Source organism: Macellibacteroides fermentans, assembly GCF_013409575.1.
GTDB lineage: Bacteria > Bacteroidota > Bacteroidia > Bacteroidales > Tannerellaceae > Macellibacteroides > Macellibacteroides fermentans.
Map to the genome: position 1 here is coordinate 807402 of NZ_JACCCY010000002.1, position 57671 is coordinate 865072.

Consider the following 57671-nt stretch of genomic DNA (forward strand, 5'->3'; position numbering starts at 1 on the left):
CACCAAAAGCACCGGCAACTTTGTTTTTGATAGCAAGTTCTTTTTGACGTTGGGCATCTGCCAAGCGTTGTTGTTCTAATTTTTCCTTTTGGATGCGATCCTGTTCACGTTTGATGGCTTCCTCTTTCTTCCTTTGTTCTTCCTTTTTCTTTTTTGCTTCTGCAAGAGCAACGCTTTCTTCCACATCCTGAGTAACAAGTTCCTCTTTTGCTGTTTCTACAGCAGGCGTAGGTGGAGGAGGGGGAGTTGTTTCTTCCATAGGCTCCTGCCCGGTATTTAGCGGCTCGAATGTACCGGCGGCCTCGTCAACATTGCCGAAGTTTACCAGTACGCCGCTATCCTCTTCCGGAACTACCGTGCTAAGAATTGTCAGCGATAAAACCAACAATATCAGCAGGTGAAATCCAACGGAACCTAATAGGCTATATAGATCATCTTTATTAAATTTCATACCTTTTTATCTTTGCGGACGGGTAGCAAGCACCATTTTGAATTTATTCGCGTTCGCAATGTTCAGAATTTTTACAATCTCTTTATAAGGAACAGTTTCGTCGGCATACAAGGCCACAAACATCTCAGGTTCCTTCGAATAGCTTTCCTGTAAAAAGGGAGTGATTTCATCGTAACTTACCTGTACTTCCCGTTGATTTCCAAAGGCAACATAATAATTTAATCCCGCGTCGATGGTAAGTCTGGTAAGCGGTTTTGCTGCAGTCTGCTTCTGCGACTGTGGCAACGTGACTTTTATCGCGTTTGGAATTACAACCGTACTTGATATCATAAAGAAAATCAGCAGCAGGAAGATAACATCTGTCATCGACGCCATACTGTAGTTTTCATTTATTTTTGTTCTTCTTTTTAATGCCATGGTTGAATGTTAATTAGCTGGTTCGTTCAACAAGTCCATAAACTCCATGGTACGAGCTTCCATTTTGTTTACAACATTATCTACTTGCGAAACCAGGTAGTTGTAAGCAAATAAAGCTATAATACCAACAACCAATCCTCCAACAGTAGTAACCAGGGCTTCATAAATACCTCCTGAAAGCAGAGATACATCTACGTTCGTACCAGCATTAGCCATATCGAAAAAGGCTCGTACCATACCTGTAACAGTACCTAAAAATCCTAACATAGGGGCTCCGGCAGCAGTAGTCGCTATTAAAGGAAACCCTTTCTCAAGTTTGGCGATCTCCAGATTACCAACGTTTTCAATCGCTACAAGTACGTCGTTCATAGGACGGCCCAGGCGGCTTATGCCTTTCTCAATCATCCGTGCTGAAGGTGTATTCATGCTTCTGCATAACTTTAAGGCAGAATCTACTTTACCTTCATGTATATAGTCTTTAATACGATTCATAAAAGTTTCATCCTCTTTTCCGGCGCGGCGGATAACCATTAGCCGTTGGATAAAAATATATGTGGCAATTAATGATAGTACCAATAGTACGATCATAATCCATCCCCCTTTAATAGCAAGGTCTATGATGTTGATTTGTGCTTCTGTTGGAACAGTTACACCTGTTAGATCAGGCATTTGTTCTGCGGTTTGAGAGGCTACTGATTGTAATGAAAGTAAGATGCTCATGTGTTTCTACTTTATGGTTTAGTAATAATTAAAAGTCCTATTGCTGTAAACAGGCTTTGTAAAGAGAAATTGTTTGTTGCAATCCAAAATAAAGGGCATCGCAGATAAGTGCATGCCCGATGGACACTTCTTCTATCCAGGGAATACATTTGCTGAAGTATGCCAGATTTTCAAGGCTTAAGTCATGACCTGCATTAACTCCCAATCCCAATCCTTTGGCATATTGAGCCGCTTCAATAAACGGAGCGATAGCATTTTCTTTATTTATCGGATAGTTTGTAGCATAAGGCTCAGTATATAATTCGATCCTGTCGGCTCCTGTTTTAGCAGCAAACGAGATATTTTCAAGATCAGTCCCTACAAAGATTGAAGTGCGGATGCCATTCGAATTAAATGTATCTGCAAGTTCGCTAAGAAGTTCAAAATTGGATTTTACATCCCATCCGGCATTCGATGTAATTGCATCCGGACTGTCCGGAACCAACGTAACTTGCGTTGGTTTTACCTTAAGAACGAGGTCAACGAATTTTTCGCAGGGGTATCCTTCAATATTAAACTCTGTTTTAATAAGAGGCTTTAGTCCGTATACATCCGAGTATCGTATATGTCGTTCGTCCGGACGAGGATGGACTGTGATGCCTTGTGCCCCAAATTTCTCGCAGTCCTGAGCAACTGTTAGTATATTGGGCATATTACCTCCACGTGCATTACGAATGGTGGCAACCTTATTAATATTTACACTTAAATTTGTCATTGTTTGTATATTCTTCTTCTTACTTTCGCTACATTTGCAAAAAGTTCCTGCAAATTTAATAGTATTTAGGGAATTAACAGAACAATGTTGGTAAAAGATTTCTTAACAAAAGACATTCCCGTGTTAAAAAGTTTTGATACGGTTGAATATGGATTAGGATTAATGGATGACTTTAAAATCAAGCATCTTCCTCTCACGGAGGATGGTTTGTATCGTTGTCTGGTATCCGAAAAAGAATTGTTATCTCTAACCGGTAGTAATTCTACGGTTGGAGAGGCAGTCGTTTTTGCACCATCAGTAACGGAAAACGGCCATTTGCTTGAGGCCTTGTCTCTTGTTGCAAGATATAGATTGAGCTTTTTACCGGTGATATCTCAGACTGGCGAATATATGGGCGGACTCACTGCCGATCGTCTGTTAAATGCATTGTCTGATACAACGCATGCTGAATCAGAAGGAAGTATCGTTATGCTGGAGATGCTCCCGCAGGATTATTCACTTTCAGATATTGCCCGTGTCATAGAATCAAATCATGCCCATGTATTGAGCTTGCTATCCCATATGGATAGTATTACGGGAAGACTTATCATCTCAATTAAAATAGATTTGGAAGATGCTTCTCCTGTTATACGTAGTTTCGAACGATTCAACTACACTGTTCTCTTTTATTTTATGAAAAAAGGTATGGTCGACGATTTACTTGAGCAGCGAATGAGCGAATTAATGTACTACATCAACATGTAATTATCACCCTATGAAAGTTGGCGTATTTGGGAGCGAATATCAGGAAGAAAAGCAAAATGTGATTAAGCGGCTTTTTGAGAAACTGATCGAAAAGGAGGCGGAAATTTATGTGGATTATCGTTTTCATATCTTTCTGACGGATGTTTTGAATTACAGTCCGCCCATTAAGGGTGAGTTGTTTGATGATGATTTCGACCTGGATGTAGCATTGAGTGTAGGGGGAGACGGAACATTCCTACGTACGGCGGCCCGTGTAAATAAGCAGGATATACCCATTTTAGGGATTAATACCGGGCGGTTAGGCTTTTTGGCCGATGTATCTAATAATGAATTGGAAGATACCTTGGAAGAGCTTTTTAAAAACTATTATAAAATTGAAGAGCGAACCTTGTTACGGCTTCATACAGAAGAAAGGGCATACCGGGGTTATAATTACGCATTAAATGAAATTGCCATCTTGAAGAGAGATACCTCTTCAATGATTACGATCCATACCTCATTGAATAATGAGTATCTTGCTTCTTATGAAGCAGACGGACTTGTAATTGCTACTCCAACAGGTTCTACGGCTTATTCCATGAGTGTAAACGGACCAATAATCATTCCTCAAAGTAACAGCATGGTTTTAAGTCCGGTTGCTCCCCATAGTCTTAATGTGAGGCCATTGGTAATACCAGATACTTATGTTATAACCTTAGGGGTTGAGAGCAGAAGTAAGAATTTCCTTATAGCCTTGGATGGCAGGTCGGAAGTTTTTCCTACAGGCATCGAATTAATTATAAGCAAAGCCGACTATACAACGAAGGTTATCAAACGATACAACCATACATTCTATAAAACCCTGCGTGATAAATTAATGTGGGGAGCAGATGTCAGGATGAAATAAAAAAAGGGAAGTGTTGATGCACCTCCCTTTTTTAGTATAAATTCTGTTCTGATAATTAAAGAACATTGATTTCTTTCAATACATCGTTTGTTTTGCGTACAGCATCTGCACTGGCAACGAACAATGCTTTTTCGGCTGCATTAAGTTCTACTTCAACGATTTTTTCAACACCATTGCGACCAATGATTGTTGGAACACCGATACAGATGTCGTTTTGACCATATTCGCCTTCAAGAGCAACACAAGAAGGAATAAGTTTCTTCTGGTTTTTGATGATTGATTCAACAACGAAAGCACCAGCAGCACCCGGAGCATACCATGCAGATGTACCCAATAAACCAGTCAGTGTAGCACCACCTACCATTGTAGCTTTAACTACCTTTTCTAATTCTTCGGCACTCAACAATTCGCTTACAGGAATACCTTTGTAAGTAGCAAGGCGAGCCAAAGGAATCATAGTAGTATCACCGTGACCACCAATTACCATACCTTCAACTTCGTTTGCATTGCAACCTAAAGCCTGAGACAGATAATATTTGAAACGAGAGCTATCCAAAGCACCACCCATACCGATGATACGGTTTTTAGGAATACCTAACGACTTAAGAGATAGATACGTCATTGTGTCCATAGGGTTAGAAATAACCACGATGATGGCATTTGGAGAATATGTAAGAACGTTGGTAGCTACGCTTTTAACAATGCCTGCGTTAACGCCGATCAACTCTTCGCGAGTCATACCAGGCTTACGTGGAATACCAGATGTGATAACCACAACGTCTGAATTGGCTGTTTGAGCATAGTCGTTTGTGCAACCTACTACTGTTGAATCGAAACCAAGCAATTGAGCAGTCTGCATCATATCCATTGCCTTACCTTCTGAAACGCCTTCTTTTACATCAAGCATTACAATTTCATCAGCTACTTCATTGAATGCAAGAACATTTGCGCATGTAGCACCTACGTTACCGGCGCCAACAACTGTTACTTTAGACATAATAAATAATTTTTATTGTTTTACGAAATAAAATCCATCTCTATTTGAACCGACACAAAGTTACAATCTCTTTGTGAATTAAAGAAATATTTCCATATATATTTCTGCTCCAAACTTCATAAAAAATATGAACCCCAAACAGAATTATTATTCAACGTGCAACACTAAACCTTTAAGATATTCACCTTCGGGATGATAGATGTTTATAGGATGGTCGGCTGGTTGAGTAAGCTGATGCAATATCCGTACGTTACGGCCCGATTGAGCTGCCGCACTGAATACAGCCAAACGGAAATTCTCTTTGCTTACAACCTGAGAGCAGGAGAAGGTAAAGATGATACCGCCTGGTTTGATTTTCTCAAAGGCAATCGCATTAAGTTTTCTGTATCCTTGCAGAGCGTTACGTAAAACATCCTTATGTTTTGCGAAAGCTGGAGGGTCCAGAATGATCAAGTCGTAATTGCTGCCCATTTTTTCCAAATATTTGAAGGCATCTTCGGCATAAGCCTCGTGCCGGGGATCATTTGGGAAATTAGCCTCCACATTTTTATTTGTTAAAGCAATAGCTCTGGCCGAACTGTCTACCGAGTGAACCACTTTTGCACCGCCCCGCATGGCATAAAAAGAAAAGCCTCCGGTGTAACAGAACATGTTAAGCACAGATCTGTCTTTCGCATATTGTTGTAACAACGTACGATTTTCACGTTGGTCTACAAAGAAGCCTGTTTTCTGCCCCTTAAGCCAGTCAACATAAAACTTCAATCCGTTTTCGACGGCTATTTCTTCAATTTCGCCGCCATATAAATAACCATCCTCTGTTCCCAGGTTTGCCTTGAAAGGTAAGGTGGATTCGGATTTGTAATAAACATTACGTAAGCTTTCTCCCATTACCTTTTTCAGAGCTTCCACTATGATTGATCTGGCATGATGCATTCCAACGGAATGCGCTTGTACTACAGCTGTATGAGCGTAAACATCAATTACCAATCCGGGCAGATTATCCCCTTCTCCATGAATCAAACGATACGTGTTGTTGTAATCAGTACCAGCCAAACCTAATGATTTCCGAATGGAATAAGCTACTTCAATCCGCTCTACCCAGAAATGGATGTCGATAGGTATTTGCTTGAAAGAGAGTATGCGTACGGCAATGCTACCTATCTGGTAGTGCCCCAATGCCAGAAACTGGTTGTTTGATCCAAAAATCTCTACGATGTCTCCTTCGGCAGGTTTTCCCTGGATGGATTGTATCGCGCCCGAGAATACCCACGGATGAAAACGTAACAACGATTCTTCCTTTTTGGGTTTGAGAATAACTTTGCAATAGTTCATTTATAATGCTTTCAATTGTTTGTAAATTTTAAGGCAGGCCCAGGCGTCCAATGAAGCGTACTTCTTTTGCCCTTCAGACAAAATATCTGCTTCCCAATTACTGAGACGTTGACCCTTTGATATTTTTTTATTGAAAATGATTGCATAAATCTTTTGCAGGCTCGCATCTTTTATGCCATACTTTCCAACGTAATTTTGCAGATCCAGAAATCCTTTTGGTTCAAGTTTGCTCCGTTTCTGAATAGCATTAAAGTCATCTCTTAGTGAAAGTCCGATTTTTTGAATGGACGCATCAGATAAAAAATGTTCCAACGCCTCTGGGATTCCAATATGATTTAGCCTGAAAAGAAAACAGGTATCTTCCGTTGATATTTGCATCAGGGATATTTTATTAGATTGCCCTTTTCTAAAATTTGGTCTGGTCTCCGTATCAAAACCAACTTCCTTGAATGTAGAGAGATAAGATATTGCTTTTTCAGTATCCCTTTCCGTATCTACAACAATCACCCTGCCAGGAAATTCCTCGATGGGTAACAGAGACAAATCTTCTTTATTTATGGTTTGTAAAAAATCCATCATACCTCCTCGTTGATCGCTAAATTAGTCTCCTCGTCATATCTGATAGCATGTAATGCCTTCAGAGCGTTTAATAATTGCTGACCCCAAAACTTCTGAAAGTTTTCGCGACATAATCCAACAGCTTCAGCCATTACCTCCTCATTCCCTTGCCTGAAAACCGATACGAAATTACCTGTATCCTGGTATACATCTGCAAGATTCTCTGAAATGAATGCCGCAACCGGGGTGTCACTATATTGCATGTCCGGATGAAAGGTTTCCAGATAGGTATCACTTTCGCCTAGTAGCGTCGCAATTTGGTTACGTACCAATTCGTACATATCCTCAGTAACTGTAAATTCGGGTTCAATCTCCTCTGTTTCTTCAATTTCAGGTAAAAGTGAAGCTTTAATATAGAGCAGAGGCAATAATTTGGTTGCCTTGTCTGTAAATTCAAAACTGGATAATTTACCTGCAGATTCAACAAAAGAACAGAACTCAAGTGCAACTGTTACAAATTCAATGGTATTCCTGTTATAAACAGGACTGTTTTCGTTCTCCATACGCTCTTGTTCGTTCAACGTCTAAATATAATTTGCAAAAATAGGAAATAATTATTTCCCTATCACACTTTGTTTTTATTACTTTTGCATTGTGAGATAAAATAGATCTCTTAATTTAGAATTTTATGGCAAAAAAGAGCAATACGAAGCAAACAACTGTTACACCTGGTTTCTTTACTTTACTAAAGGAGTTCTTTACCAATGAACGTACCCGTTTTATAAGCGGGCTGATTATATCCTTTGTTACAGTATATGTAGGCCTTTCACTTATATCCTTTTTCTTTACAGGAGGGATTGATCAAAGTAAAATTGACAATGTACCATTGGGGGATTTAGTGTTGAACAAGGGTTCTGTTTCAAACTGGACGGGGGTGAGAGGTGCGTATTTAGCTGATTTACTAATGAATCGCTGGTTTGGAATCTCCTCTTTTGTCATTTTATTCTTTTTAGGATCCTTGGGAGCCAAGCTGATGAATCTAAACAATGTATCGTTACTAAGACGTTTTATATTCAGTGCTACGTTATTGATCTGGGGATCTCTGTTTTTTGCTTTTGTCTTTTTAAAAGGATATGAAGACACTTTTATTTATCTGGGGGGGCAACACGGATATTACCTTTCCGAAAAAATGATTAACAATATAGGGGTACCCGGGACTTTCCTTTTTATTTTGGGAACCTTTCTTATTATAGCTGTCTTTTGCAGCAAGAGGACAATTCCATTTCTTCAGAAATTATTCTCGTTCTCTTGGTTCAGAGAACGATTTGATAGAAAGAAAACTTCTATGTCTGGAACAGTGGAAGAAGAATCCGGAGACTTAATTGCCGAATTTGATACGGAGAAGGAGTTGGAGGAGGCCGAATCTCAATTTGAAAACAAAGCTCCTGCCGAAAAAACTGTTCGTCTTACCTATGCAGACGCGATTGAAGAAGATTCCTTCGAGATTAATGTACCTCAGGGAGAGGAGGTTTACGAGAGTTTTGCAGAACCTGTCCGGCCGTCGGAAGTGGTAGATGATGTGTTATTTACCATAGATGTTCCTACTGGAGACGACGACGTGTATGATGGCTCGTCAATGGGAGAGTACGATCCTAAACTTGATCTTTCGCAATACCGGTACCCGACTACCGACTTACTAAAAAAATACGATGTTGGAGATCATCAGGTGGATATGGAAGAGCAAAAAGCAAACCAGACACGTATTAAAACAACGCTTGAGAACTTTGGTATCAACATTGCCTCAATTAAAGCGACTGTAGGACCTACGCTTACGCTGTATGAAGTAATTCCCGAAGCAGGTGTCCGTATTTCCAAAATCAGAAATCTGGAAGATGATATTGCATTAAGTTTGTCGGCCTTAGGGATCCGTATCATTGCTCCCATGCCAGGGAAAGGAACTATTGGTATTGAAGTGCCTAATAAAGATCCTCAGATTGTATCTATGCAATCTGTCATTGCATCCCGCAAGTTCCAGGAGTGCAAATACGATCTACCGGTTGCATTAGGTAAGACTATCACCAACGAAATTTACATGTTCGATCTTTGTAAAATGCCTCACCTTCTGGTTGCCGGGGCCACCGGACAAGGTAAATCTGTTGGTCTGAATGCTATTATCACGTCATTGCTTTATAAGAAACATCCTTCAGAATTGAAGTTTGTCCTGGTCGATCCCAAAATGGTTGAATTTAGTATCTATTCTGAGATCGAGCGGCATTATCTGGCCAAGTTGCCTGATGCTGATAAGGCCATCATCACCGATTTTACGAAGGTGATCCAGACATTGAATTCGCTTTGTAAAGAGATGGACGACCGGTACGATCTGTTGATGAAAGCCCATACCCGAAACATAAAGGAGTACAATGAAAAATTTATTAAAAGACGCCTGAATCCGGAAAAGGGGCATAAATACATGCCTTATATTGTGGTGATTATAGACGAGTTTGGAGATTTGATCATGACTGCAGGAAAAGAAATAGAACTTCCTATTGCACGTATTGCTCAGAAAGCCAGAGCTGTAGGTATTCATATGGTGATTGCCACCCAGCGTCCTTCAACCAATATTATCACCGGAACCATTAAAGCGAACTTCCCGGCACGTTTAGCTTTCAGGGTATCCTCTATGATTGACTCGCGTACCATTTTAGATTCGCCGGGTGCTAATCAGCTTATTGGACGAGGTGACCTTCTTTTCTCGCAGGGTAACGACATGATTCGAGTTCAGTGTGCGTTTGTAGATACCCCCGAAGTTGAACAAGTAGCCTCATTTATCGGTTCACAACAAGGATATCCCACGGCATTCCAGTTACCCGAATACGTTGGTGAAAATGATGGAGATAAAATGCCCGGAGCCGTTGACTTGTCAGATCGTGATCCTCTGTTTGATGAAGCTGCCCGTTTGTTGGTTATTCAGCAACAAGGATCTACCTCTCTAATCCAGCGTAAGTTTGCCATTGGCTACAATCGCGCCGGTCGTTTGATGGATCAGCTCGAAGCCGCAGGGATTGTGGGCCCGTTTGAAGGAAGTAAAGCCAGACAAGTACTGATACAAGATGAATATAATTTAGAACGTCTTTTAAATTCACTTAAATAGACAGAAAATATGAAGATGAATAATAAAAAACAGATGGGACGAATCGCATTATTTGTTATAGCTTTGCTATTGGGTTTGTCGGGTGCTGTTTTTGCTCAGCAAGCAGAAGCCGTTTTAGATAAAGCGTCTCAGAAATACAAAGAATCAAACGGTATATCTGCCGTGTTTAATTTGCAGATTCGTTCTAAAGCGAATCAGAAAGCAGAGGTGATAGAGGGTAGCATACAGATGAAAGGTGATAAATTCACCTTAAAGACTCCTCAATCCTATACATGGTATGATGGAGCAACTCAATGGGTGTATATGGAGCAAACCGAAGAGGTAAATGTCAGTAAGCCGGAAGGCGACGAATTACAGTTTACCAATCCGGTTGTATTACTTAATACATACAAAAAAGGATTTACAGCCAAACACAAAGGCGAAAGTACCAATCAAAGCGGTAAGAAGGTATTTGATATTACGCTTGTTCCAAAGAACAGAAAAAGCGATATCAGTAAAATCGATCTGAGGATTGATAAAATAACCAATTTTCCTGCATCCATAACAGTTACTAATAAAAACGGAGTAAGCAATACTATTCTTATTAGTAAATTGGTAACGGGAGTAAACCAATCTGCATCCGTATTTGTTTTCGATCAGAGAAAGTTTCCAAATGCAGAAATTATCGATCTTAGATAAAACATAACATAAATAATATTTGAATATGAGTGATACTGTAAACGAAAAAGTACGTTGCCTGATTATCGGATCAGGACCTGCGGGTTACACTGCGGCAATCTATGCGTCCAGAGCAAATCTTTCACCTGTCCTATATGAAGGAATTCAACCGGGAGGACAGCTTACAACGACAACCGAAGTAGAAAACTTCCCCGGTTATCCTGAAGGAATCACCGGTCCGGAATTAATGGAAGATCTTAAAAAACAGGCCGTTCGCTTTGGGACAGATGTTCGTTATGGACACGCAACAGCTACCGATTTGTCGGCTGCCCCATATAAAGTAACCATTGATGGTGAAAAAGTGATAGAGGCCGAAACAATCATTATTTCAACAGGAGCTACAGCCAAATACCTGGGATTGCCGGACGAGCAGAAATATGCAGGTATGGGAGTATCTGCTTGTGCTACATGTGACGGATTCTTTTATCGTAAAAAAACGGTAGCAGTAGTTGGGGGAGGAGATACCGCTTGTGAAGAAGCGCTTTACCTCGCAGGATTAGCTAAACATGTTTATCTGATTGTCCGTAAACCCTTCCTACGTGCATCAAAAGTAATGCAGGAGCGTGTTTTCAAGGCCGAAAACATTACCGTATTGTTCGAACATAATACCCTTGGGCTATTTGGCGAAAACGGAGTTGAAGGAGCACATCTGGTTAAAAGAATGGGGGAAGCAGACGAAGAAAAAGTCGACATCGCCATTGATGGTTTCTTCCTTGCAATAGGACACACGCCTAATTCAGATATTTTTAAACCCTGGATTGAAACAGATTCTGTAGGATATATTAAAACAATTCCTGATACACCTCGTACAAATGTTCCGGGAGTGTTTGCTGCCGGCGATGTGGCCGATCCCCATTACCGCCAGGCTATTACCGCTGCCGGAAGTGGTTGTAAGGCCGCTATGGAAGCCGAACGTTATCTTTCAGAACTTGGTAAGTAAAATTTTATTATGGGAGACTGCCTGAAACAGTCTCCCTCTCTTTTATATAAATACTTAAATCTCAAAAGTACCATGAAAATTAAAAATTTCTTTCTCATTCTTCTTTGTTTATCCCTTGGTCTTTCTGCCGGGGCAAAAAATAAAACAAAAGTAATTGCACACAGGGGGTATTGGAAAATTGAAGGCTCGGCTCAGAACTCGATTAAATCTCTTGAAGAGGCTGATCGTATTGAGGTGTACGGCTCTGAATTTGATGTCCACCTTACAGCCGATAATGAGGCAATTGTGTTTCACGACAATAAAGTAAACGATATCAAAGTTCAGGAAGTAAATTACGACAAGCTGAAAGATATTCAACTTGCCAATGGCGAAAAGATCCCCACTTTAGATCAATATTTGCAAAAAGGTAAAAAATTAAAGAAAGCGAAGCTGATATTTGAATTAAAGTCTCACGCCACACCTCAGCGAGACAGAGAGGCTGCTGCTTTCATATTAAACAAAATCAAAGAATACAAGCTCCAGAAGAAGACAGAATACATCGCCTTTAGTCTGGAAGCAGCCAAAGAGATCATTCGTTTGGATAAAAAGGCAAAAGTATCCTATCTTAACGGCGAACTTTCCCCAAAAGAATTGAAATCGTTAGGATTTGCAGGTCTTGATTATAATTACAATGTAATTAAGAAACACCCGGAATGGGTTAAGGAGGCTAAAGATTTAGACCTGACAGTTAATGTGTGGACAGTCAATACGGCTGAGCAAATGCAGGAAATGATTGCTCTTGGAGTCGATTATATTACGACAGACTATCCCGAGTTACTTCAACAAGAGTTGAAAAAATAAAAACAATAATCCCCGTCTGCAGAAAAATAGACGGGGATTATTGTTTTTATGAATCAGGATTCAAGCTTCTCTACATACAGCTGGCTATTCTCAAAACGTATCACCTTCACATTTGTCCCTTTCTCAATAAATCCCGATTCTGAAACCGCATCAAATTGAGCATTATCAATTTCAATTTTCCCCGAAGGCCGCAGAACGGTTGTGGTCTTTCCTGTTTTACCAATAAAAGCATTTAATTCGGGTGTAGACAGTGACTGTTCCAGATCGGTTGCAAGAGCTACATTCTTCAATAATCCCTTTTCCCCTATCTTATTTGAAAGCCAAATCATTAAAACAAAACTGCCTCCAATCCCCATTAGAACTGTAAGCACAGCCTTCCCCGAGTCGGTACCACTTATACCTCTAAAGTCGAAATCTGTGTTGTTAAGCAAGCTGAGCGTAAGTCCCCCAACAATAAATACAATTCCGGTAATACCGGTTACTCCAAACCCCGGAATAATAAAAAGTTCCACCGCAATTAATATCAGTCCGGCTACGAAGACCAATATTTCCCAATTTTGAGCCAAACCGTCAATATAAAGAGGGGCAAAATAAAGAATAGCACCGGTAACTGCTGCAGCCAATGGGAAACCGATGCCCGGTGATTGCATTTCGAAATAGATACCACCGATGATGCACATTATCAATAAGGATTGTATAAAAGGATTCATTAAAAACCCTTTAATTTTATCAGCAAAAGAGGGTTTATACGTTTTTAATTCGTAGTTCTTGTATCCCAGATAAGAGGTGACGACTTCGTCTACCGATTCGGCAATCCCATCACAATACCCCCAGGTAACTGCCTCATCAGCTGTGAATGTAAGTACCTTTCCGCTGTCAATCAAATTAGGGATTGCTATTCGGTCGTCCACCATCGCCTCGGCAATACGAGGATCTCTTTTCCACTTATAGATTGTATCGTTTCCTTGTACTATTGTATCTTTTCCGTGAGCTTCGGCTGTCGACCTGATCATCGACCGCATATAAGACTGATATTTGTCCGGCAGAGCTTCACCTGTCTGATTAACTACTGTAGCCGCACCTATATTTGCCCCTTTTCGCATATATATCTTTTTACAAGCAATTGAGATCAGAGCACCTGCCGAAGCAGCATTGTTATCAATAAAAACATGCACAGGAACCTTGCTGTATAGGATTGCGGTCCGCATGGAATCGGCGGCTTCAAGAAGTCCGCCGTATGTATTCATGTGGATGATTACAGCCCGAGCGTTCAGCTGGTTTGCTTCAGTCAATCCTTTACTTAAATAAATTCTTGCAGCATTATCTATTTCCTTATTTATATTAATAGTGTAGATAAGCGGAATGTTTTTATTTTGCGCATTTAGAAGAAATAGCGGAGCAATCAATCCTGCCAGCAAAAGCGAAAGGAATGTTTTCATATTGATATTGTTTGATTAATTCGTTACAACTGCTGTAAAGTTACATTAATTTCTTAAGTTGTGATTTTTATTATTAATTTTTCTCAAACAATTGTTTAATTAAAAAATAATACATATATTTGTCAAAACTCCTAACGAGGGGTAAAGGATTAATTAACCGATGTTTAACTTTATATACGTGTGGTATGAACGCATTGCAATTTCAGAAAAAATTATTGGGCATGCAGGAAAACATGATGAATTTTGCTTTAATGCTCACAGCGAACAGGGACGACGCGCAGGATTTGATGCAGGATACAACACTAAAGGTGTTGGACAATCAGGAGAAGTTTGTTGACAATATAAACTTTAAAGGATGGGTTCTGACAGTAATGCGAAATATATTTATTAACAACTATCATAAAATAGTACGAACACAAACGGTCGTTGATCAGGGAGTGGACCTCTATAATTTGAATGTAGTTAATGATTCAGGTTTTGATTCACCGGATGGTGCATATCAGATTCAGGAAATAACGAAAGCAATCAATAGCTTGAATAATGAGTTGAAGGTGCCTTTCTCTATGTTCCTAAGTGGTTATAAATACAACGAGATAGCCGACAAACTGGGAGTTCCACTTGGAACTGTAAAAAGTCGGATTTTCTTTGCAAGACAAGAGCTACAAAAGGAACTTAAGGACTTCAGACAAGGATAATTATTTGAATAAAAAGAGATTACATAAAGTAATCTCTTTTTTTTATTATTGTGATTTCCAAATTCTAATCCATTTTTCTCTTTACATTTTTCGTTGCCTTCATTGATTAATCATTGATATGATTAAATAAACATGTTATACAAAATTGTTTTATAACATATATTTGCAAAAACTGCTAATTATCCTTGATTTATGTAAAAAACTGCGCTAGAATGAAAAAAATAATTAAAATAATTTTGTGCGAACTAATTTTAATTATATACATTTGCGAAGTGCTCAAGAGTGAGCCTATTAATTAATGTTAACCTATTTTTTAGTTATGATGAACAAACAGTTAGCTTTTGTTAAAAGCGGGCTTGGTTTGGCGCTCTGCTTTTTGCTAGTGGGTGCGGGTAATACACCTCCTTTGTATGCCGCCAACACTGAAGTGTCAGTAAACCAACAAGCTAGAACAGTTACCGGTACGGTAAAAGACGCTAAAGGAGAAACTCTTTTAGGCGTGAACGTTGTGGTGAAGGGGACGACCAATGGTACCATTACAGACCTTGATGGTAAGTATTCTCTCGAGGTTCCCTCGAACGCTATTCTTGAATTTTCTTATATCGGTTATGTTACCCAGGCAGTTCCTGTTACGGGTAGGGTAATGGATATTGTAATGAAGGAAGATGCCAGAAATCTGGACGAAGTTGTTGTTGTAGGTTACGGAACGCAGGCCAAGAAAGACATTACCGGATCTGTGGCTGTAGTGGACACTAAAGACCTTCTAGCATCCAGTGGATCTTCTGCTACTCAACAGCTTCAGGGAAAAGCTGCCGGTGTTTATATCGGACAGAACGGTTCTCCCGGTGCTTCCACCATGGTACGTATTCGTGGTATCAACACTGTAAACGATAACGGACCTCTATATGTTATCGACGGAGTATCAACTCGTAACCAGAACCTGAGCAGTTTAAACCCGAATGATATTGAAAGTATGCAGGTGTTGAAAGACGCATCAGCAGCTGCTATTTATGGTGCCCAGGCTGCCAATGGTGTAATTTTGATTACAACCAAAAAAGGAACACAGTCTGGTCAACCTAAACTAACTTATGATGGTTACTTTGGAATCCAAAAAACCGGAAAGAAATACGATGTATTAAACTCAACAGATCGCTTGAACCTTGAATGGGAAGCTAAAGCAAACAATTATGCCATCAACGGCGTTAATAAATTGCCTTCACACGTTCAGTTTGGAACAGGAGCAAAGCCTGTAATTCCGAATTATCTAACACAAGCAGGTGCCGGAGGTAGTCAGAATATTGATCCTAATACTTATAGCTATCCTGGCAATACTATGGTACCATTCTCTAATACAGATTGGTGGGACGAAGTTGACCGTGTAGCACCAATGCAGAACCACCAAGTTGGCTTATCAGGAGGTACAGACAAAGGCCAGTATAACTTAAGTGCCAACTACTTCGATCAGAGAGGTACTGTAATCGAATCCTATTATACAAGATATCAGGTTCGTGCCAACTCTTCATTCAATGTACGTCCCTGGTTGCGTTTTGGAGAAAACCTGACCTATGCATGGACTAAAGATCAGGGACTTACAAGTTCAGGAGCAGAGGACAATCCTTACTCTTGGACATATCGTGCCTCTCCTTACGTTCCTGTATATGATATCGCTGGAAATTTTGCAGGATCTAAGATTGCAGGTACCGGTAACTTCCAGAACGTGGTAGCTCAACAGAAACGTAATGTTGACAATTATTACACCAATTCACGTATATTTGGTAACTTGTGGGGAGAAATAGACTTTATGAAAGGTCTTACTTTCAGAACCAACTTTGGTATGGACTACACAAGTGCTTATCAATATCGTATGAGCAAAAAGAATCTTGAATTCTCTGAAACCCGTGGAACAAACGACCTGTTTGAACAATCAACATTCAACTTCCGTTGGGTATGGACCAATACATTGGCCTTTGATACAAAATTTGGAGAAGATCATTCCTTGAAAGTATTATTAGGTACAGAAGCTATCCGCGATGGATTAGGCCGTGGTTTAAGTGGTCAGCGTTACGGTTATTTGTACGAAAATAATACAGACACTTGGGTGTTATCAATGGGTGTTAATGACTTGACTCGTGTTAACAATTCATGGTATAATGGAGAGTTTGCATTGTTTGGAATGTTTGGTCGTGCCGATTACGCATACCAGGATAAATATTTAGCAACAGTGATAGTTCGCCGAGACGGTGTTTCCCGTTTCTCTAAATCAAATCGTTACGGAACATTCCCATCTGTATCTTTAGGATGGCGTATTTCTGAAGAAGATTTCATGGAAAGCACACAAGATTGGTTGGACGACTTGAAACTTCGTGTTGGTTATGGACAGACAGGTAATGCTGAAGTTCCTCGTGCTACGAACTTTGCCTACGAATTCTCTACTGAACCAACAACTACCGGTTACGACTTAGGAGGTACCAATGGTACAACTTATACAGGATATAAATTGAACAGATTTGGTAACGAAGATACCAAATGGGAGTCAACCGATATGTTTAACGTAGGTTTGGATGCTACATTCCTGAATGGTAAATTTACTGCAGGTGTTGAATGGTACACCAAAAAGACATCAGATATGTTGGTACAGGCCTCTTATTCTGCTTTGGCGGGTGAAGCTGCAAAGCCTTACATCAACTTTGGTGATATGAAAAATAAAGGATTTGATGTAACCTTTAACTATAGAGATAATGCTGGTGATTGGAGTTGGGATTTAGGCTTGAACCTATCTCATTATAAAAACGAAGTTGTTCGTTTGGCCGAGGCCGACGATGCCTCTTTCTGGGGAGCAGGAGTACGTATTAGTGGTAATGCAACGCGTACAACCAAAGGTCATCCAATTTCAGAATTCTACGGATATAAAGTGGTAGGTTTCTATGAAAGCGAAGCTGATTTAGCAGCTTCTCCTGTACCTCTGGGTGTTGCAGACAGAGCTTCCATTAAGCCGAATGCATGGATTGGTAAATTTAAATTTGCTGATGTTAACAACGACGGTAAAGTAACTACAGACGACCGTACCTTTATTGGTTCACCTCATCCTGATTTGATTGCTGGTTTGAATGCAACAGTTACGTATAAGAATTTCGACTTTACGATGTTCTGGTATTCAACTATTGGTAACGATTTATTTAATAACAATAAATATTTTACTGATTTCTGGTTGTTTGAAGGAAACCGTTCCACAACTATGCGCGATAAATCATGGAAGGCTGGAGCAGACAATAGTAAGGCTGTACTACCTGTTCTTGATTATGGTGATAGTTATTCCGGAACAAACTCCAACTCATATTATGTAGAGGATGCTTCTTTCTTAAGATTGAAAAATGTTGTTTTGGGTTACACATTCCCAAAAGCCATGTTGCAAAAAGCTACAATATCTAATTTAAGAGTGTATTTGCAGGCAGAAAATATTCTGACAATCACAGGTTATTCTGGTCTGGATCCTGAATATACCAATGCAAGCTTAAACGCAGATAGTGGTAACGACCTTCGCAGAGGAGTTGATATGGGAGGTTGGCCGTCAACCATGCGTTTCTTATTCGGTGTAAATTTCGCATTTTAAGGAACGTTTAAATCTAATTAATTATTTTAAATCAAAGAATTATGAAACATAATCTTATAGCAATATTTGGTTTTGCTACTTTATTAACCTTCGGCTCTTGTGGTGAAGATTTTCTTTACAAGGCTCCACAGGGTAGTATCGACCAGAATGCTTTGCAAAATGCAACAGGTGTGGAGTTGGTTGTTGCGAATGCGTATGCCAATTTAACTGAAAATGGATGGGGAGCAACTCCTTTTAACTGGACATTCGGTGGTATGTACGGTGGTGATGCTAATAAGGGTTCCGACCCGGGCGACCAGTCCGTATTGAACGAAATGGAGATGTATAATACGGCATCTACCAATGGTTATCTCAATGAAAAATGGGTGTGGACGTACAAAGGTTCAAAGCGAGTTTCAATCGCAATGCAGATTATTGCTGCTACAACAGACATGGATGCTGCGTTGAAAGAAGTCAGAATGGGTGAACTGTATTTCTTACGCGCTATGTTCTATTTCGAATCTGTAAAGATATTCGGTCCGTTTATTCCTTACATTGATGAAACTTTTGCAGAAAACGATCCAAAGGTTCACAACGACAAGGATATTTATCCAAACATTCTTGCCGATGTTGATGCTGCAATCGCTAAATTACCGGCTACTCAACCCGAAGTTGGTAGAGCCAATGTATGGGCTGCAAAAGCATTGAAAGCAAAAATTTTAATGCAAAAAGGTGATATGACTGCTGCTAAACCTATTTTGAAAGACGTAATTGAAAATGGTAAAACATCCAATGGCTTAAAATATGGTTTGGAAGATAATTTGAATAACAACTGGAGTGCACTTACCGAAAATGGAAAAGAATCCATATTTGCAGTACAGTTCTCTAATGACACAGAAGATAATGGTAACTCAGGTATGTCTTTATGTTATCCACATAATTCAGGCCCAGGTGGTTGCTGCGGTTTTTATCAACCTTCTTACGAATTGGCCAATTCATTTAAAGTAGACGCTAATGGTCTTCCATTGCTTGATAATTCGTATCGTAACGGAACCTCTGTTTCTTATGTTAATCCGAGTACGACAGATGGAGCACCTATTTCGTTGAACAGTAATGACCCTGTAGATCCACGCTTGGATTTCGCAATCGGTCGTTACGGAATACCATACAAAGATTGGGGATTACCTAAGAATGACTGGGTACGTAACCCTGTAAACGGAGGTATTTTCTTGCCTAAAAAGCATGTATATAGTTTGGCTGAAAAAGATGCTGGTCAAGTGGCAAACCACGATGGTTGGGCTCCCGGATCAACCATGAATTTACAATACCTAAGCTTGCGCGACTGCATCTTGATGTATGCTGAGTGTTTGGCTAATGATGGCGATTTAAAGGGTGCAATGGATCTTGTAAACCAGATTCGTACACGTGCAGCTCTTCCGGTTAACGTCATTAAAAATGCCGCTGGTCAACCTGCTGCCAATTACAAGATTTCGACTTATCCGCAAAACCATGCTGCCTTTACAGATAAAGCTACCTGTATCAAAGCTGTACGTATGGAACGTAAGTTGGAATTGGCTATGGAAGGACAACGTTGGTTCGACTTACAGAGATGGGGTGGTAGTGTTATGGCTACTGAGTTGAAGGCATATGTTGATTTTGAAAAACAATATATTCCAAAATTTGCTGCCGCATCTTATCTGCAAGCTGCAAGAACAATGTTCCCAGTACCAGATGGTCAGATTCAAACCATGGGTAACGACGAAAGTGGTAAACCTTATCTGGTTCAGCCGGAACCTTGGAAATAATAGAATTCTTTTATTGCGAAAAGGGCATCTACGGATGCCCTTTTTTATTGTTCGCCCAGCACGAACGTATTCTAACGGGTGTAAGTCCCCAACGCGCCCTAACAGCGGGAAGCGTCCAGCCAACGACAAGGGTGTTCATCGCGAGGTGTAATCTGAAGGAAGTCTTCGGCAAAGATCTGGCCTGACGAACAGAAACTTGATACCAAGGCTCACGAGTGTGGATTAGTTTGCAATACAAAACAAAGTCCTATAGCTGTTCGGAACACTTGGAGTAAATCAAGCAGGTATAAGATTGAAAGAATACGTCCATAACTGGGGAGATCTCACGGGCGAGGTCATCCGAGCAGTAACAACGAACCGTGAGAAGTCAGCAGAGGTCATAGTAGCCGGGCAAGGAAAAAAAAACATCGACAACCTGGTGAAGGACTGAACTTTAATTAAACTGGAATTATTACATTATTACCAAATGGAAGAAACAATGCAGCAAACAACAGAATCTGTTGGCTGCCATCAGATGAATAGGACGGAATCCGAAGGGTATGATGGAGCGCAGACTTTTATGAGGATAATAGGTGAAAACCTAGTGGAAGTGCAGATAGGCACAACCAATTTGTTGGAACTTATCCTGAGTCCCGAAAACTTAAATCGATCTTATCGGCAAGTAATAGGGAATGACGGATCCGGAGGTGTCGATAAGATGGGAACGAGCGAACTGTTGCCATACCTAAACCTCCACAAAGACGAATTGATAGAGCAGCTACTAAAGGGTAAGTACCGGCCCAATCCGGTCCGTCGTGTCGATATCCCCAAGGACAACGGCAAGGCACGTCAACTCGGTATCCCTACGGTTGTTGACCGGTTCATCCAACAGGCTATAAGCCAAGTGTTGATACCGATATACGAACGAGAGTTCAATGACAACAGTTTTGGCTTCCGCCCAAACCGCAGCGCCCACGATGCGCTGAAGCGGGTGCAGGAATATGCAGACAATGGGTATCATTACTGCATAAACCTTGACTTGGAACGATTCTTCGATACAGTAAACCATAGCAAGCTGATAGAGGTGTTGTCACGGACAATCAAAGATGGACGGGTAATTTCACTTATCCATCACTATCTCAAAGCCGGCGTAATGGTTGCTCATAAGTATGAATCAACCGAGGAGGGAGTTCCTCAAGGGGGTCCGTTAAGCCCGATTCTAAGCAATATCTTGCTGAATGAGCTTGATAAAGAGTTGTCTCGCCGAGGTCATCCATTTGTACGCTACGCAGACGATTGTCTGATTTTGGTTAAAAGCAAGCGAGCCACAGAACGAGTACGAGACAGTATATCCACCTATTTAGAGAAGAAACTCTTCCTTAAAGTGAATATGGAAAAGACCATCATTGGAGATGTTCGAGGCATGAAATACCTTGGCTACTCATTCTACTGAAGGTCCAAAGGCAAGTGCGGTCTACGCACCCACCGTACAAGTCAAGAAAAGTTCAAACGCACGCTCAAACAAATAACCAAACGAAACAATGGAAAAGGATATGCATGGCTAAAGCAACGATTGTCACAATACATACGAGGCTGGCTAACTTACTACCGTTTAGCAGACATGAACCAATTTATCCAAAAGACGGATGGTTGGTATCGTCGCAGGCTAAGGACGTATATATGGAAGAGTTGGAAGAAAATCAGCACCAAATCACATAATCTCCAGAAATGTGGTATAAACAAACATCAGGCTTGGCAATGGGCTAATACCCGTAAAGGATACTGGCACATAGCCAACAGCTGGGTGCTGCATCGGGCAATTACAGATGAGAGTCTTGACCGAGCAGGTTATCCACAAATAATGAGATTATATCGCCGTCTGCATCGTAATTAAAGAACCGCCGTATGCCGAACGGCATGTACGGTGGTGGGAGAGGTCGGAAAACAAAAGTAGGAAGAAAACTACTTTTGTTTTCCTCCTACTCGATTTATATAGGTTTATATGTATCAGCAATAACATGAAAGATGAAGTCACAGTTTTTATATAAGGGAGTATTTCGCTCCCTTTTTTAGTTAAGTGAATATTGTCTGTGAATAAGAAATAACTATCTTTGTGAAATGCCAATATTTAATCTATTAATATAAAGAGATTTATAATGAATACCGATGTGAAAAAACTTAATGCTGTAACAGCAGTTGTATTGGGAGCAAGTGGAAGAGGAAAACTTTATGGAGATTATTCGCTGGAACACCCCGAAGATTTATTGATTGTAGGAATTGCGGAACCTGTGCCTTTACGAAGGGAAATGTATGGAGATAAGTACCATGTTCCAGTAGAGAACCGGTTGGCAACCTGGGAGGAAATGCTTGCTAGACCCAAATTTGCAGATGCAGTGATTATTGCCACTCCGGATCACCTGCATTACGCACCTTGTATGAAAGCGTTGGAGCTGGGATACGATATCTTATTAGAAAAACCAATCGCACAAACCGAAGAAGAATGCCGAAAGCTGGTGGATTATGCCCGCCAGACCGGTAAAATAGTGGGACTTACCCATGTGTTACGCTATTCTCCTTACTTTTTGATGCTTAAGGAGATGGTTGACAGCAAAAAAATTGGTGATTTGGTAAGTATTCAGCACTTCGAGCCGGTTGATCATGTGCACATGAGCCATTCGTATGTACGGGGAAGCTGGAGAGATTCCAAGGCCAGTACCCCATTGGTATTGGCTAAATCAAGTCATGATCTGGATATATTACATTGGATTGTAGGTAAACCATGTAAGAAAGTAGTTGCTTTCGGCGATTTAGCACACTTCAAGGCTGCTAATGCACCTCAAGGAGCTCCACAACGTTGCACAGACGGTTGTCCGGTTGAAGCAGACTGCCCGTTTTCTGCATTAAAAATATATTACCGCGACCGTACCTGGCTTTATGTTTTTGATCTGCCCGTGGATCCGGATAAGCAGGGAGACGTTATTCTCGAAAATCTTAAAAATGGTAACTACGGAAAGTGTGTATATCATTGCAATAATAATCAGCCCGATCATTACACAATGCTTCTGGAATTTGATGGTGGAGTGACGGTTAATTTCTCCATAGAGGCTTTCACATCCTACAGTGGCAGACGTACCCGGATTATGGGAACTCGTGGAGACATAGTGGGAGATATGGAACAATTTGTACACACTGATTTTGCTTCCGGTAAATCTGTAACCTATGATGCCCACGCGATGGATGCCCTCAATTACGAAGGTGTAGGACATGGGGGAGGAGATACCGGTATGATCAGGGATTGGATTGAGGCTGTACGTAAACAAGATTCTTCATTGATGTCTACACCACTGGAAGATTCGCTGGAAAGTCACCTTATTGCTTTTGCTGCCGAGCGTAGCCGGGCAAAGGATAAGATTGTCTACCTGCGCCCTTTGAAGCATTATTTAGGCCTTTAATGGTGAAATAAAGTTAAATATAGCGAATTTGAGCTGCAAATGTATGTTGTACAACATAAATACCTTATCTTTGCACTGTGTTTTTCATGGTATTAGATTTAAGGTTAGCAATGAAGATTGGTTGTCGGGATGACAACCTTTTCTTTTTTTATACAGATTTATACAGAATCCACCATCTTTTTCTCCTTTTTAATCGAACGTTTAAAGGATATCGCAAAATAATATTACTTTTGTAGATACATTTTAGAATTTAAACGATAAAGTTGTGGAAAAAAAAATCAAATTACGTGTTCAGGGATTAACTAACAGTCAGGTTCAATCAGGAGCTTATGCATTAATACTAGCAGAAGAAGATGGCAATCGCCGTATTCCTGTGATTGTAGGAACTCCCGAAGCCCAATCGATTGCTATTGCTCTCGAGTATATTACTCCCCCCCGTCCATTAACGCACGATTTATTTGTAAGTTTTGCTACTGCTTTTGATATAAAACTGAAAGAAGTTTATATATATAAATTTGAAGAAGGCATTTTCTATTCAGAGTTACTGTTTACAGACGGTAAACGAGAGATTCCGGTAGATTCTCGTACATCGGATGCAATAGCCATCGCTTTACGAGCTAAATGTGATATTTATGTATCTGAATCGATCATGATTGAAGCCGGAGTTGTACTGGATGAAGATGTAGAAGATAATGCTGATGAAGATTTTGAAGACGACGACGATGACCTGATGGCTATGGATCCGGATGAGATAAAGGATGATGAAGCCCTGAAAAGATGGTTGGGATTAATTGATGACGAAGAATTAAACAAACGTCTTGAAGAGGCAGTGCAGGATGAAAATTACGAGCATGCCAAAATGTATCAGGATGAGATACGTCGCCGTAAAAAGGATAAGGAAGAAACCGAATAAACAAAACATGTATGGTCGCATCAACCGGCGGATTTGGAATTGAATCGCTCCTGCGAGGTGTAGTAGGCATTATAACAGTGCTTGCAGTTTCATATTTAATGAGCTCAAACCGTAAAAAAATTGACTGGAAACTGGTGGGAAGCGGACTCCTGATTCAGTTTGTCCTGGCATTATCCGTTCTTTATGTACCTTTTGTAGGTACACTCTTCGAGCTCCTTGGCAAAGCATTTATCAAGTTGATGGACTTTACGCAAGCCGGTGTTGGTTTTCTTTTAGGCCCGTATGCGACAAAAAGCAATGGATTTATCTTCCTTATACATTCGATGCCGGTTATCATTTTCTTTACAGCCATCGTTTCTTTATTTTATCATTGGGGAATTATCCAGCGTGTAGTTGGTGCATTCTCCTGGGTACTCAGAAAATTTATGAATGTATCCGGTGCCGAAGGGCTGGTTGTTTCGGGTAATATTTTTATGGGAATGACCGAGTCGCCTGTATTGATCAAGAATTATCTGCCCTCAATGAATCGTTCCGAAATATTTCTGGTAATGGTTGCAGGGATGGGTACGATAGCCGGTTCGGTGATGGCAACCTATATCGGGATGCTTTCTGGAGGAGATCCGGCTGCTCGTTTGCTTTTTGCCAAACATTTATTGTCGGCTTCGGTGATGGCTGCCCCCGGCTCTATTGTAATTGCCAAGATGTTATGTCCGCAAACCGAGCCGGTTACCGAACAGGAGGTGAAGGTTTCTTTAGAGAATCAACATCACAATATATTGGAAGCATTGGCCTCGGGTACTTCGGTTGGAATAAAATTGGTAGTAAACATTGCGGCGATGCTGTTGGTGTTTATTTCTATGGTTGCACTTCTGAATTATGTATCAGAAGGACTTATAGGGAAATACACCGGACTAAATGATTGGGTGGTATCCGTTACCGATGGCAAGCAGCAGGGTTTCACATTTCAATTTATCTTAGGAATAATCCTCTCTCCATTTATGTGGTTGATAGGTGTGCCTTTTGATGATATGATGCTGGTAGGTTCCTTATTGGGGCAGAAAACAATTCTGAATGAATTTGTTGCCTATTTTCAGTTGCAGCAATGGAAAGATGCCGGGTTATTTGTATATGAAAAGTCCATAATCATGTCGACCTACATCCTTTGCGGATTTGCTAATATATCATCCATCGGTATACTTTTAGGAGGACTTGGAGTTCTTACTCCCAATAAACAAAATTTGATAAGCAAACTAGGAATTCCAACCATGATCGGCGGAGCTTTGGTTTCCATAATGTCGGCAACTATGGTAGGAATGATTTTAGGATAAAAGAGATTTATGCAAATATTTTATACGCCGGACATAGCTGTAAATACAGAGTTGCCGGATGAAGAAGGGCAGCATGCCATTCGAGTACTCCGGCTAAACGAAGGAGCCGAAATACTACTTACAGACGGTAAAGGAACATTTTATAAAGCTGCCATTGCTGTTGCCAACGCTAAGCATTGTCGTGTTGATATACTTGAACAATGGTCGCCAGGCAAACTATGGGACTTTACATTGCATATAGCCGTTGCCCCAACCAAAAATATGGATAGGCTGGAATGGTTTGCAGAAAAAGCAACCGAGATAGGTATTGATGCCATAACCTGTTTAAATTGCCGCTATTCGGAACGTAAGGAGGTAAAGCCGGCCCGTATCGAGAAGATACTGGTTAGTGCTATGAAGCAATCGCAAAAAGCAACATTACCAGTATTAACCGGAATGACCGACTTTAAGACGTTTGTTTCTCAACCATTCGACGGACGCAAATTTATTGCTCATTGTAATGAGGGCGAAAAGCCATTGATAAAACAGATCTATAATCCGGGAGAATCTGCCCTGGTCCTGATCGGACCCGAAGGCGATTTCAGTCCGGAAGAGGTTACATTGGCACTGCATAACGGCTTTGAACCAATATCTTTAGGAGAGAGCCGACTCAGAACGGAGACTGCCGCTCTTGTAGCCTGTCATACCTTGCATGTACTAAATCAATAAACGCTTGCGTTGACAGGCCGGATAAGAGCGTAATCTCCATTACCGGACATTGTTAATGGAGTTCTTTACGGTGTCGTGTTTTGTTTTAAGCACCGAGCTGATCGAATATGTTTTTCCCTCAATTTGAATCGTTCCTTCTACTTTATAGGTCTGGGGGGCTACTTTTACCATTTGTCTTGTAAGCGAAACGGGAAAAAGTTCTTTGCTGTCCGTATTCATCTCTTTTTTCTGAAGCCCTTGGTTTACCTTTTCACCAAAGGTGGCTCCCTGGGTTTGTTTGGGAACCGTTACGTTCATCGAGATACGGTTGGGCATGGAGTTGTTTGTATTTATACTTTCCGCTTCAATGTTTAGCCAAAGATTTTCAGGAATGAGGGCTATCACCTTTTCTCCGTTTTCATTTTCAACAATTATACCGTAGGTTTGCATGGTTTGGCTTGAAAACTCTTTGGTAATTGTAATGGGCTTATGTTGTCGTTTTCCGGTAGCCATGCCGCTGGCGTGATCGCGGGCGGTTACTATCTTCAAGTCATTTCTGAAGAGGTTTTCCTGCTCTTGATTATCAAATGCCCATTCGATTACTACCGGTTCCAACTCGATAACTTCGAAAACGATTTTGGGAACATTCTCTTTGTCCAACATTCCATCGCAATCGTTGTCCCGTCCGTCAAAATCCGCCTTTTGGCCCATTTGGCGGGAGGTCTGTTCCATATTCGTACTCTTTCCAATCGCTTTCGAAAGCGTGTTTTGCGGATAAACGTACAAGCTACCCAGCAACAAAATAATCGTTATGCTCAAAGTTTTCATAATACCGTGCATGAATTGTTAATTAATTGGGTGCATATTCTCTTATATATTATGTATAACAATTCCGCTGATCATTTGGATTGAATTACCTCCTCCAAAAATACAGAAGGGTGTTTTTACATCGGTAACATCAGGGAGGTCAGATATAGTTTTTACTTAAATTAATGACTCCGGACAAATTGCTAAGAGTATAATAATTAGCCACTTTATTTGGAGAACCATTTAAAATAGGTTAGATTTGTAACTTCCGGTTAACTTTATATTGCTAGTATGATAACACGTAGAGATTTCTTAAAGATGGCAGGTACGGCCTCTGTTGTGGGAGCGCTTAAGCCTGATTTTGCATTTGCTGATGTGATGAATACTTTTTCGGAGGTTAATAAACTCCCCAGGTGGAGAGGTTTTAATTTGCTTGATTTCTTTTCGCCGGTGAAACGGGGACCTAATGATAGGAACGCATCTCTGACTACCGAAAATGATTTTAAATGGATGGCCGACTGGGGTTTTGATTTTGTTCGTATTCCGATGGCATACCCCTCATATCTGCAGTTTGATCCTAAAGGCGATCCTAACAAACGAATTACAAAAGAGGAGGTTCTTCTGTTTGATGAATCTGCCATCGAAAGAGTAGATCATCTGATAACAAAAGCAAACCAGCACGGCTTACATGTAAGTCTGAATCTCCACCGCGCTCCCGGTTTTTGCATCAATGCGGGTTTTCATGAGCCCTATAATTTGTGGCGTGATAAAGAAGCGCAGAAAGCTCTGTATGCCCATTGGGAAATGTGGGCCAAGCGGTATAAAGGTATTTCGTCCAAACTACTTAGTTTTGATTTATTGAACGAACCCTGTGCTCCGGTGGACATGAACGACCAGCACACCCAGAAGCCTCCGGTAGACGGAGCTATTTACAGACAAGTTGCCGAAGGTTGCCTGCGTGTAATTAAAGAGCAGAACCAAAGCAGGCTAGTTGTTGCCGACGGGAATGGAGGCGGCTCGTTTGTTGTTCCGGAGCTGACAGATCTACCTTTGGCACAAAGTTGCCGTGGTTACTATCCTCATTATATATCTCATTACCGGGCTTCGTGGGTTTGGAAAAATCCGGACGATTCGCCTGCGGTTGAATGGCCCGGAGTAATTAACGGCGAAACATTTAACAGGGAGGTGTTGCAGGCTTTTTACAAACCCTGGCTCGATCTGGCAAAAAGCGGAGTTGGAGTTCATTGCGGCGAGTGCGGTTGTTATCGCGAAACACCCCACGACGTATTTCTTCGTTGGTTTGAAGATCAGCTAAGTATCTTTACAGAGCATCAGATTGGTTACGCATTATGGAATTTCCGTGGCGATTTTGGTATCCTCGACTCTAAGCGAAAGGATGTGAAATACAAAGACTGGTACGGTCATCAGTTGGATGAGAAAATGCTTCAGCTGTTACAAAAATATTGACTCCAACAGAAAGAATGGTCTTTGAATAGATTCAAGCGCCTTTATTGGGTTAGCACACCAATATTTTGATGAGAATGATAATAAAAGAGGGATGTTTCATGTAATGGAAATATCCCTCTTTATTATTATATTTAATAGTTATGCGTTCTTTTCAATTTTCGTTATACATTCAACGTATGTTTTTATATACGAATAGATAAGCAACTGCTGCAAGGGTTAAAGCTGCAATAGCAATATACATAAATAGGACAAGTGCGTATGGCATATTATAAAATCGGGAAAACTCTCTCTTCTTATTGTATTTCTCTATAATTCTGCTATATCTTTCATTATATCGATAATAAAAATACAATAATCCAACAAATGAAAAGCTAAATATTATCTTAGAGAACGTTCCCAAATGATAATTTTCAATATGAAATAGCTTGATAACAATTATACAAAGAGATACCAGATTCGAGGCAAGACAAAATGCGACAGGAAAAACTCCACCTAAGATTGGTATATCAGCATAATTCCGACTTTTTATACCTTGTTTATAAGCCGCATAAAAAAGAAAATCGTAAAAAAACATTTTAGTTTACTTATTTAGATTGTTTAAGTATCCATACAAATCACCACCCTCTATATGAATTGTTTTACAAATGTATGAAAACCATATATTAAACATAAAGTTCTTCGGTAATTCTTCTCTAAAAAGCAAAAAATGCATAGGCTCTCTGTACAATTGTTTATGTTTTTGAAACATTATTTTCGTTGGCGAACAAAATGGAAATGGGTATGATTTTGCTTATTGATGCAACGTTTTTAGCGGATAATGCATCCTAATGGGTGTATGTTAAATTAAACGCAATAAAATGAAAGTAAATTTATCTGTTATTACCCTGAGTTTGGGGTTGCTAATTTTAGCACCCGGATGTTCAACATCCAAAATGAAGAACAATACTGCAATTGAAGGTCGCGAATGGAGTTTGGTTTCCGTACAATCTAAAGATGGTTCAACCAAACTTACTCCGGCTGAAGACCAGCAGCCCACGCTTTCGATATTGCAGGGAAGGGTGAGTGGCTCTGCCGGTTGTAACCGAATTATGGGTTCGGTCGTTGTTGAAGGTAATAAGCTGAAATTCGATAAAGTAGCAACAACCATGATGCTTTGTCCGGACGCTATGAACCTGGAAGATGCCGTGCTTAATGTATTTGGACTGGCCAACAACTATAAGGTTACTGGTACAACGCTCGAACTTAAGAAGGATTCTGAAGTTCTTGCTGTATATAAGATCAAATAAATTATACAGCGTTCATTGCTAAGCAGTGCTTTATCTAAATTCCTTAAGGGAAGTAATAGTTAGCCTGCGATGAACTAATTATTTGCTAACGAATACTTATTCGTTTGACAGCTGTTGAATGCAAGTTCAACAGCTGTGTACTTTGCGTTCAACAGCTGACAAACGCAAAGTACACAATTGTTGAATGAATAGTTCTCCTAAGAGAAGAAAATAAAAGTCTTAAGAGGAGGAACTAATTGATAGGGAGAAATCTATAGTTGCTCACTAGTGGGGCTTGAGAAGTGGTATTGTGTTACGAAATCGGCTTCAGCTCCATGATTGGGGGATGTGATAGATGACACATGCTGACAGATGTAAAAACGCCATCTGTCATTGGTTATATCTCTGCCATTCAGGTGGTTGGGTGATAAAAATGATAAATGACACTTAGTTTTGCGAAAATCAGAAATAAAATGAGAGGCTGAACCTTTTTTTAAGTGTTCAGCCTCTCTATCTATTTTAAGTATGTCTGGTTTGCTTACAGCGCCATTTGTATTATTCCCACTCGATTGTTGCGGGAGGTTTAGAGCTGATGTCGTAAACAACGCGGTTTACACCTTTTACCTTGTTTATGATTTCGTTCGAAACTTTAGCAAGGAAATCGTAAGGAAGCTGAGCCCAGTCGGCCGTCATGGCATCGGTGGAAGTTACAGCACGTAAAGCGATTGTATAATCGTATGTACGCTCGTCGCCCATTACACCTACCGAACGAACCGGCAGCAAGATAGAGCCAGCCTGCCAGATCTTATCGTACAATCCCCATTCGCGCATCAATGAAATATAGATATCATCGGCATTCTGAAGGATTTCGATCTTCTCTGGAGTGATTTCGCCCAATACACGGATTCCAAGTCCCGGTCCCGGGAATGGATGACGTTTAATTAGGTTTGGCATCATACCCAGCTCGTTGCCCACACGACGAACTTCGTCTTTAAACAACAGTCGCAATGGTTCAACCAATTTAAGTTTCATGGTATCGGGCAGACCACCTACGTTATGGTGACTCTTAATTACCGTTCCGGTGATTGAAAGAGATTCGATCACGTCCGGATAAATAGTTCCTTGTCCCAGCCACTTGATATCTTTAAGCTTCTTGGCCTCTTCGTCGAATACGTCGATAAAGCCTTTACCAATAATCTTACGTTTTTGTTCAGGATCGGTTACGCCATGCAGTTCGCGGTAGAATTTTTCTTTCGCATTAACACCGATAACATTAAGTCCCAGGTGTTCGTAATCGTCCATCACCTTTTCAAATTCATTTTTACGGAGCAAACCGTGGTCAACGAATATACAGGTAAGGTTTTTTCCGATCGCCTTGTTAAGCAGAACAGCCGTTACAGAAGAATCCACACCGCCCGACAATGCCAGAATCACTTTGTCGTCTCCCAATTGTTTTTTCAAATCGGCCACAGTAGACTCGATGAAAGAAGCCGGAGTCCAGTCTTTTGCACATCCGCAGATAGAAAGGAAGTTGTCCAGAATCTTAGTACCGTCTGTAGTATGGAATACTTCCGGATGGAACTGTACACCCCAGGTCTGCTCGCCTTCAATGTGATATGCTGCAGCCGGAACGTCGTTTGTGCTGGCTACAATTTTGAATGAAGAGGGAAGAACCGTAATGGTATCTCCGTGCGACATCCAAACCTGCGAACCTGCTTCAATACCCTTTAATAATGGGTCGTTGCCGTTAATAGAACCAAGATTAGCCCGACCGTATTCACGAGAGTCGCCCGATTCTACTTTTCCGCCCGATGTATATGCTAAGAATTGTGCGCCATAGCAAATGCCAAGTACCGGGTATTTCCCTCTGATTCCAGATAAATCGGCCTTAAACGCTGTTTCGTCATTTACCGAGTAAGGGCTACCTGAAAGAATCACCCCTTTCACGTCCGATGCATCTTCCGGGAAATGGTTGTAGGGAACAATCTCACAATACATATTTAACTCTCTGAGTCTGCGTCCGATCAGCTGAGTTGTTTGCGAGCCAAAATCAAGAATAATAATTTTCTCGTGCATGCAATAAGTGTTTAATTGAGTGGCGCAAAGTTAGCAATAAAAAATGATACCATAAAAACTCCTTTACCACAAATTAAAGCTAAGGTTGGAAGCAATTGTTAACAAGTCCTTAAAAATGTGTAAATATAAGGCAAAAGAGTTTTCTGCAATGGATTAAAGTGTACCTTTGCATGATCTTTTTAGTGACTCTTATAACGAACTATGGATACAGAAAAGAAAGAGATTAAACGAATCAATAAGCTTACTTTGCTTATAATGGCTGTGGTTGTGTTGTTGTTGCTTGTAGCAGGTGGTGGATATTATATATATAACCAAAAACAACAGATGAGTGAGATGACGCAAGCGTTTGTGCTTGAAAAGGAATCCCTCGAAGACGAGTTTAATGATCTGTCTCTTCAGTACGAAGGGTATAAGTTCAGTGTAGGGAACGACTCCCTGCTTTCCCTGCTGTCTACAGAGCAGGGCAAGGTTCAGCGTCTGCTTGAAGAGTTGCGTACCGTTAAGGCTACCAATGCCAGCCGTATCAATCAGCTTAAAAAAGAATTGGAAACATTACGTAAGGTAATGCGCAACTATGTAATCCAGATTGACTCATTGAATACCGCCAATCAAATTCTGAAAGAAGAAAACAAGCAGGTAATTAAAAAATACGAGCAGGTTTCAAGTTCGGCTACCAAACTAAAGGAAGAAAAAGAGAAACTGGCAGAACGTGTTACATTGGCTTCACGATTGGATGCTACCGATATATCGGTTACCCCAACCAACAGTCGTGGAAAGAAGATGACTAAGATTAAACGGATGGAACAGTTTGTTATTAACTTTAAACTGGCCAAAAATATAACAGCTCCTGTTGGCGAAAAGGTAGTTTACCTCCGTATAATGAAACCGGACGACGATGTATTGGTGAAAAGCCGTGCAGATGTGTTTGTGTTTGAAAACAAAGAGATCAATTACTCCATAAAGAAACTGGTTGAATACGAAGGCGAAGATTTGCCGATAACCGTGTACTGGAAGATAGAGGAGTTTCTTTCGCCGGGTACTTACCGGGTGGATGTGTTTGCCGACGGCAATCATATCGGAAAGAAAACCTTTGTACTGGAGGAGTAGTTACGATGAATCCTACCGATCCTTTCGTACAACTGTATGGGCATCTGGATGCAGCTCTGCTGGCCGACGAACAGTTTGTAAGCGAGTTTAAGAACAGCGCCACATTGCTTAAGGTACAAAAAGGAGATTACCTTCTCAGAGCGGGTGAGGTCTGCTCTGAGGGTTACTTTATAAATAAAGGCCTGTTTCTGCACCTGTTTATCAACGATCAGGGCAACGAGAGTGTGATGGGATTTTCCGTAGATAATTTCTATCCCTTTCTTTCTTCCATTTCCTACTTTACCCAAACGCCTTCCGATTTCGAGATTCTGGCAATGGAAGATGCCGAGCTGATCTGTATCTCGCGGACCCAGATAGAAATGTTATCGTCCCGATATCCATTGTTCGCCTCTTTCTATCAGCGGGTGATGATGATGGTTATTTCCAAGATCTATACAATGTATGCAGCCCGCCAATCCCACACGGCAGAAGGGTTTATGGAATACCTTTACAATGAATACATATGGATTGTAAACAGAGTTCCAGATAAGTATATCGCCCGTTTTATGGGTATCAGCAATGCCTGGTACTGCAAGCTCAAGAAACGTCTTTTCGATTCGGGCAAGGTTTAACACCCTCCAATAACTCTCTTTATTGCACCATTTTATCCGAAATTGAATTACTTCAATTTATTCTATCCCGCAATCAAGTAATTTTGCGGCGGAATATGTATATTTGAACAATTAGAATAAAATTTGAATGAAATGAAAAGAGCCTTTGTATTGTCATTAGCATTATTGGCCTCTGCCTTCGTGTACGGTCAGCGTACACTTACGCTTGATGAGTGCAGGAGTCTGGCCATTCAAAACAACAAAGAATTACAGATAGCCGGCGAGAAGGTGCGTGTTGCAGGTTACGATAAACAGGCGGCGCTGACCAAGTATTTTCCGCAGGTTTCCGCAATGGGTACCTACATGCGGAATCAGAAAGATATCAATTTGCTGGATGATAAGACGGTTGCCGGTCTGGGTAAATTGTTGCCCATCGATGTAGGTGCGTTTACCCATCTTGACATTCAGGATGTTTGGTTGGGTAATGTCTCGCTGGTACAACCGGTATTTATGGGTGGTAAGATAATCGCCTATAACCAGATTACAAAGTATGCCAAGGAGTTGGCCCAGTCCATGAACGACCTGAAGCTGCAGGATGTAATCTATAAAACAGACGAAGCATACTGGCAGGTGGTTTCGCTGGTTAACAAGAAGAAGTTGGCCGATTCGTATGTTTCCCTTCTCCGCAAAATGGATACTGATGTTCAGGCTTTGATAGAGGAGGGGGTAGCTACACAGGTAGATGGAATGTCTGTGCGTGTAAAGCTGAATCAGGCTGAGATGGCGCAGACCAAAGTAGATAATGGGTTGGCTCTTTCGCGTATGGCGTTGGCACAGTTATGTGGATTGCCACTGGAAGAGTCGCTTGCATTGGCCGACGAAAATATTGAATCGCTGCCCGAAAGCGCCTCTTCATCAGGTTCTTTTAGTGTGGAAGAGGCCTTTATAAACCGCCAGGAGCTTAAGAGCCTGGATTATGCTGTGCGTATTTATAAAAAGAAAGAAAAGATTGCTTTGGCCGAACATTTGCCCAGCGTAGCGCTTACGGCAAATTACCTGGTAACCAATCCGAATTCGTTTAATGGCTTCAAAAATGATTTTGGTGGTATGTTTAATGTAGGTGTAGCGGTTCAGGTTCCTATATCCGGATGGTGGGAAGGCACATACAAACGGAATGCTGCCCGGGCGGAGACTCACATTAAGCAACTGGAGCTGGATGATGCAAAGGAAAAAATAGAGCTGCAGGTAAATCAATCGGTCTACAAGGTGAACGAAGCCGGTAAAAAATTAACAGCCTCGTCCCGCAATAAAGAAAAGGCCGAAGAAAATCTGCGTCATGCTACCATCGGTTTCGAAGAAGGAGTTATTCCTGCCCTTAATCTCATGGAGGCACAGACAGCCTGGGTAGAGGCTCAGTCTGATTTAATTGATGCACAGATAGAGGTTAAACTTACCGATGTATATTTGTCAAAGGCCCTTGGACGGCTATCTTCAACTACAAATAATAAATGATAAAACTATAGAGCGATGAACGAGCATAAGAAATTTTCAATCAATAACATGATGTTGGCATTTATCACGGTGATAGTCGTGATTGGTTTGGTGGCATTGGCCGGATTCTTTTTGCTTACTCCTCCCGAAGAGGTGATTATGGGGCAGGCCGAAGCAACCGAAATCAGGATTTCGGGAAAGGTTCCGGGACGAATAGTCTCTTATCGTTACCATGAAGGTGAAAAAGTAATGAAGGGAGATACCCTTGTCTTCCTTGATACTCCGGAAGTGCAGGCCAAGTTCAGACAGGCCGAAGCAGCGATGAGTGCTGCACAGGCGCAAAACAGAAAGGCTATAAAAGGTGCGAGAACGGAGCAGATTACGGCAGCCTACGAGATGTGGCAGAAGTCGCAGGCCGGATTGGAAATTGCTAAAAAGTCGTACGACCGTATCCAGAATCTTTTTTCCAAAGGGGTGATATCTGCTCAGAAGCGTGATGAAGCCGAAGCTAATTACAAGGCTATGGTTGCCACAGAGAAAGCCGCACGATCTCAGTACGATATGGCTAAAAACGGAGCCGAACGTGAAGATAAGGATGCTGCGGCAGCATTGGTGGAACGGGCTCAGGGAGCTGTGGATGAGGTTGAGTCGTATATGCGTGAGTCGGCTTTGGTTTCGCCTATTGATGGAGAGATATCCGAGCAGTTTCCCGAAGTAGGTGAGCTGGTAGGTACCGGTGCTCCGATTCTTAATATAGCCGATCTTACGGATATGTGGGTTACATTCAGCATCCGCGAAGATCTGCTGAAGGATATTAAAATGGGAACTTCAATCAAAGCGTTTATTCCGGCACTAAACAACAAGGAGGTCACACTTAAAGTCACCTATATGAAGGACATGGGATCGTATGCTGCATGGAAAGCTACGAAAACCAACGGCCAGTTTGATTCTAAAACATTCGAAGTACGTGCTAAACCCGATGCACCGATTGCCGATTTGCGTCCGGGTATGTCTGTGATAATGAAAAAGAAATGAACATGACACAACTGAGGATAAGCATACAAAGTGTTAAGAATGTTGCCATACGTGAACTGCGCCGCCTGGTAGCCAAGCCTTTGTATATATTCTGTATGCTGGTAGCCCCTCTTTTTTGCATGGTGTTTTTCTTGTCGTTGATGAAAGAGGGATTGCCGGTAGACTTACCTATTGCTGTAGTGGATCTTGATAACTCCTCTACTTCCAGGTCGCTGATTCGTCAGCTTAATGCCTTCGAGCAAACAGAAGTAGCCATGCAGACCATGTCGTTTACCGATGCACGGATTGCCATGCAGAAGGGAGAAGTATACGGGATTTTTTATATTCCGGAAAGGTTTGCTGCAGATGCTACTACCGGAAAGCAACCTCGCCTGTCTTTCTATACCAACGGTTCATACCTGATTGCTGGATCGTTGCTGTTTAAGGACATGAAAACCATTTCGGTGCTGGCTGGAGGTTCGGTGGGCTTGAAGACCGGAACGGCCAAAGGCCTTACGGAAGCCCAGATTAAAGGGCAGTTGCAACCTATTGTTGTAGACACTCATTCCATAGGAAATCCGTGGCTCAATTATTCGGTTTACCTTAATAATATATTGATCCCCGGGATATTGCAGCTGATGATTTTCTTGGTCACCGTTTTCAGTATCGGCTCCGAAATTAAGTTTGCCACTTCGCATGAATGGTTGCGTGTAGGAAATAACTCGGTATTGGTTTCACTAGCCGGGAAGTTGTTGCCTCACACCTTGATTTTTACGTTAGTGGGGTTGTTGGCTTGTTCGCTTCTTTACGGATTCAATGCATTTCCGCTTCAAAGCGGCTGGATGCCGATGGTGGCAAATATATTTTTGCTTGTACTGGCTTCGCAAGCAGTTGGAGTGTTTATGATCGGAGTGTTGCCAACGTTACGGCTCGGACTGAGTTTTGCCAGTTTATTCGGAATGATAACTTTCTCTATTGTAGGGTTGTCGTTCCCCGTTTCCGAAATGCATCCTACGCTGCAAGCGCTTGCCAACCTGTTCCCGTTGAGGCATTATTTTCTGATTTATGTGGATCAGGCTCTAAACGGCAGGGAATTAATCTACTGCTGGGGGCATTATGTGGCACTGATGGCTTTTATGATTTTGCCGTTCCTGATTGCAAGAAACCTGAAGCATGCTTTGCTTTATTTTAAGTATATTCCGTAAAACGTTGAAAGAATGAAACCAGAGTTCAGGTTACAAAATATAATTAAAGAGGGGTTGAATGATACATTCCTCATCTGGAAAAGCGAACTGAAAAATGTGTTTGCAGATACAGGTGTGATGATTTTCTTTTTTTTGGTCCCCTTCATTTATCCGTTGTTGTACGCTTTTATATACAATAACGAATTGGTACGTGAAGCCAAGATGGTGGTGGTAGACCAGTCCAATTCGTCTCTCAGCAGAAAGTATGTGCGTATGATCGATGCTACTGCCGATGTTAAGGTTGTAGGGGCATGTGCAGATATGGAGGAGGCTAAGCGCATGTTGGATACCAAGCAGGCCTACGGTATATTACTGGTTCCGTCTGATTTTAGCAAAGATCTGCATGCGGGAAGACAAACTACCGTGTCGTTGTACAGCGATATGAGCAGCCTGCTGTTTTACAAAGCATTTCTGCTTTCGGCTACCGAAGCCTCTTTCGAGCTGGGTAAGGAGGTGAGGATGCATAACAATCCCGTATCTACCGAGAAACTAGAACAGATTACGGTTAACCCGATTCCCTACGAATCGGTAACCCTTTTCAATACACAGAATGGTTTTGCCAGCTTTTTGGTACCCGCTATCCTTATTCTGGTAATTCAGCAGACATTGGTGTTGGGGATAGGTATGTTGGGCGGTACTGCCCGCGAGAAAAACCGATTCCATACATTGGTGCCAGTAAGTAAACACTTTAACGGTACGTTGCGTATTGTATTCGGCAAGTCGTTGGCTTACCTGGTATTGTATATCCTTGTTTGCGGCTGGACGCTGGTGGTGGTGCCAAAACTCTTTGGATTGCCTCAGTTGGCATCTCCATTTACGCTTACGATGTTTATACTGCCTTACCTTTTTGCCTGTATTTTCTTTGCCATTACCTTGTCGGGTTTTATGGTAAGCAGAGAATCACCTATGATGATTTTTGTATTTACATCCGTTTTCCTGCTGTTTATTTCGGGTATCTCGTGGCCCATGCATTCCATTCCTTCTTTTTGGAAAGCAACGGGTTATCTGTTCCCTTCAACACCCGGGGTGCAGGGTTTTGTGCGGATAAATACAATGGGGGCAACCTTAAATGAGGTGGCAGCCGAATATAAATTGTTATGGGTGCAGACCGGTTTTTATTTCCTTACCTCTTGCCTGGTGTATCGTTTCCAGATTATACGAAGCAGAAGGCTGGTACATCAGCAGTATCAGTATATGAAAGCCAAACATAAGACTAAATAAAAAAGAGGGTGCCATCGGCATCCTCTTTTTTATTGTTCGCCCAGCACGAACGTATTCTAACGGGTGTAAGTCCCCAACGCGCCCTAACAGCGGGAAGCGTCCAGCCAACGACAAGGGTGTTCATCGCGAGGTGTAATCTGAAGGAAGTCTTCGGCAAAGATCTGGCCTGACGAACAGAAACTTGATACCAAGGCTCACGAGTGTGGATTAGTTTGCAATACAAAACAAAGTCCGATAGCTGTTCGGAACACTTGGAGTAAATCAAGCAGGTATAAGATTGAAAGAATACGTCCATAACTGGGGAGATCTCACGGGCGAGGTCATCCGAGCAGTAACAACGAACCGTGAGAAGTCAGCAGAGGTCATAGTAGCCGGGCAAGGAAAAAAAAACATCGACAACCTGGTGAAGGACTGAACTTTAATTAAACTGGAATTATTACATTATTACCAAATGGAAGAAACAATGCAGCAAACAACAGAATCTGTTGGCTGCCATCAGAAGAACAGGACGGAATCCGAAGGGTATGATGGAGCGCAGACTTTTATGTGGATAATAGGTGAGAACCTAGTGGAAGTGCAGACAGGCACAACCAATTTGTTGGAACTTATCCTGAGTCCCGAAAACTTAAATCGATCTTATCGGCAAGTAATAGGGAATGACGGATCCGGAGGTGTCGATAAGATGGGAACGAGCGAACTGTTGCCATACCTAAACCTCCACAAAGACGAATTGATAGAGCAGCTACTAAAGGGTAAGTACCGGCCCAATCCGGTCCGTCGTGTCGATATCCCCAAGGACAACGGCAAGGCACGTCAACTCGGTATCCCTACGGTTGTTGACCGGTTCATCCAACAGGCTATAAGCCAAGTGTTGATACCGATATACGAACGAGAGTTCAATGACAACAGTTTTGGCTTCCGCCCAAACCGCAGCGCCCACGATGCGCTGAAGCGGGTGCAGGAATATGCAGACAATGGGTATCATTACTGCATAAACCTTGACTTGGAACGATTCTTCGATACAGTAAACCATAGCAAGCTGATAGAGGTGTTGTCACGGACAATCAAAGATGGACGGGTAATTTCACTTATCCATCACTATCTCAAAGCCGGCGTAATGGTTGCTCATAAGTATGAATCAACCGAGGAGGGAGTTCCTCAAGGGGGTCCGTTAAGCCCGATTCTAAGCAATATCTTGCTGAATGAGCTTGATAAAGAGTTGTCTCGCCGAGGTCATCCATTTGTCCGCTACGCAGACGATTGTCTGATTTTGGTTAAAAGCAAGCGAGCCACAGAACGAGTACGAGACAGTATATCCACCTATTTAGAGAAGAAACTCTTCCTTAAAGTGAATATGGAAAAGACCATCATTGGAGATGTTCGAGGCATGAAATACCTTGGCTACTCATTCTACTGAAGGTCCAAAGGCAAGTGCGGTCTACGCACCCACCGTACAAGTCAAGAAAAGTTCAAACGCACGCTCAAACAAATAACCAAACGAAACAATGGAAAAGGTTATGCATGGCTAAAGCAACGATTGTCACAATACATACGAGGCTGGCTAACTTACTACCGTTTAGCAGACATGAACCAATTTATCCAAAAGACGGATGGTTGGTATCGTCGCAGGCTAAGGACGTATATATGGAAGAGTTGGAAGAAAATCAGCACGAAGTCACATAATCTCCAGAAATGTGGTATAAACAAACATCAGGCTTGGCAATGGGCTAATACCCGTAAAGGATACTGGCACATAGCCAACAGCTGGGTGCTGCATCGGGCAATTACAGATGAGAGTCTAGACCGAGCAGGTTATCCACAAATAATGAGATTATATCGCCGTCTGCATCGTAATTAAAGAACCGCCGTATGCCGAACGGCATGTACGGTGGTGTGAGAGGTCGGAAAACAAAAGTAGGAAGAAAACTACTTTTGTTTTCCTCCTACTCGATTAGTAATCCTTCAAGAATTAAATCTTAATCTTAGGTCGGTACATATCCTGAGCAGTAATACCGCATTCTTTAGCCATACGGATACTATATTCCAGTTTACTTACATCCTTTGTAATGTTATTGCTGCCGAAGGTGAATTTAATTCCGGCCTCTTTAGCTTTGAGTATAAATGCTTTGTTAGGAATGTTATAGAGCTCGTTTATCTCGAGGGCTTTACCGGTTTTAACAAGTGCATCGATCACTTTCTGCATTCTGGCTTCAGTCCAGAACTGGTCGTAACGGTCTGCCATGGAGGCGGGGAGGAAGTTGGGATTCACATATACGTCTACAGGCTCTTCCAACACTCCGCATATTTTTTCTACAATCAGGTCCATGTATTGCTCTTCGTTTTCAATCCAAACCTCTTCCGGAATCCACAAACGGGTACGTCTTCCTTTCTTATCGGTAAAGGTAAGCGCATCTGTAAACACGTAGTCGAATTCGGCACGGGCTTCGGGAGAGAAAGTGGTTACCCATTCGCGGCCTTCGCCCTGCATGGCAAGAATAAACGGTTGGGTACGCATTGTATCAAGATAGGCTCTGATCTCCTGATCGTTTGTGATGGGGAATCCGATACCGCAATTCGGCGCGATGGCATAATTGATTCCGGTCTTCCGCGATTGGATAGCCGCCATCTCTTTGGTAAGTCCTCCTTTTAGATGTACATGGTAATCCAGTACAGGGAAATCTGATTGATGCAGCTTAATGATTTCATCGTTCTGCTCGTCGGTTGCTTCCGCTTGTTGTGCTTGCTCGTCGACAGCCTCTTTAAGTACATTTACCTCTATTTTTCTGAATTGGATGTTTCCGCTGCCTGTACTGATCAAAGCAAAAAGACCTTCAGACAAACGGGCATTCGCATTAGCTTCCGTTCTGTAGGGCGCAACAGGCTCTGTATATTCAACTACCGGAGCACCATCAATCAACACAGAAACTGCTTTGCCTTCAACTTTAATTTTCATGGCAAACCATTGGTTTTCCTTTACAAAGCTCTTGGTAAGATTACGAACTGAAAGCAGACTTCCGCTCATCTTCCACCAAACCGGATCGGTAACATCATTGTTTATTGCCACCTTGTAACCTTTGGATGCAGTTACATCAGAATGAAAACATACGGCACCTTTGCCTCCCTGATCTGTTTTAACTTCCAGACTCAGCTCGAAGTTTTTGTAGTTTCCCTGTTTAAGGATAGCCATGGCATCGGGCCCGGACAATGTAAGTGCATTTTCCTGCACGCTTACGTTACCGCTCGTATTCCAGTTACTGGTATCTTTTCCATTAAACAATGCCCCGCTTTGAGGCTGGTTGCACGAAGTAATCAAACAAAACAGTAGTCCTAAAGAAAAAAGAGATAGACATTTCATGATATATTGATTTAAGTAAAATATTATAGTCTCAAAGATAGAAAAAAATTAATAGATTATTTTAAGTTCAAAGTTTTTATGATAAAATTATTCTGTACCCCAAAAATAGTTATATATTTGTAAAAATTCTCATACATAAACTTAAATTATATTACTATGCAAAACAGACGTGACTTTTTAAAGCATGCATCTTTGCTTGTTGCCGGAGGTTTGGTTGCTCCTCAGTTATTATCTTCTTGTAGTAGCGCTCCTGCAAAAAACATCGGTCTACAGCTTTATTCATTAAGAGACCTTGTAAAAGAATCGGGTATCCAGGTTGTGCTGGAAACTGTTGCAAAAATGGGTTATACTAATTTGGAAACCGCCGGTTATGATAATGGTAAAATTTATGGATTGGCTCCTGCCGAATTCAAGAAAATGGTTACCGATCTTGGAATGAAATGTACAAGTGCACACTTGGGCCAAGCTTTCACAAAAGAAAAAGAGGCTGAAGTAATGGCTTGGTGGGATCAGGCTATCGAAGCTCACAACGAATTGGGCGTTAAATATATGGTTCAACCGTTTATGCCTGTGAACGATCAGACTACATTGGACGACCTGAAGATGTATTGTGATTATTTCAATACTGTAGGTTACAAGACTGCATCTGCCAGCATCGCATTTGGTTATCATAACCACGATTTTGAATTCCGCAAAATTGGTGATCAGCTTATTTACGACTTCATGTTAAACACTGTAAGCAAGAATCATGTATTCTTTGAATTGGATGTTTATTGGTGTATGGTTGGTGGCTACGAACCTGCTAAGTATCTGAAGGACTATGCCGGTCAGTTTAAAGCTGTCCATATCAAAGACGAAAAAGAAATCGGCGCAAGCGGTAAGATGGACTTCAAGCCTATCTTCGACCAAATGAATGCCAATAATATAAAAGACTGGTACGTAGAAGTTGAACAATATACTAACAACGATCCTGTTGCCAGTGTACAACAGAGCTTCGACTTCCTGAACAAAGCAGAATACGTGAAATAATTTTGCGTAAATAAATAAAGAAACGAGGATGGTTCATATTGCAGAATCATCCTCGTTTTTTTATTTCCTTACAGAGCCGTAGTTTAATTCTTTTCGATGGTGTATCTTTGTGATACGATCTTATTTTACAAACTATGCATCAATTTAAATATCAATTGTCTCTCTGGATTTCATTTACATTTATGATGTTATTATTCGGATCTTGTTCGGGTTACAAAATGATGAATGGCCCTGTTTTTAATCCAGGTGTTTCTTTGGAGTTGGCCGAATTACGGAAACAGGAAGTTTCAGGATTGAAATATAAATTATACTTTAAAATTCCGGAAGATAAAAATGAAGAGGTTTCTGGTAAAGTTGTTATGGATTTTATGCTTAACCGGACTAATGTAGATAAAACCAATGAATTTGGCGGAGTACTTCTGGACTGTCGTATAAATAAGGATAAGATTTATAAAGTATGGGCCAATGGGAGACAAGTGAATAAATGGATTGTTAATGAGCATATTGTAATTCCTGAATCGGTAGTAAAGAAGGGCGCTAATCAGATTGCTGTGCAGTTTGTTGCTGAGGATCAGTCGCTGAACCGTAATGCCGAATATCTATATACTTTGTTGGTTCCAGATAGGGCACGTACCCTTTTTCCTTGTTTTGATCAACCTAATCTGAAGGCTGAGTTCAGCTTGCAGCTGGATATTCCTGCCCATTGGACAGCCGTATCCAATACCGCAATTATAAATGAGAAAACTACTAATGACCGTAAAGAAATTCATTTCGCACCTACCGAACCTCTCAGCACTTATCTTTTTTCTTTTGTTGCCGGTTTGTTAAACCGTACAGAACAGTTTCAGAACGGACAAAAAATTGCGGTATATCACCGGGAAACGGATCCTCAAAAACTGATTCAGCTGGATACAATTTTTCATCAGGTTTTTGCATCTATCAAGTGGATGGAAGAATATACGGGTGTACCTTATCCATTTGCAAAATACGATTTGATAATACTTCCCGGATTTCAATATGGTGGTATGGAACATACGGGTGCAACTCTTTATAATGATAGAAGAATGTTTTTAGATGAACATCCTACACCTGATGAAGAACTGGGCCGGACATTATTGATTGCTCACGAAACTGCACATATGTGGTTCGGTGATTTAGTTACTATGAATTGGTTTAATGATGTGTGGACCAAAGAGGTTTTTGCAAATTATTTTGCAGCAAGAATTACTGAACCTCTTTTCCCTGACGTAAATCATAGGCTTTCTAATTTACGAACATTTTATATTTCCTCCTTAGGCGAAGATCGTACACCCGGAACAACGTCTATACGTCAGCCTCTTGATAATTTACGAAACTCCGGACTCATCTACGGTCAGATTATTTACAATAAAGCTCCTATTGTTATGGAAAAACTTGTGGAGTTGATTGGGCAAGAGGCATTTCAAAGCGGTATTCGGGAATATTTAAGGACTTATGCCTATGGAAATGCAACGTGGGATGATCTCGTTTCTATTTTAGATAGTAAAACCGATGCAGATTTAAAACAATTTAGCGATGTATGGGTAAATCAGAAGGGTATGCCTGAAATAGATATGGAACTTAAAGGTAATCGTCTTATTGTCCGCCAAAGAGATCTCTTGAATAGAGGAATATTTTGGCCGCAACGCTTTAATGTAACGCTCTGTGGAAAGAAAACAATTTCAAGGGAAATAAATCTTACGGATAGTATACTTGAACTGCCTCTCGATTTTTATCCGGATTATGTGCTTCCAAATACGGATGGTAGAGGTTATGGGCGCTTTCTCCTTTCTTCAGAGGCTGTTCAATATATTGTGGATAATTGGTTTTCAGAGAAGGATGAAGTTTGCCGTCTTTCGTTACTTATGACTTTATACGAGAATTATCAATCGAAGCGTTTGTCTCCTTCCCTTATAGCAAATACCCTGTTAAAGGGTTTACCTATTGAAAGTAATCCGATTATTGCTTCTGCCCTTGTTGGATATTTGAATAGTTGTGTTAATGACTTGAACGGTGAACCCCGTTTGTATATTGAACAACGGATGTATGAGCTGTATCAGACTCATAAACTTCCATCTGTCAGATTACAATTGCTTCGAGCCTTGATGAGTATGGTTGTTTCGCCGGATGTTATTGAAGCGCTATATGGTATATGGAGTGACGGAAAAAGTGAATTATTAAGCGAACGAGATTATATGACTCTCTCTTATGAACTGGCTATCAGGATGCCTGAAAGGAGTGCAGCCATTCTTGCTAAGCAAAGGGAGCGGATCACAAATCCGGATCGTATCAGGGAATATGATTATGTGGCACGGGCATTGAATCACGACACAACCAGATTGGATAATCTTTTTGAATCACTTCTTATTCCGTCAAACCGGCGCATTGAACCTTGGACTCAGACGGTGCTTTATTATCTAAATCATCCAACACGTCAGGATTATTCTGTCAAATATATACGTCCGGCTCTAGATGCATTGCGTGATGTGCAACGAACCGGCGATATCTTTTTTCCAAGAGGATGGGTGGGTGCGTTATTAGGAGGGTACAGAAGTATGGATGCATACCAAGAAGTACAGGACTTTTTGAAAGATAATCCGCAATACCCGCCTCTATTGAAAAATAAGATACTCCAGGCGGCTTACCCTTTATTTCGGTGTAACGAGGATTAAGGAGGTTCCTGAAGGATTCTTTGGCTTCTGTAATTATTAGCTTTATCTTTGCACCTCGAAAAAAGTAATTTAATGAATAAGTTCAAAGACAATGCGGCAACCGGAACCTCTTTCGGTATTTTACTGGCACTAAGTTTTTCACATTTGGCTAATGATACATTGCAGTCTGTAATTTCGGCTGTTTATCCAATGCTAAAGGAGAGTTTGGCTTTGAGTTTTGCTCAGATCGGTTTAATTACACTGGTCTATCAAATATCGGCTTCTGTATTTCAACCTGTTGTTGGATTTTATCTGGATAAAAGACCAAATCCGTGGTTTCTTCCGGTAGGAATGACCTTTACGATGACTGGGTTAACTACACTTGCTTTTGCTCATACCGTAACACTCACTGTAGTCGCTGTATTTTTGGTAGGTATCGGGTCTTCCATACTTCATCCGGAGGCATCCCGACTTACATCCATTGCTTCGGGCGGAAAACGCGGAATGGCACAGTCTTTATTTCAGGTAGGTGGAAATCTCGGGGGATCGTTAGGACCACTATTGGTTGCTCTCATTATTGCTCCATACGGTCAGAAACATATTGCTTTATTCTCAATATTGTCGGTAATCTGTATTCTTGTAATGATTCCCATCTGTAAGTGGTACAAAAGAAAGCTGAAGGAAGTAAAATCAGGAAAGAATACCATGCAGCCCATAAAACACTTGGCCATATCCCGCCCGAAATTGATTCTATCGCTGATAGTTCTGCTGATACTTATTTTTTCAAAGTATGTGTATATGGCGAGTCTGACCAATTATTATACGTTTTATCTGATTGAAAAATTTGGAGTTACCGTACAACAATCTCAATTTTATTTGTTCGGATTTCTTTTTGCTATTGCTCTGGGAACCCTGCTCGGCGGACCGATTGGTGATAAGGTAGGACGTAAGTATGTAATCTGGGTATCGATTCTTGGTACGGCTCCTTTTAGTTTAATGATGCCCTATGCCGACTTACAGTGGACTTGTATTTTGAGTTTGGTTATCGGTTTGATTTTATCTTCTGCATTTTCAGCAATTTTAGTGTATGCACAAGAGTTGCTGCCTATGAAACTGGGACTTATTTCCGGCCTTTTCTTCGGATTGGCTTTTGGTATTGCCGGAATTTCGGCTGCAATTATGGGAAATATAGCCGACGAAAAGGGTATAGAGTATATCTATCATCTCGTATCTTTTATGCCTTTACTGGGTATAGTTACCTATTTTTTACCTAATGTAAAGCGGAAAGTGTGATTGAGTAAGTGATTGAAATATTGTTTTTTTGTTATCCTGGTGATGTTGATTGATGTTATTTTTTGAACAATAGATCTTTTAAAATTGTTTTTAAGCCGAGTTAGTGAGTGATCTTTAACGCGACTCATTAATTGTTATAAAATATGTTTGTATGCAAAAGTTAATTTCTTATCCATTGTCTATAGTATATTATTTGCTATTTTTTTTAACATTACTGTTATTTCATCCGATTCAGTGGATATGTTTTAATTTGTTTGGTTATAATGCCCATAAAAAGAGTGTGGATGTATTAAGTTACTTTTTGGTGGCGAATACATATGTACTGGGAACTTCCTATAAATTTGAGAATCTTGACCTGTTGCCTCAAGGTGTTCCTCTTATAATTGCTGCCAATCATCAAAGCATGTATGATATTACTGCTATCGGATGGTTTATGCGTAAAGTGCACCCCAAATATATTAGTAAAATTGAATTAGCTAAGGGTATACCCAGTATTTCCTATAATTTAAATCATGGCGGTTCGGTTGTAATTGATCGTAAAGACCCCAGACAGAGTCTGCCTGCCATTAAAAAGATTGCAGAGTATATTGAACAAAATAAGAGATCGGTCGTTATATTTCCTGAAGGTACCAGGAGTAAGACGGGTGTTCCAAAGCCTTTTGCCGAAAGTGGATTGAAGTTACTGTGCAAGTATGCGCCTTCGGCCTACATGGTTCCGTTGACTATCAATAACTCCTGGAAAATGACGCCATGGGGATCTTTTCCATTAGGGATTGGGAATAAGCTTACTTTTACTATTCATCAGCCTTTTGCAATTGAAGACTTGTCTTTTGCCGAAATATTTGAAAGAACGGAAAAAGCAGTTGTTGGTTCTGTGCGCAATTAGTTGAAGGTGTTTTTCAACTTAATTATATACTTCATGGTTTAAGTTTAAACTATGTGTTTTTGTTGTAAATTATTACACAACCTATTACTCACAATTAAATTATTCCCAATGGCTCTAAAAAATATACGTTTAGAAGTGATGCACTTCATGGAACAGAATATAGATAGTTTTATTAATCAATATTTAATTCCTGTAGAAAAAATATGGCAACCAACTGATTTCTTACCAGATTCAGGTAGTGAAACTTTTTATGAAGATTTAAGGGAGTTGCGTGAATTGGCTAAAGATCTGCCATACGATTTCTGGGTCGTTCTGGTTGGAGATACCATTACAGAAGAAGCTTTACCTACCTATGAGTCTTGGTTGATGGAGGTTGAAGGCATTGTAAATGGCGATTCGGAAACCAGAAATGGTTGGTCAAAGTGGATCAGACAATGGACTGGAGAAGAAAACAGACACGGGGATGTACTTAATAAGTATCTCTATCTGTCGGGACGGGTAAATATGAGAGAAATTGAGCAAACAACCCAGCATCTTATTAACGATGGTTTTGATATAGGTACAGGTAGGGATCCTTACAAGAATTTTGTGTATACCAGTTTTCAGGAATTAGCTACATTTACGTCCCATAACGGTATTGCTGAATTGGCTAAAAAGGGTGGTAATGATAAATTGGCACGTATGTGCCGACGAATAGCGGGCGACGAAATGAGGCATCATCTGGCATATAGTGAGTTTGTAAGACGAATCTTTGAATTGGATCCAAGTGAAATGATGCTGGCCTTTAGCTATATGATGAGGCAAAAAATTGTAATGCCAGCCCACTTCTTGAGAGAATCCGGACAGAAAATAAGTACGGCATTCGAACAGTTTTCTAATTCAGCACAACGTATCGGCGTTTACACTACAAGCGATTATATAGCTATTATGGAAAAGCTGATTGAAAAGTGGAAAATAGATAAAATAACAGGACTCACAGATGAGGCCGAACGAGCAAGGGATTTTCTTATGAAATTGCCTGCACGAATGGCTAAAATATCTGAAAGGTTGGTTATCCCTTCAGAACCTTATGTCTTTAAGTGGGTAACTCCTTTAGTAAAATAGGCCTATTTATACATAGAATATTCCATCTCCCTGACAGATTCAATTCGCAGGAAGATGGATTTTTTTTATCTGCAAGCTTTCATGATATCATCCCAGGCTGCAGCCAGATCAGCCATACTTGGAAAGAGAATGTCAGCTCCTGCACCCAATAGTACACTGTCTGGCAAAGGACCGGTATTAACGGCTATAGTGAAAATGCCTGCAGCAACGGATGCTTCTACACCCATTGGTGCATTTTCTACAACAAAGGCCTCCCAAGGTTGAACTCCCGCTTTATTTAGTCCGATAAGATAAGGTTCCGGATGAGGTTTCCCATACTCCACATCGTAGGCCGTAACCATCTTTTCTCTTTCAAAGCAATTGGGAAAGGATTGATTTAATTTAGAAAGTAATGATTCCTGTCCAGAGCCGGTAACCACAAGTGTTTGTAGTCCATGTCTCTTAACATTCGAAATCACCTCGGTAGCTCCATCCATAGTGGCTCCATCATTATAATGATTGAACAACTCGGATTTCTGTTTATACATTTGCGCTTTTTCTTCCTCAGTTGCATCTCTCCCGAACGTACGTTGAAAAAGAATATTAATGGTGCTTTCGCCGGTCCTTCCTTCAAACATATAAAAGTCTTCGGGGGTTGAGATGAGTTGATGCAGACTGGAGGTTTCAGACCATGCACGGGCATGATAACGCATTGAATCGTATAATACTCCATCCATATCAAATAAAACGGCTTTGGGATTTAATATAGGGTACGAATGTCTATGCAGATAGCTTTGAATAGCTCGTTGAATCATTTTATTTGTCTTTTAAAGTATAATACAAAATTACACTAAAATGTTCGTGTAATCAAATGCTATCCTGTTGTTTGTCTTAAAAAGTAGTTATCTTTGTTTAAAAAGATTATATAGTTAATAAAACTATTCTATTAAGGTATTGTAAACTGTATTGTTGATTTGCCGACTCAGTATTAATCTTTAAAAAATGATAAATAGTTGAGGACTTTTTCTTTTTAATTAGTCTTATTATTAAAGTCAGCTTATTGTTATAGCCTTAAGTTATTATATAAATCAATACATATGAAAAAATTATTTTGTATTTCAGTTCTCTTATTTGTTTTCTTTTTTGCCCGTGCTGGAGAATGGATCCGCGTGAACCAATTGGGGTACCTTCCTGATTCGAAAAAGATAGCTGTATATATGAGTGAATCGCCCATTGATTTAGAACGTTTTGAATTGAAAGATGCTTACACCCATTCTACAATTCTTACTTTTAATTCACTGAAATCCGCTGGCAGATATGGTAAAATGCAATCTACTTACCGATTGAACTTTAGTGCATTTGAAGGTACCGGAACATATTATTTAAAAGCTGGCAATGCTGTTTCTCCGGTGTTCAGGATTAACGCACATGTATATGATGGTACAGCCGATTTTTTGCTTCATTATATGCGTCAGCAAAGATGTGGGTACAATCCATGGCTAAAAGATAGTTGTCACCTGCATGATGGTTATATTGTTTATCATCCAACCCGTTCGGGTGAGAAGATTGATGTTACCGGCGGTTGGCACGATGCAACGGATTATCTACAGTATACGGCCACCTCTTCCAACGCAATATATCAGATGATGCTGGCATACCAACAAAATCCGGAATCATTTGGTGATGCTTATCAAGCGAATGGACATCCTGGTTCTAATGGGATTCCGGATATAGTTGACGAGATTAAATGGGGACTTGACTGGTTGAACAAGATGAATCCGGAGAAGGGAATGATGTTTAATCAGATTGCGGATGACAGGGATCATGCTGGTTTCAGATTGCCTACAAGAGACTCGGTAGATTATGGATGGGGTAAAGGTACTGGCAGACCGGTCTACTTTTGTACCGGAGAACCTCAGGGATTGATTAAACATAAGAACAGAGCTGCCGGAATAGCCTCTACAGCTGGAAAGTTTTCTTCTTGTTTTGCCTTAGGTTCTAAAGTGTTGTCCGGATTTTATCCTGATTTTGCAAAAGAAATAGGGGCTAAGGCTGCTGATGCTTTCGACCTTGGCGTGCAATATCCGGGAGCATGCCAGACAGCCCCGGGTTCTGCTCCATATTTTTATGAGGAGGATAATTGGGTAGACGACATGCAATTGGCAGCTGTTGAATTGTATAAGTCGACCAAAGATGAAAAATACATGAAGCTGGCTGTAAATTATGGCAGAATGGAACCCGTTACTCCCTGGATGGGGGCTGATAGTGCCCGACATTATCAGTGGTATCCATTTATGAACGTAGGGCATTACAGACTTGGAAATTCGACCGATAAGCGAGTTAGCGATGAGTTTAAACGGAACATGCGTACTGGAATTGAACGTGTATTTGAAAAAGCAAAGGAAAATCCATTTCTCAATGGTATACCTTATATATGGTGTTCAAATAATTTAGTTGCAGCTTTGTTAACTCAATGCCGATTGTATCGGGAGACCACCGGCGATATTCGTTACGATGAAATGGAGGCGGCTTTAAGGGATTGGCTGTTTGGTTGTAACCCATGGGGTACAAGCATGATAGTTGGCCTTCCTTCGTGGGGAGACTATCCTGAGTTTCCACATTCTTCGTATGTTGTTGGCGGTATAGGAAATACTCCGGGCGGATTAGTAGACGGACCTGTTTACGGTGCTATTTTTAATGGATTGTTGGGTGTTAAAATTACTGAGCCGGACTTATATGCTCCTTTCCAATCGGATTTAGTCGTTTACCACGACGACGTCTCCGACTATTCAACCAATGAGCCAACAATGGATGGAACGGCAAGTCTTACTTATTATCTTTCTGCTATGCAAAAGGATGGTATGGAATTATCAAAGCATAACACCTCTCGAAACATCGAGGTGGCAGGAGGAATAGTTCGTACCGATCCTTCAAAAAAACAGTTGACATTGGTTTTTACGGCGGCCGACAAAGCGGATGGTGCCGATATTATACGAGAGGCATTAAAACGTAATCATGTTCAGGGGGCATTCTTCTTTACCGGCGGTTTTTATAGAGATTTTCCTGATGTAATCAAATCTTTAAAACAGGATGGACATTATTTGGGAGCTCATTCAAATGATCATCTTCTTTATTGTGCATGGGAAAATAGAGATTCTACGTTGATAAGCAGAGAGGTGTTTACAAAAGATATAGTTGAAAATTATAATTTGATGGCTAAAGCAGGTATTAATCCAGCGGATGCTCCTCTATTTATACCTCCATACGAATGGTATAATGAAGAGATTGCCAGTTGGGCTCAGGGTATGGGATTGAAAATCGTAAATTTTACGCCTGGTACCGGATCTAATGCTGATTATACAACTCCTGATATGAAAAACTACCGAAGTAGTAAGGATATATTCAATCAAATTATCAAAGTTGAAGAAGCTGATGGATTGAACGGACATTTGATATTGGTTCATCTTGGTACACATCCTGACCGGACTGATAAGTTTTATAACCGCTTGGATAAACTGATCAAAACATTGAAAAAAAGAGGATATACGTTTATTCCCTTGCGGGATGCTACAGGTTATTGATGATAATCCTAGCTGCTTTATCTTAAATAACAAAGCAGCAATAATTCTTTAAATAAAAGCCCAAAAGTAATTGCAATTACTTTTGGGCTTTTATTTAAAGATAAACTAGTTACGAAAAGTGAATCTTTCCTGAAAGGAGTGGATTGCTCTTATTATTTTGCAGAGTAGCCAGGAAATAGATCCCGGATTTCTGCTTCTGTTGGCTGTTTACCGTATTCACATATTTGAAAGGATTCTATCGCTTTTACTTTACTTAAATCTGTATATCTATACCATTTGTAAAGTAATTCTTTATCCTTTTCTGTTATAAATCCTCTTTTGATTACATAGTTTTTTTCGAGGTAGTTAAGTCTTCCTTCTTTGTCTGAGGGTATGATGTCATTGGATTGGTTTATCCAGGGTAGCCATTCATACACTTGCGAAACATGTGCATCAAGTAAGTTGGCTTTCTCTTTAATTACCGGCGTTATGTCTATCACAATGTCTGATCGAAAGGGCAACGGTGTTGTAAAGCGATCTCTTGTATATAAAAATAATGGATTGTTTTTGATAGCAGGTACCTCCGGAAGCATTTGAGGTACTGTTACCATAAAAGCTGCATCCTGAACCAGGAGTGAGGCATTTCTATGATCTGGATGATAATCGAAGGGACGATGGGTGATTACTATATCTGCTTTCCATTCCCTTATTAAGCGAATAACTTCTAATCGATTTTCGAGCGTTGGAAGTAGCTCACCATCATTTATGTTAACAACTTCGTATGCACATTTTAGCCTTTTTGCAACCTCTTCGGTTTCTTTCAACCTAACAGCAGCTAATTCAATGGGGGTGTAAGATTGATGTCCTTTGTTCCCATTCGTGAGGGATACGCATTTTACCTCGTGTCCGGCAGCTGTAAAAAGAAGTGCAAGACCGCCACTGGTTATTTCACAGTCGTCCGGGTGAGCGCAAATGATTATCACACGTTTTGAATCTTTTGATTCTTCTGAGCTCAGCATGTTAACACAAGGGAAGATCAGTAATAGTACCAGCAAAATAAATCTCTGTTTCATAGTAGTTTAAAATATAAGGTGTCGAATAAATACTCAGTATTATTCATTTAATTCTATTGAACAAAGTAAAGAATTTTTTTATAGATTTATTAGTTTGTAATCTATTTTCTTCGATTCTAAATTTACACAGGTCGTGCTAGCGATAAAAACAGGTGCGTTAAGTTCGTTTTTCAAATGCGAATCTATACTGAATAGACAGGGCTAAAAAATAATGGCTACTCAGAATAATCTAAGTAGCCATTCATTCGAATTAAAAAGTATTATAGTTTAGCTTTGATAGCTTCGCTTTCTTTTTCGTATCCAGGTTTGTTCAACAATGCAAACATATTCTTTTTGTACGCTTCCACACCTGGCTGGTCAAACGGATTTACTCCTAACATATAGCCGCTTATACCGCATGCTTTTTCAAAGAAATAGAAAAGCTGACCAATATAATATGCGTTTACCGCAGGAAGAGTGATTTTGATATTTGGTACACCTCCATCAACGTGTGCCAGTTGAGTACCAAGTTCGGCCATCTTGTTTACTTCGTCCACACGTTTGCCTGCAAGGAAATTCAATCCGTCAAGATCTGCATCGTCTGCAGGAATTTCTACCCGGTGGTCGGGAGATTCAATGGATATAACTGTCTCAAAGATGGTACGTTCGCCTTCCTGAATCCACTGGCCCATAGAGTGAAGATCTGTGGTGAGATCTACTGCTGCGGGGAAGATACCCTTATTGTCTTTTCCTTCGCTTTCTCCGTAAAGCTGTTTCCACCATTCACCAATATAATGGAGTTTTGGATGGAAATTTGCCAATATTTCGATGCTTTTACCGCTCTTATATAATTCGTTGCGAACAGCTGCATATACAGCCGAAAGATTTTCTTCGAAAGGAACTTCGATTCCTGTCTTTTTTTCCATAGATACAGCTCCGGCAACTAATTCGCGGATGCTGATACCAGCTACAGCAATGGGAAGTAAACCTACTGGAGTAAGAACAGAAAAACGACCACCAACATTATCAGGAATAATAAATGTTTTGTAGCCCTCTTTTGTCGCTAAAGTGCGCAACGCACCCTTAGATTTGTCTGTAATGGCAACGATACGGGTTTTAGCCTCTTCTTTACCAACAGCATCCTCCAACTGTTTCTTCAAAATACGAAATGCCAAAGCCGGTTCAGTTGTAGTACCTGATTTGGAAATATTGATGATTCCGAATTGTTTGCCTTTCAGAATTTCAGTAAGCTCATATAAGTAATCTTCACCGATATTTTGTCCGGCATATAAAAGAATCGGATTCTTGCGTTCTTTAAGAAGGAAATCGAAGCTGTTGTTAAGAGCATCAACTACGGCTTTTGTGCCTAAATAGCTACCGCCAATTCCCACAGCTACCACTACTTCACATTTTTCGCGAAGAATGTTGGCCGTATTTTCGATATCTGTAAGTTCCTCGTCAGTAATGGAAGAGGGGAGGTGTAACCAACCCAAAAAATCGTTTCCTTTACCGTCGCCATTATGCAGAGTGGCGATGCAATTGTTTGCTTTTGTTTCCTGATCCAGAATCTGTTTTTTTGAAACTGTTCCCAGAACCTTGTCAATGTTTAAACTGATGTTCTTCATATATCAATTTGAATTTATTTAAACGTTTCAGTCAACTGCCGGATTACGGTAGTCGGAGATTTCTTTTCGTATAAAATATCATACAATGCATTGAGTATTGGCATCTTTACATTGTATTTTTTGTTAATCTCGTAAATGCATTTGGTACCGTAGTATCCTTCTGCAATCATCTCCATCTCGAGTTGAGCAGTTTTAACAGAATATCCTTTCCCGATCATTGTTCCGAAAGTCCTGTTTCTGCTAAAGCGAGAATAGGCCGTTACCAGCAGATCTCCAAGATATACAGAGTCTGTGATGTCTCTTTCCAGACCGTGAATCGCATCTACAAAGTTGCGCATCTCTTCAATAGCATTTGAAATAAACACAGCTTGAAAGTTGTCTCCGTATTTCATCCCATGGCATATTCCGGCTACAATAGCATATACATTCTTTAATACAGATGCATATTCAATCCCGATAACATCCTTACAGACAGAGTTCATCAGGTATTGATTTTTAAATACAGGAGAAATCGCTTTAACCTTTTCTATATCCGGACAAGCCAATGTGATATATGAAAGTCTTTCTAAAGCTATTTCTTCAGCATGACAAGGACCTCCAAGTACAGCTATATTTTCAATAGGTACCTTAAAATATTCAGCAAAATAATCTGTAATAAGCATATTTTCATCAGGAACAAGTCCTTTGATGGCTGAAATGATAAATTTATCAGTCAGAGATGCTTTTACTTTTTTCAGATGTTGTTTTAAAAAGGGAGATGGGGTAGCAAAAATTAATGTATCCGAATCCTTTATTATCTGATTTATATTTGTGTAAAATGTAATACGACTGATATCGAACTTTACAGCAGTTAAATAGCGTGGATTATGTTCCAATTGCTTGAACTCTTCAACGCTTTCCGGACGCCGCATATACCAGTTGATGCTGCCTTGCGTAGACAACACAATCTTGGCCAGTGCAGTAGCCCAGCTACCTCCTCCCATAATAGCAATTTTTCCAGGCAAATTCATACGTTCGGATTTATTTGTCGGCATTTGCAATCCAGGCTTCCACTTCTTCGGCAGTAGGATTCGATAATTCCAGTTTATATTTTTTATTCATCTCACAAAGTTCTTGTCTTAACTTGTTTGGGTTTAATCCCTTCAAGGTATCAATAGTGAGATAGCCGGCTTTTTGTAAGGCCGGAACCCAAGCTTCGTCAATTCCCAGGGCGGCATATTTGTCAGCACTGTCTTTTTTTATAGTCTTTTCCGGGCGCATTTGAGGGAAGAATAAAACTTCCTGAATGCTTTCCTGACCAGTCATGAACATTACTAAGCGATCCATACCGATACCCATACCACTTGTAGGAGGCATACCATATTCGAGGGCACGAAGAAAGTCATTGTCGATAAACATCGCTTCATCATCACCCTTTTCAGACAAACGAAGTTGTTCTTCAAAACGAGCACGTTGATCGATCGGGTCATTAAGCTCTGAATACGCATTGGCAAGTTCTTTACCATTAACCATTAATTCGAAACGCTCCGTAAGCTCCGGATTGGTACGATGCTTTTTGGTAAGAGGTGACATTTCGATAGGATAATCGGTTATAAAAGTAGGCTGAATATAAAGACCTTCGCATTTTGCACCGAATATTTCGTCAATCAGTTTACCTTTACCCATTGTTTCATCTTGTTCGATATTTAGCTGTTTGCACACTTCACGAAGTTGATCTTCGTTCATGCCACTGATATCGATACCCGTATGCTCCTTAATAGAGTCAATCATGGTTACACGTTTGTATGGAGCCTTGAAATCTATTTCTTTCTCACCCATCTTAACCTTTGTAGTTCCATGAACATCCAAACAAATCTTTTCGAGCATCTGTTCTGTTAAGTTCATCATCCAGTTGTAATCTTTGTATGAAACATAGATTTCCATACATGTAAATTCAGGATTGTGAGTCCTGTCCATACCTTCATTACGGAAATTACGACTAAACTCATAAACACCTTCAAAACCTCCTACAATCAGTCTTTTCAGATATAATTCGTTTGCAATACGTAAGTATAAAGGAATATCTAGTGCATTATGGTGGGTGACGAATGGTCGTGCACTTGCTCCACCTGGGATGCTTTGCAGAACCGGAGTGTCAACTTCAATATAGCCACGCTCATTGAAAAATTCGCGCATGGAATTGAATATCTTCGTACGTTTAATAAAGATATCTTTTACACCTTCGTTAACAATAAGATCTACGTAGCGTTGGCGATAACGCATTTCCGGGTCGGTAAATCCATCAAACACAACCCCGTCTTTAACTTTTACAACAGGCAGAGGCTTAAGTGATTTGGATAGAACTGTCAGCTCTTCTGCATGAATGGAAATTTCTCCCATCTGAGTACGGAAAACAAAACCCTTAACTCCAACAAAGTCACCAATGTCGAGTAACTTTTTAAAT

46 protein-coding genes and 2 pseudogenes (2 of these 48 cut by a window edge) are annotated in these 57671 nt (G+C 40.7%); 29 read left to right on the forward strand and 19 right to left on the reverse strand.

The annotated features are described in order from the left end of the window. The 4 genes in view from F5613_RS08315 to F5613_RS08330 are tightly spaced (at most 37 nt apart) and all read right to left on the reverse strand, a layout consistent with a single transcriptional unit that may run on beyond the window. A protein-coding gene (locus F5613_RS08315) for an energy transducer TonB family protein (protein ID WP_079682006.1) crosses the window boundary here: on the reverse strand, nucleotides 1-451 show its 5' portion. It extends 380 nt beyond the left edge of the window; only the first 451 of its 831 coding nucleotides appear in the window; it begins with the start codon at nucleotides 449-451; its stop codon lies off the left edge, out of view. 6 nt (nucleotides 452-457) lie between these two features. Next, a complete protein-coding gene (locus tag F5613_RS08320; RefSeq protein ID WP_068177983.1) occupies nucleotides 458-868 on the reverse strand; it encodes an ExbD/TolR family protein in 411 nt (136 codons plus the stop codon). A 9-nt stretch (nucleotides 869-877) separates the two neighbouring features. Beyond that, nucleotides 878-1588 (reverse strand): MotA/TolQ/ExbB proton channel family protein, encoded by a 711-nt coding sequence (locus F5613_RS08325; protein WP_079682007.1) that lies wholly within the window; start codon nucleotides 1586-1588, stop codon nucleotides 878-880. 37 nt (nucleotides 1589-1625) lie between these two features. Further along, the gene (locus F5613_RS08330) at nucleotides 1626-2342 is read right to left on the reverse strand and encodes a pyridoxine 5'-phosphate synthase (protein WP_079682008.1); all 717 of its coding nucleotides are present in this window, start codon (nucleotides 2340-2342) and stop codon (nucleotides 1626-1628) included. A gap of 84 nt (nucleotides 2343-2426) precedes the next feature. Here F5613_RS08330 and F5613_RS08335 point away from each other — a divergent pair, with 84 nt between their 5' ends. Both F5613_RS08335 and F5613_RS08340 read left to right on the forward strand, forming a co-directional pair. After that, nucleotides 2427-3086 (forward strand): CBS domain-containing protein, encoded by a 660-nt coding sequence (locus F5613_RS08335; RefSeq protein WP_179399394.1) that lies wholly within the window; start codon nucleotides 2427-2429, stop codon nucleotides 3084-3086. A 10-nt stretch (nucleotides 3087-3096) separates the two neighbouring features. After that, complete coding sequence (locus F5613_RS08340) at nucleotides 3097-3972, forward strand: NAD kinase (RefSeq protein ID WP_068177970.1); 876 nt, start codon at nucleotides 3097-3099, stop codon at nucleotides 3970-3972. A gap of 55 nt (nucleotides 3973-4027) precedes the next feature. Here the strand turns inward: F5613_RS08340 and mdh are convergent, their stop codons facing one another. From mdh to F5613_RS08360, 4 genes are all read right to left on the reverse strand, one after another. Continuing rightward, nucleotides 4028-4969 (reverse strand): malate dehydrogenase, encoded by a 942-nt coding sequence (gene mdh / locus F5613_RS08345; RefSeq protein ID WP_079682010.1) that lies wholly within the window; start codon nucleotides 4967-4969, stop codon nucleotides 4028-4030. Between the two features lie 147 nt (nucleotides 4970-5116). Continuing rightward, entirely contained in the window at nucleotides 5117-6301 is a 1185-nt protein-coding gene (locus F5613_RS08350; RefSeq protein WP_179399395.1) for a class I SAM-dependent rRNA methyltransferase, read from the reverse strand. Continuing rightward, nucleotides 6302-6880 (reverse strand): 3'-5' exonuclease, encoded by a 579-nt coding sequence (locus F5613_RS08355; RefSeq protein ID WP_179399396.1) that lies wholly within the window; start codon nucleotides 6878-6880, stop codon nucleotides 6302-6304. It abuts the gene before it with no gap. After that, nucleotides 6877-7422, reverse strand: coding sequence for a DUF5063 domain-containing protein (locus F5613_RS08360; protein ID WP_179399564.1), 546 nt, complete (start codon nucleotides 7420-7422; stop codon nucleotides 6877-6879). Before F5613_RS08360 ends, F5613_RS08355 begins: the two co-directional genes overlap by 4 nt. A 125-nt stretch (nucleotides 7423-7547) precedes the next feature. On the opposite strand from F5613_RS08360, the gene F5613_RS08365 reads away from it, so the two are divergent. From F5613_RS08365 to F5613_RS08380, 4 genes are all read left to right on the forward strand, one after another. Then, on the forward strand, nucleotides 7548-10010 hold the full coding sequence (locus F5613_RS08365) for an FtsK/SpoIIIE family DNA translocase (RefSeq protein ID WP_179399397.1): 2463 nt from the start codon (nucleotides 7548-7550) through the stop codon (nucleotides 10008-10010). 9 nt (nucleotides 10011-10019) lie between these two features. Next, nucleotides 10020-10688 carry a LolA family protein gene (locus F5613_RS08370; RefSeq protein WP_179399398.1) on the forward strand — a complete coding sequence of 223 codons (669 nt, stop codon included), beginning with the start codon at nucleotides 10020-10022 and terminating at the stop codon, nucleotides 10686-10688. A 25-nt stretch (nucleotides 10689-10713) separates the two neighbouring features. Continuing rightward, nucleotides 10714-11667, forward strand: a complete 954-nt coding sequence (trxB, locus tag F5613_RS08375; RefSeq protein ID WP_068177950.1) for a thioredoxin-disulfide reductase — start codon at nucleotides 10714-10716, stop codon at nucleotides 11665-11667. 72 nt (nucleotides 11668-11739) lie between these two features. Then, nucleotides 11740-12507 (forward strand): glycerophosphodiester phosphodiesterase family protein, encoded by a 768-nt coding sequence (locus F5613_RS08380; RefSeq protein ID WP_179399399.1) that lies wholly within the window; start codon nucleotides 11740-11742, stop codon nucleotides 12505-12507. A 53-nt stretch (nucleotides 12508-12560) separates the two neighbouring features. Here F5613_RS08380 and F5613_RS08385 read toward each other — a convergent pair whose 3' ends face one another. Beyond that, on the reverse strand, nucleotides 12561-13946 hold the full coding sequence (locus F5613_RS08385; protein ID WP_179399400.1) for an NfeD family protein: 1386 nt from the start codon (nucleotides 13944-13946) through the stop codon (nucleotides 12561-12563). Between the two features lie 185 nt (nucleotides 13947-14131). Here F5613_RS08385 and F5613_RS08390 point away from each other — a divergent pair, with 185 nt between their 5' ends. From F5613_RS08390 to F5613_RS08400, 3 genes are all read left to right on the forward strand, one after another. After that, a complete protein-coding gene (locus F5613_RS08390) occupies nucleotides 14132-14641 on the forward strand; it encodes an RNA polymerase sigma factor (RefSeq protein ID WP_079682016.1) in 510 nt (169 codons plus the stop codon). Between the two features lie 319 nt (nucleotides 14642-14960). After that, nucleotides 14961-18251, forward strand: coding sequence for a SusC/RagA family TonB-linked outer membrane protein (locus tag F5613_RS08395; RefSeq protein ID WP_179399401.1), 3291 nt, complete (start codon nucleotides 14961-14963; stop codon nucleotides 18249-18251). A 41-nt stretch (nucleotides 18252-18292) separates the two neighbouring features. Further along, a complete protein-coding gene (locus F5613_RS08400; RefSeq protein ID WP_179399402.1) occupies nucleotides 18293-20035 on the forward strand; it encodes a RagB/SusD family nutrient uptake outer membrane protein in 1743 nt (580 codons plus the stop codon). A 28-nt stretch (nucleotides 20036-20063) separates the two neighbouring features. Here the strand turns inward: F5613_RS08400 and F5613_RS08405 are convergent, their stop codons facing one another. After that, nucleotides 20064-20273, reverse strand: coding sequence for a hypothetical protein (locus F5613_RS08405; protein WP_179399403.1), 210 nt, complete (start codon nucleotides 20271-20273; stop codon nucleotides 20064-20066). 228 nt (nucleotides 20274-20501) lie between these two features. Between F5613_RS08405 and ltrA (F5613_RS08410) the strand changes: the two are divergent. From ltrA (F5613_RS08410) to F5613_RS08430, 5 genes and pseudogenes are all read left to right on the forward strand, one after another. Next, nucleotides 20502-21908 (forward strand): annotated as a pseudogene (gene ltrA / locus F5613_RS08410) (group II intron reverse transcriptase/maturase). Nucleotides 21909-22182: 274 nt separating this feature from the next. Then, nucleotides 22183-23466, forward strand: a complete 1284-nt coding sequence (locus tag F5613_RS08415) for a Gfo/Idh/MocA family protein (RefSeq protein WP_317171223.1) — start codon at nucleotides 22183-22185, stop codon at nucleotides 23464-23466. Between the two features lie 265 nt (nucleotides 23467-23731). Further along, nucleotides 23732-24379, forward strand: a complete 648-nt coding sequence (locus tag F5613_RS08420; protein ID WP_179399405.1) for a bifunctional nuclease family protein — start codon at nucleotides 23732-23734, stop codon at nucleotides 24377-24379. An 11-nt stretch (nucleotides 24380-24390) separates the two neighbouring features. Further along, nucleotides 24391-25707, forward strand: coding sequence for a NupC/NupG family nucleoside CNT transporter (locus F5613_RS08425; RefSeq protein WP_068185677.1), 1317 nt, complete (start codon nucleotides 24391-24393; stop codon nucleotides 25705-25707). A 9-nt stretch (nucleotides 25708-25716) separates the two neighbouring features. Then, nucleotides 25717-26415: a 16S rRNA (uracil(1498)-N(3))-methyltransferase gene (locus F5613_RS08430; protein ID WP_179399406.1), complete on the forward strand. Its 699-nt coding sequence runs from the start codon at nucleotides 25717-25719 to the stop codon at nucleotides 26413-26415. Between the two features lie 39 nt (nucleotides 26416-26454). Here F5613_RS08430 and F5613_RS08435 read toward each other — a convergent pair whose 3' ends face one another. Further along, the gene (locus F5613_RS08435) at nucleotides 26455-27222 is read right to left on the reverse strand and encodes a hypothetical protein (RefSeq protein ID WP_179399407.1); all 768 of its coding nucleotides are present in this window, start codon (nucleotides 27220-27222) and stop codon (nucleotides 26455-26457) included. Between the two features lie 270 nt (nucleotides 27223-27492). Between F5613_RS08435 and F5613_RS08440 the strand changes: the two genes are divergently transcribed. Continuing rightward, nucleotides 27493-28668, forward strand: a complete 1176-nt coding sequence (locus tag F5613_RS08440) for a glycoside hydrolase family 5 protein (RefSeq protein ID WP_179399408.1) — start codon at nucleotides 27493-27495, stop codon at nucleotides 28666-28668. A gap of 857 nt (nucleotides 28669-29525) precedes the next feature. Then, nucleotides 29526-29954 (forward strand): META domain-containing protein, encoded by a 429-nt coding sequence (locus F5613_RS08445; RefSeq protein ID WP_179399409.1) that lies wholly within the window; start codon nucleotides 29526-29528, stop codon nucleotides 29952-29954. A 534-nt stretch (nucleotides 29955-30488) separates the two neighbouring features. On the opposite strand, the gene guaA is transcribed toward F5613_RS08445, so the two are convergent. Next, nucleotides 30489-32009, reverse strand: coding sequence for a glutamine-hydrolyzing GMP synthase (gene guaA, locus F5613_RS08450; RefSeq protein ID WP_179399410.1), 1521 nt, complete (start codon nucleotides 32007-32009; stop codon nucleotides 30489-30491). 201 nt (nucleotides 32010-32210) lie between these two features. Between guaA and F5613_RS08455 the strand changes: the two genes are divergently transcribed. The 6 genes from F5613_RS08455 (at nucleotide 32211) to F5613_RS08480 (ending at nucleotide 38676) form a co-directional block, all read left to right on the forward strand. Continuing rightward, a complete protein-coding gene (locus tag F5613_RS08455; protein ID WP_068185648.1) occupies nucleotides 32211-33116 on the forward strand; it encodes a hypothetical protein in 906 nt (301 codons plus the stop codon). 5 nt (nucleotides 33117-33121) lie between these two features. Then, entirely contained in the window at nucleotides 33122-33727 is a 606-nt protein-coding gene (locus F5613_RS08460) for a Crp/Fnr family transcriptional regulator (protein WP_068185643.1), read from the forward strand. 132 nt (nucleotides 33728-33859) lie between these two features. Beyond that, entirely contained in the window at nucleotides 33860-35218 is a 1359-nt protein-coding gene (locus F5613_RS08465) for a TolC family protein (protein WP_179399411.1), read from the forward strand. 15 nt (nucleotides 35219-35233) lie between these two features. Further along, a complete protein-coding gene (locus tag F5613_RS08470) occupies nucleotides 35234-36232 on the forward strand; it encodes an HlyD family secretion protein (protein ID WP_068185630.1) in 999 nt (332 codons plus the stop codon). A 2-nt stretch (nucleotides 36233-36234) separates the two neighbouring features. Beyond that, entirely contained in the window at nucleotides 36235-37416 is a 1182-nt protein-coding gene (locus F5613_RS08475) for an ABC transporter permease (RefSeq protein WP_179399412.1), read from the forward strand. Between the two features lie 12 nt (nucleotides 37417-37428). Further along, complete coding sequence (locus F5613_RS08480; RefSeq protein WP_068185624.1) at nucleotides 37429-38676, forward strand: ABC transporter permease; 1248 nt, start codon at nucleotides 37429-37431, stop codon at nucleotides 38674-38676. On the opposite strand, the gene F5613_RS08485 is transcribed toward F5613_RS08480, so the two are convergent. Further along, on the reverse strand, nucleotides 38669-38971 hold the full coding sequence (locus F5613_RS08485; protein ID WP_179399413.1) for a hypothetical protein: 303 nt from the start codon (nucleotides 38969-38971) through the stop codon (nucleotides 38669-38671). The genes F5613_RS08480 and F5613_RS08485 overlap by 8 nt on opposite strands. A gap of 156 nt (nucleotides 38972-39127) precedes the next feature. Here F5613_RS08485 and ltrA (F5613_RS08490) point away from each other — a divergent pair. Further along, a pseudogene (gene ltrA, locus F5613_RS08490) lies at nucleotides 39128-40534 on the forward strand (group II intron reverse transcriptase/maturase). Nucleotides 40535-40645: 111 nt separating this feature from the next. Here ltrA (F5613_RS08490) and F5613_RS08495 read toward each other — a convergent pair. Continuing rightward, a complete protein-coding gene (locus F5613_RS08495; RefSeq protein WP_079682029.1) occupies nucleotides 40646-42031 on the reverse strand; it encodes a DUF1080 domain-containing protein in 1386 nt (461 codons plus the stop codon). Between the two features lie 156 nt (nucleotides 42032-42187). Here F5613_RS08495 and F5613_RS08500 point away from each other — a divergent pair, with 156 nt between their 5' ends. The 5 genes from F5613_RS08500 to F5613_RS08520 all read left to right on the forward strand — a co-directional run bounded on the left by F5613_RS08500 (nucleotide 42188) and on the right by F5613_RS08520 (nucleotide 49012). Then, entirely contained in the window at nucleotides 42188-43060 is an 873-nt protein-coding gene (locus F5613_RS08500) for a sugar phosphate isomerase/epimerase family protein (protein ID WP_068185621.1), read from the forward strand. Between the two features lie 182 nt (nucleotides 43061-43242). Then, complete coding sequence (locus tag F5613_RS08505) at nucleotides 43243-45750, forward strand: M1 family aminopeptidase (protein WP_246303379.1); 2508 nt, start codon at nucleotides 43243-43245, stop codon at nucleotides 45748-45750. Nucleotides 45751-45822: 72 nt separating this feature from the next. Next, nucleotides 45823-47022, forward strand: coding sequence for an MFS transporter (locus tag F5613_RS08510; RefSeq protein ID WP_179399414.1), 1200 nt, complete (start codon nucleotides 45823-45825; stop codon nucleotides 47020-47022). Between the two features lie 151 nt (nucleotides 47023-47173). Continuing rightward, nucleotides 47174-47908: a lysophospholipid acyltransferase family protein gene (locus F5613_RS08515; protein WP_179399415.1), complete on the forward strand. Its 735-nt coding sequence runs from the start codon at nucleotides 47174-47176 to the stop codon at nucleotides 47906-47908. A gap of 108 nt (nucleotides 47909-48016) precedes the next feature. Beyond that, complete coding sequence (locus F5613_RS08520) at nucleotides 48017-49012, forward strand: acyl-ACP desaturase (protein ID WP_179399416.1); 996 nt, start codon at nucleotides 48017-48019, stop codon at nucleotides 49010-49012. Nucleotides 49013-49077: 65 nt separating this feature from the next. Here the strand turns inward: F5613_RS08520 and F5613_RS08525 are convergent, their stop codons facing one another. Further along, on the reverse strand, nucleotides 49078-49806 hold the full coding sequence (locus tag F5613_RS08525) for an HAD family hydrolase (RefSeq protein WP_179399417.1): 729 nt from the start codon (nucleotides 49804-49806) through the stop codon (nucleotides 49078-49080). Nucleotides 49807-50088: 282 nt separating this feature from the next. On the opposite strand from F5613_RS08525, the gene F5613_RS08530 reads away from it, so the two are divergent. Beyond that, nucleotides 50089-52572 carry a glycoside hydrolase family 9 protein gene (locus tag F5613_RS08530; protein ID WP_179399418.1) on the forward strand — a complete coding sequence of 828 codons (2484 nt, stop codon included), beginning with the start codon at nucleotides 50089-50091 and terminating at the stop codon, nucleotides 52570-52572. Nucleotides 52573-52724: 152 nt separating this feature from the next. Here F5613_RS08530 and F5613_RS08535 read toward each other — a convergent pair whose 3' ends face one another. The 4 genes from F5613_RS08535 to lysS form a co-directional block, all read right to left on the reverse strand. Beyond that, nucleotides 52725-53624 carry a PIG-L deacetylase family protein gene (locus tag F5613_RS08535; RefSeq protein WP_179399419.1) on the reverse strand — a complete coding sequence of 300 codons (900 nt, stop codon included), beginning with the start codon at nucleotides 53622-53624 and terminating at the stop codon, nucleotides 52725-52727. 260 nt (nucleotides 53625-53884) lie between these two features. Then, complete coding sequence (locus tag F5613_RS08540; RefSeq protein ID WP_179399420.1) at nucleotides 53885-55228, reverse strand: glucose-6-phosphate isomerase; 1344 nt, start codon at nucleotides 55226-55228, stop codon at nucleotides 53885-53887. Between the two features lie 14 nt (nucleotides 55229-55242). Continuing rightward, nucleotides 55243-56238 carry an NAD(P)H-dependent glycerol-3-phosphate dehydrogenase gene (locus F5613_RS08545; protein WP_068185690.1) on the reverse strand — a complete coding sequence of 332 codons (996 nt, stop codon included), beginning with the start codon at nucleotides 56236-56238 and terminating at the stop codon, nucleotides 55243-55245. 10 nt (nucleotides 56239-56248) lie between these two features. After that, nucleotides 56249-57671: the 3' portion of a lysine--tRNA ligase gene (gene lysS, locus F5613_RS08550; RefSeq protein ID WP_179399421.1), read on the reverse strand. Its footprint extends 308 nt past the window's final position; the window shows 1423 of its 1731 coding nt (coding positions 309-1731); its start codon lies beyond the right edge, outside the window; its stop codon occupies nucleotides 56249-56251.

What these genes read in the sequence shown, in the direction of transcription:
- F5613_RS08495 (WP_079682029.1), bottom strand. Translation starts at nt 42,031, where the DNA reads ATGAAATGTCTATCTCTTTTTTCTTTAGGACTACTGTTTTGTTTGATT.
- F5613_RS08425 (WP_068185677.1), top strand. Translation starts at nt 24,391, where the DNA reads ATGGTCGCATCAACCGGCGGATTTGGAATTGAATCGCTCCTGCGAGGT.
- F5613_RS08515 (WP_179399415.1), top strand. Translation starts at nt 47,174, where the DNA reads ATGCAAAAGTTAATTTCTTATCCATTGTCTATAGTATATTATTTGCTA.
- F5613_RS08380 (WP_179399399.1), top strand. Translation starts at nt 11,740, where the DNA reads ATGAAAATTAAAAATTTCTTTCTCATTCTTCTTTGTTTATCCCTTGGT.
- F5613_RS08510 (WP_179399414.1), top strand. Translation starts at nt 45,823, where the DNA reads ATGAATAAGTTCAAAGACAATGCGGCAACCGGAACCTCTTTCGGTATT.
- F5613_RS08530 (WP_179399418.1), top strand. Translation starts at nt 50,089, where the DNA reads ATGAAAAAATTATTTTGTATTTCAGTTCTCTTATTTGTTTTCTTTTTT.
- F5613_RS08440 (WP_179399408.1), top strand. Translation starts at nt 27,493, where the DNA reads ATGATAACACGTAGAGATTTCTTAAAGATGGCAGGTACGGCCTCTGTT.
- F5613_RS08525 (WP_179399417.1), bottom strand. Translation starts at nt 49,806, where the DNA reads ATGATTCAACGAGCTATTCAAAGCTATCTGCATAGACATTCGTACCCT.
- F5613_RS08500 (WP_068185621.1), top strand. Translation starts at nt 42,188, where the DNA reads ATGCAAAACAGACGTGACTTTTTAAAGCATGCATCTTTGCTTGTTGCC.
- F5613_RS08400 (WP_179399402.1), top strand. Translation starts at nt 18,293, where the DNA reads ATGAAACATAATCTTATAGCAATATTTGGTTTTGCTACTTTATTAACC.
- F5613_RS08325 (WP_079682007.1), bottom strand. Translation starts at nt 1,588, where the DNA reads ATGAGCATCTTACTTTCATTACAATCAGTAGCCTCTCAAACCGCAGAA.
- F5613_RS08485 (WP_179399413.1), bottom strand. Translation starts at nt 38,971, where the DNA reads ATGGACGTATTCTTTCAATCTTATACCTGCTTGATTTACTCCAAGTGT.
- guaA (WP_179399410.1), bottom strand. Translation starts at nt 32,009, where the DNA reads ATGCACGAGAAAATTATTATTCTTGATTTTGGCTCGCAAACAACTCAG.
- trxB (WP_068177950.1), top strand. Translation starts at nt 10,714, where the DNA reads ATGAGTGATACTGTAAACGAAAAAGTACGTTGCCTGATTATCGGATCA.
- F5613_RS08505 (WP_246303379.1), top strand. Translation starts at nt 43,243, where the DNA reads ATGATGTTATTATTCGGATCTTGTTCGGGTTACAAAATGATGAATGGC.
- F5613_RS08435 (WP_179399407.1), bottom strand. Translation starts at nt 27,222, where the DNA reads ATGAAAACTTTGAGCATAACGATTATTTTGTTGCTGGGTAGCTTGTAC.
- F5613_RS08355 (WP_179399396.1), bottom strand. Translation starts at nt 6,880, where the DNA reads ATGATGGATTTTTTACAAACCATAAATAAAGAAGATTTGTCTCTGTTA.
- F5613_RS08365 (WP_179399397.1), top strand. Translation starts at nt 7,548, where the DNA reads ATGGCAAAAAAGAGCAATACGAAGCAAACAACTGTTACACCTGGTTTC.
- F5613_RS08465 (WP_179399411.1), top strand. Translation starts at nt 33,860, where the DNA reads ATGAAAAGAGCCTTTGTATTGTCATTAGCATTATTGGCCTCTGCCTTC.
- F5613_RS08390 (WP_079682016.1), top strand. Translation starts at nt 14,132, where the DNA reads ATGAACGCATTGCAATTTCAGAAAAAATTATTGGGCATGCAGGAAAAC.
- F5613_RS08480 (WP_068185624.1), top strand. Translation starts at nt 37,429, where the DNA reads ATGAAACCAGAGTTCAGGTTACAAAATATAATTAAAGAGGGGTTGAAT.
- F5613_RS08360 (WP_179399564.1), bottom strand. Translation starts at nt 7,422, where the DNA reads ATGGAGAACGAAAACAGTCCTGTTTATAACAGGAATACCATTGAATTT.
- F5613_RS08395 (WP_179399401.1), top strand. Translation starts at nt 14,961, where the DNA reads ATGATGAACAAACAGTTAGCTTTTGTTAAAAGCGGGCTTGGTTTGGCG.
- F5613_RS08470 (WP_068185630.1), top strand. Translation starts at nt 35,234, where the DNA reads ATGAACGAGCATAAGAAATTTTCAATCAATAACATGATGTTGGCATTT.
- F5613_RS08340 (WP_068177970.1), top strand. Translation starts at nt 3,097, where the DNA reads ATGAAAGTTGGCGTATTTGGGAGCGAATATCAGGAAGAAAAGCAAAAT.
- F5613_RS08370 (WP_179399398.1), top strand. Translation starts at nt 10,020, where the DNA reads ATGAAGATGAATAATAAAAAACAGATGGGACGAATCGCATTATTTGTT.
- F5613_RS08520 (WP_179399416.1), top strand. Translation starts at nt 48,017, where the DNA reads ATGGCTCTAAAAAATATACGTTTAGAAGTGATGCACTTCATGGAACAG.
- F5613_RS08330 (WP_079682008.1), bottom strand. Translation starts at nt 2,342, where the DNA reads ATGACAAATTTAAGTGTAAATATTAATAAGGTTGCCACCATTCGTAAT.
- F5613_RS08475 (WP_179399412.1), top strand. Translation starts at nt 36,235, where the DNA reads ATGACACAACTGAGGATAAGCATACAAAGTGTTAAGAATGTTGCCATA.
- F5613_RS08445 (WP_179399409.1), top strand. Translation starts at nt 29,526, where the DNA reads ATGAAAGTAAATTTATCTGTTATTACCCTGAGTTTGGGGTTGCTAATT.
- F5613_RS08535 (WP_179399419.1), bottom strand. Translation starts at nt 53,624, where the DNA reads ATGAAACAGAGATTTATTTTGCTGGTACTATTACTGATCTTCCCTTGT.
- F5613_RS08385 (WP_179399400.1), bottom strand. Translation starts at nt 13,946, where the DNA reads ATGAAAACATTCCTTTCGCTTTTGCTGGCAGGATTGATTGCTCCGCTA.
- mdh (WP_079682010.1), bottom strand. Translation starts at nt 4,969, where the DNA reads ATGTCTAAAGTAACAGTTGTTGGCGCCGGTAACGTAGGTGCTACATGC.
- F5613_RS08350 (WP_179399395.1), bottom strand. Translation starts at nt 6,301, where the DNA reads ATGAACTATTGCAAAGTTATTCTCAAACCCAAAAAGGAAGAATCGTTG.
- F5613_RS08455 (WP_068185648.1), top strand. Translation starts at nt 32,211, where the DNA reads ATGGATACAGAAAAGAAAGAGATTAAACGAATCAATAAGCTTACTTTG.
- F5613_RS08545 (WP_068185690.1), bottom strand. Translation starts at nt 56,238, where the DNA reads ATGAATTTGCCTGGAAAAATTGCTATTATGGGAGGAGGTAGCTGGGCT.
- F5613_RS08335 (WP_179399394.1), top strand. Translation starts at nt 2,427, where the DNA reads ATGTTGGTAAAAGATTTCTTAACAAAAGACATTCCCGTGTTAAAAAGT.
- F5613_RS08540 (WP_179399420.1), bottom strand. Translation starts at nt 55,228, where the DNA reads ATGAAGAACATCAGTTTAAACATTGACAAGGTTCTGGGAACAGTTTCA.
- F5613_RS08460 (WP_068185643.1), top strand. Translation starts at nt 33,122, where the DNA reads ATGAATCCTACCGATCCTTTCGTACAACTGTATGGGCATCTGGATGCA.
- F5613_RS08320 (WP_068177983.1), bottom strand. Translation starts at nt 868, where the DNA reads ATGGCATTAAAAAGAAGAACAAAAATAAATGAAAACTACAGTATGGCG.
- F5613_RS08430 (WP_179399406.1), top strand. Translation starts at nt 25,717, where the DNA reads ATGCAAATATTTTATACGCCGGACATAGCTGTAAATACAGAGTTGCCG.